Raw genomic sequence first — 53204 nt, 5'->3', positions numbered from 1 at the left:
CGGCACCGCCGCACGTGACGTGTTCGCCGAATTCTCCTGGATCACCGCGATGATCGGCGTGGACCTCTCCCGCGTGTCCGAAGAAGTGATCCTCTGGGCCACCAAGGAGTTCAGCTTCGTGAAGCTGCACGATGCCTTCTCCACCGGCTCCTCGATCATGCCGCAGAAGAAGAACCCGGACATCGCCGAGCTGGCCCGTGGCAAGGCCGGTCGCCTGATCGGGGACCTGACCGGGTTGCTGGCAACGCTGAAGGCGCTGCCGTTGGCCTACAACCGCGACCTGCAGGAAGACAAGGAGCCGGTGTTCGACGCCGCGGACACCCTGGAGATGCTGCTGCCAGCGATGGCCGGCATGATGGGCACACTGACCTTCAACACCGAGCGCATGGCGCAGCTTGCGCCGCAGGGCTTCGCGCTGGCCACCGACATCGCTGAATGGCTGGTCCGCCAGGGCGTGCCGTTCCGCGATGCGCACGAGCTCTCCGGCAGCGCCGTGCAGCTGGCCGAGTCGCGCGGCGTGGAGCTGTGGGACCTGACCGACGAAGAATATGCGGGCATCTCCGAGCACTTGACCCCGGCGGTGCGCGAGGTGCTCTCCACCGAGGGCTCGCTGAACGCGCGCAACAGGCAGGGCGGCACCGCGCCGAGCGCCGTCGCGGCGCAGCTAGCCGAATTCGAGCGCCAGCTCGACGAGATCCGCGCCTGGGTCAAGGGCTAAGCACAAACCTTCGTTCCGCAACCGATGGCGGCGCAATAGCTTCGAAATGCCGCGAAGCTATTGCGCCGCCGTAGGCATTTAACGAGCTGGCTACTTCTGCGCGGATATGCCCGCGCGCTAGAGTGTGTGCCATGACATCTGAACTTCCGCCGGAACAACTCCTTGAGCAGGTCACCACCGCCTTAGACGAACTGGCCACGCAGCTGGCGAAGTTGCCCGACGAGGCCTACGCCAAGCCCAGCTCGCTGCCCGGTTGGAGCACCGCGCAACTAGTCGCGCACCTGCATTCGCTGGCGCAGGCTGCCCGGCGGCAATTCGAGAACGCCGGGGCCGCGCACTTGCCGCCGATGTACGACGGGGGACAGGTCGGGCGGATCGAAGCGATCAATATGGTCGCGTTGCTGCGACCGGAAAAGCTGCGCGAACTGGTGGCCGAATCCCTCGCGCAGCTGCGCGTGGTGCTGGCCGGTTGCGAAGCCAAGTGGGAGCAGCCGGTGGGCTATCGGCCCGCGGCGCAGGTCGCGGACATGGTCTATGCGGTGTGGCGCGAAATGCTGATACACGCCACCGATCTGGACGAATTCGTGCGCCCGGCCGCCAGCTGGCCGCAAGAGTTTTCCGATCATCTGCTGCGCGCGCTGGCCGCCCGGGTGCGGGCAGGTGACCGCGTCGTGGTGCAACCCCATGGACGGCAGCGCCAGGTGCTCGGCAACGGCCAGCGGTCCTGGGTATTGGAGGGAACCGACTACGATCTGGCCGCCTGGTTCGCCGGCCGCCCGGTCAGCGGGGTGGTACGCGCCACCAAGGCCGCCGATTCGGCCGAATTCCCCACACTGCTGCCTTGGCCGAGCGATACCCTGATGCGGCGCTGATTCCGCGCGATTCCGCGCTCGGACCGCTGCCGCGCTAGGCAATGGGCGACCGGGCGGCGCAGCAGCAGCGAGCCCGGGTGCCTCCGTTCCGCCGATGGCACAATCGTCCAGGTACCCAGCGGGGTCACGCACGCACTAAAATATTACGCGTGACTAATAACGAGAGCATTTGCGAACTGCTGGATCGACTGTGCGCGGTGGTCCCCGACTACCCGCAGCCCGGTATCTCCTTTAAGGACCTCACCCCGGTGTTTGCCGATCCGGTGGGCTTGCGCCGCCTGGTCGACGAGTTGATCGCGCCCTTCGCCGGGACCTTCGACATCGTCGCCGGGCTGGAAGCGCGCGGCTTCGTGCTCGCCGCGGCCGCGGCCTACGCCTCGGGGACCGGGATGCTGACCATCCGCAAGGCCGGAAAGCTGCCGCGCGAGGTCTACCGCGATGACTACACCCTGGAATACGGCAGCGCCGCGCTGGAGTTGCACAAGGATGAGATCGCCCCCGGCACCCGGGTGCTGGTGCTCGACGATGTGCTCGCCACCGGCGGGACCGTGGGCTCCTCGGTGCGGCTGATCGAACGCGCCGGAGGCATCGTCGCCGGCGTCGGGGTGATCTTGGAACTTGAGGCCTTGGGCGGACGCAAGAACCTGGACGGGCACCGGGTGCTGTCGCTGCAAACGGTTTAACCGCCGCGCCGCGCCACGGCGTGGTGCGGCGCGAAGATGACGTGGTGGCTTCGCGGGATTAACCCGTAGGGTCGCTACGCGCGTAAGATTGTCTGTCCTGTAAGTTAGCGCGAGGGGAACCAAGATTGACCGGTACGATCGAGCGGGATCTGCTCGCTGAAAGCCAGTACGTCGCACGCCTGTATGACAGGCTCGATGAGTTGCGCGCGGAAAAGGTGGAGCAGCTTGCGCGCACTCGCGCCACCGGTGCGGTGGGTACCTTCCAGAACCAATCCGAACGCGATTCATTCGCCAGCCTCTACGAGGACCGCATCGCCCAGTTGGACGCGGTGCAGGATCGCTTGGTCTTCGGCCGGCTGGACATGGCCGACCACGGCGAGGGCATCGAACCGCGCTATATCGGCCGCATCGGGCTGTCCGACGAGGAGCTCAATCGGCTGATGATCGACTGGCGCGCCTCCGAAGCCGCCCCGTTCTACCAGGCCACCGCGTTGAACCCGCGCGGCGTGCGGCGCCGCCGCCACCTGATGCTCAAGGGCCGTACGGTGGCGGGGATCGAAGACGACGTGCTCGATGAAACCTGGCTCGACGAGGGCCACACCCACCACGGTGAAGGTGCCTTGATGGCCGCGCTGCGCGAAAAGCGCACCGGCCGGATGGGCGATATCGTCGGCACCATCCAGGCAGAACAGGATGCGATCATCCGTGCGGAACTACCCGGCGCCGTGGTCGTGCAGGGCGGACCGGGCACCGGCAAAACCGCCGTTGCGCTGCACCGTGCGGCCTTCCTGCTCTACGAATACCGGGAACGGCTGAAGAATGCCGGCGTGCTGATCGTCGGCCCGTCCAACTCCTTCATGCGCTATATCGAACGCGTGCTCCCGTCGCTGGGTGAAACCGGTGTGGTCATGTCCTCGGTGGGCGAGCTGTACCACGGGGTGGCGGCCGGACCGGAAACCAACCGGACCGTGGCGAAGGTCAAGGGCCGGCTGTCGATGGCCAAGGTGATCGCCGCCGCGGTGCGCAACCGCCAGCGGCTGCTCGCCGAGGACCGCACGGTGGTGGTCGAAGGCACCCGGCTGACGCTGACCCGGGGCATGGTGCGCAACGCCCGCGAACGCGCCCGGCACAGCCACAAGCCCTATAACGAGGCCCGCGAAACCTTCACCAAGGTGATCGTCGGGGACCTGGCCGAGCAGCTGCTGCGCAAACTGGAGGAATCTGCGGGGCAGCCCAGCGCCGCGGACCGCTCCTACCTGCCCCAGGAGGTGCGCGAATCCTGGGATGTGCGCGTGGCAATCAACCTGTGCTGGATGCCGCTGAGCCCGCAGGGCCTGCTCGAAGAGCTCTACGCCAAGCCGCACCTGCTGGAGGCGGCCGCCCCGCGCTTGTCGCAGTCCGACCGCGACGCGCTGTTCCGCCCGGCGGGCTCGGCCTTCACCGAGGCCGATATGCCGCTGCTCGACGAGGCCGCCGAATTGCTCGGCGAGTTCGTCAACCCGCAGGACGCTCCCGATACCTCGCAGTACGAGCGGGATGTGGAAAACGCGAAAATGGCGCTGAATAACATGGACACGATGCTCGCCAACGCGGGGATCGACGGGGTGGTCACCGCGGAGCAGGTCGCAGCGGTCAACCAGGAAACCGCCGCCTCGCAGAGTGCTGCGGAACGTGCGGTGGCCGATCGCACCTGGGCCTACGGGCATATCGTGGTCGATGAGGCGCAGGAACTTTCGCCGATGCAGTGGCGCCTGCTGGTTCGCCGCTGCCCGATGAAGTCCTTCACCATCGTCGGGGATATCGCGCAGACCTCCGCCGCCTCGGGCGCCAATAGCTGGGCGCAGGCACTGGAACCCTTCCTGGGCAAGCGCTACAACCTCGAAGAGCTCACGGTCAACTACCGCACCCCGGCGCAGATCGCCGATGCGGCAGTTCGCGTGGCCCAAGCCGCGGGGCTGCGCATCACCACGCCGCGCGCGGTGCGCGAAGGAGACTGGCCGCCGGTGCTCACCTATGCGCCGCAGGGCCGGCTGATCGAGCAACTCATCGCGCAGCTTCCCGAAGAGCTGGACTATGCGGCCGGGGGCCTGCAGGCGATCATCGTCCCGCAGGAATTGCTGGCCGCCGCGCGCGCTGCGGTCACCAAGGTCTACGGCGAGCGTGTTGGCACCGGATCCGGCGGAATGGTCCAGGACATCGTGGTGATTACCGCACGCGAATCCAAGGGATTGGAATTCGACGGGGTGATCATCGTGGAACCTGCGCAGCTGATCGCGGACGTCGACGGGGGAGTGGGCGATCTGTACGTCGCGATGACCCGCACCACCCAGCGCTTGCACGTGATTCACACCGCGCCGCTGCCCGCGGGGCTCACCGAGCAGTAGTAGTTCATCCCAAGACAACCCGGAATCCCCGGGTGTGAGAACGGGAACAAACTAGGACTGGCCGACGGGATTTTGCTAATGTGGAGACTGTGTCTGACTTAAAGCAAAATTCAGACCGCACGGATCACGCGGCTAAAAACCGCGTGATTCTGGGGTTTTTGCGGGGTCTTTCCTGCACAGAAAGCCCTAATTGTCCGTGTGCATGGCTACAGTAAGGCTACACACGGACATAAGGGGTTATTCAATGGCTCGCAGTAAAGGCGACGGCGGTCTATACAAAGACTCAAACGGACTATGGACAGCCGTAGTAGAGCTGCCACAAGGACTCGATGAAAAGCGTCGGCGCAAAGTCATCAGACGGAAAAGTAAGAAAGCCGCACTCGACCAGCTCAACGAACTCAAGAAGTCCGTAGCTGTGTATGGCGACGTGCCAACCACCGGATACACGGTCAAAGAGTGGACTGCGTACTGGCTTGATAAAGTCATTGCCAAAAACGCAACGCCTGGAACGTATCGAAACTATGAGAAAAACATACGAAACTACATAGACCCGTTGCTTGGTCGCCAAAAGCTCAGCAAGCTCACTCCGCGGCATGTACGAGACTTTCATGCGCGAATGGCAGAGCTACCCGTAGACAAAGATCTGCGCGAGAAGCACGAGCGCGAATGGGTGGGCGATTACAAGAAGCTCGGCATAGGCACAATGCGCAATACCCACAGCACACTTGCCAAAGTTCTTGATGCCGCGATAAATGACGGACACGCGCTGGTAAACGCCGCGAAACTGTCCGGCGCTCCGAAAGTTGGAGAAGTGGCGACCGAAGCCGTCGCTTTGAGTGTGCCGGAAATTAAACGGCTGCTCGCCTATATAGCAACTCACCCAATGGGTGCTATGTGGGCAACTTACTTACTGACCGGCTTGCGCCGTGGAGAAGTGCTAGGAATTGAAGCTGACCGCATCGACTTCGAGAAGAACCTGCTCGATGCGTCATGGCAGTTGCAGTCATTCAAGAAAGAACATGTTGATAAGGCCAAGGAAGATTACGAGGTGCGCCCCCTCGGTGGCAACTTCTATCTAACCCGCCCTAAGTCATCTTCCGGCTGGCGCATCCTGCCGTTGGTCGAGCCTTTGCGCTCAGTCCTAAAGCTTCATATGCAAGACAGGGGCGAAGGGCTCATATTCACCCGCAAGGCCGGCACGCCGTGCGCCCCTGATGCGATTGGCCGCGAATGGCACACGCTGCTAGGGGATGCCAAAATTCCTCTTGGCTCCACGTTGCACGGCGCTCGCCACACGGTGATTGACCTGCTCTACGACGCTGGCATTGAGGAAGCGATCATTCAGCAGATCGTAGGACACTCCAAGGCTGATATGACCCGCTCGTACAAGACGCGTAGCAACCCTGAACAGGCCCGTAAAGCGCTGGAAGCATTGAACACGATCATCAATAAGTAGACTCAACAAGACCCTTGCCTGATCTTCGGATCTGGCAAGGGTCTTTTTTTATGCGTGGAGCTCGGCAGCGTAGTTCATGAGGTCAACGCTTTCCGCAAAAGTCAGTGTATTGAGGAACGTTCTTACCACTGTCGGCAGGACTCCAAGGCTGGCTGCGATGGCTGGCGCTTCCATGCTTGCCCGAGAGTGCTCTTTGATGAGATCCACAGTAAGCAAATGCCTTGCGGCCCATTTGTCCGCTAGGCGCTCCGTTTTAGGCTGATGGCCTGTGTGCCCGTAATGAGCGTGCCCGAGCTCGTGGGCCAGCGTAGTGACTAATTGCGCGTGGCCCATGCGCGGCCGAAGAGTGATCAGCCGGCGCTTGTGTTCGTAGATTCCCCACATGGTGCCTGGGGGTGGAGCCATGCGTACTCGCACCCCCATTTCGTGGGCTAGCTGCTCAAGGTTCGTGAGGTAGATCGTCAAATCCTATGTTGGGGTCAGCTTCTTTAGCTGCAAGGTCGTACCGATTCTTTCTAACATCCTCGTCGGACATTTGAGAGTAGTCGGGGTCATCATCGAGTAGTTGAAGCTTTGGTATTTCTGAGATGTTGGTTCTTCCTACTGCGCGTCGAAGAACTTCTTCTAAAAGTGATACTTCGGATGCATTCCGCAAGTCGGTATCAGCCGATGCGGCATCCACCTCGAAGGCCTGAACTATCTGGGCTTCGATGAGTCCTTGTACGGGGTTGATTCCGTAGGCACGGCATACGGCCACAATTACTTCGGCTGATTCGATGTTGCGGTTGAACGTGCTCGGTGTCTGTCCGAGCTTCAACGCCATCTGACGCTTAGTGTCGCCGGTTTTGCGCTCAAGCCATTCTGAGATGTTGGTGTCCATGAAATTAATTATGTTGCATTTTTGCTACATATGCAACCCTATTGACGCATATCAGCGCGAAACGATGAATCATTATTCGAACACTAGCTGTAGCGGATTCGAGTTACAGTGTTGCAATATCGCTAGAAACTGTGCCACACTCGATACATCGGCAAACAAAAACGCTACAACTTAAGGGTTTTAGACATGAGCGAACAGATTCGAATAAAAGAAGGACTCCTAGACCGCCTTCGAAAGTTCTCGGGGCTTACCTCCGATGACGCAATGGCTCGACTACTCAACGTTAGCCGAGCAACTATTGACCGAATCAAAAGCGGAGACCAGCCATCGGCTAAGTTCATGGCCGCACTTTGCACTACCTTCGGTCTCGGCCTCGGCGAAGCCTTCGAGATTTACGAAGTAAGCGAAGAGGTTCAAGCAGCATGACCGCCAAGGAATCGCTGATCAAAAAGGACAAGCTTTCTTATAGCTTGCAGGAATCAGCAGAAGCCACCGGGTACAGCGTCCGAACTATCCAGAACCATATGGCAGATGGAAACATCATCGGCAGGTACGCAAACTCAAAATGCGTCATCCTCGCCGAAGACCTCAAAGACTGGCTGCTAAGCCTTCCAACCGAGAAGCCAGACTAACTAGCACCACCGAACGACCCGCTGTGAAGTAGCCGGCACCCCCGCCCGATTCTGGGCAAACATCCCGCAGTATCTTTCGAACCCTCCCTTCCGTGTTGTTTGCGGAAAGTAAAGGACTATTTGTCATGCCCAAAAACAACCCGAAGCCGGGCTTCCTCACTGAACTTGCTCGTTATAACGCGATCAACGGCGTTAGTTCGACGTTTTCAGAGATGAAGAAAACTGCACGCCGGCTTGAGCGTGCGTTCAACGATCGCGCCGACAAAGCGGTTGAAGTTGCTGAGTTCTTGGCGCTTGCTTACCAGCGCGAGTTCACTGATCCGACCGGCGAAACGGCTGTAGCGCACTTGATGGACCCGAAAGAGTGCGATCACCATAGGTCAGTAGAGAGAAGGTTGATGGCTGCATGAGCGAGATCGTGCACACCACAGAGACCAACAAGAGCCCTCCCGCCGATGATCGGGAAGTCCGCTGGATCATCTGCCCGAACTGCTTTTACGAGCGGGAAGCTGGCATCGGTTGCGGACTTCCGTGCGTCTAGTTCAGCTAGAGACCAACCCCAATAAGTAAGGCCACTAGCTCTAACTAGTGGCCTTTCGTTTACCCAATAAGGAGCAAGTATGAGCCTAGTCGAAATCTCCGAGATAGCCCATCGGGTAGCTTTCATCGTGCACTCTCGCGTTTCCCGCTTGAGTGGACCAGTCGATCCTTTCGTGGATGCTGTGGAGCTGGTACTCGAACGTGGTCGGCTCGGAGATGTACATGCGGTTCCGGAGGGGGTTGGTTTGATAATCCCGTATCTTCGCCCGATGAGCGCGTATCTCCCGGAGGTAGGTGGCTCGGGCTTGCGGACATTCGATCTTGACGTTGCTGCCGCCGGGGATCGTTTTATGGTCGGAGCGGATCTTTTCCTCATCGACTGTCAGGATGATTCGAACGTCCCGCGCTTCGTCGTCTCCCCTGTTGGTTATGACGTAGATGCCTGGCTCTTCCCAGTCGCATTCCCAGTGAATGTTGCTCGTGTCGCTTTGGCGCAGATCGGCCCGTTGTGCGACCGTCAGCGCTTCTTTGCCTATTTCGCGGGAATCTATTGCGATGCGCTTACTGTCTTCGGCGATGATGTTCGCGTCCGTGCTGAGCTGGTTCGCAGTGTTCGCCTTCTCGATGGCCTTTTGGGCGAGCTTGTCAGACGAGCGTGAGGAGCAGACGGCAAATATTACGGCTGCGAATGCTACGCCGAGGGATAGTGCCGAGATGAGCAGAGCGATTGTATCCACACATACACCCTACCCAAATAATCAAGGCCACCAGGTGCGAACTGGTGGCCTTTTGCATCCCTCGAAAGGAAAACACAACATGTCCATTCTAGCCCCGCCCGAACCGAAGCTTGATTATGTGGTGCACGGTGATATGAGAACCGCCCGTGTGAGCGTCAGGCCGACCCGGCATCACGAAGTTTTCGAATTGTTCCTAGTCGATGCTGGCATGCGTTTCTACGTCGCCGAGGATCACAAGGGCACGAACTGGGTTTTCCGGCATCGCCTCTTTTCGCGGTGCGTTGAGAACGCTAAGCGTCGTGCCCGCGCTCATGTGAAGGCTGAGCTTAGGGCCATGAAGTATAAGAAGACCCTCAATGGTTAGCGTGAAGGGCTTGCCGGTTCCGATGCTTTTTGAGACTTCGAAAGAGGATTTTTTCGAAGCTCATGCGGGAACTGTTGCCGAGCTTGTGGGGGAGGGGCAGCCGTTTTCGAATGATGACGTTCGTAAGCGCCTGGCCACTTCGCCGAGGCATTCAAATTGGTACGGCGCGGCCATGCGTCGCGCTATCAGCGAATTTTCATTGGTCGAAGTTAGCTATGGCAAGTCGCGCACGAAGTCACGTAATGGTGGGCGGTTGATCCTTTGGGAGCCACGGAAGGAAAGGGCAGACGCATGAGCGACACGGAGCAGATGACCCCGGAGGCGTGGGCATGGGTTTTAGTTCTCACGGTTGGCGGCGCGCTCGCATGCTACGGCGCTTTGGTCGGCGCGATCCTCGGCCTAACGATGATCGGGGGCGCGCTATGAGCTTACCGCCAGTTCTTGACCCGGCATCAGGCAGCCGGATGTTCTATTTCGATCCCGAAGATGACCGCGTGCTTTTCGGTGATATTCGGAGCGAAGAACACGTTCTTTGTGACGGGCGGGCGCTCAATATCAACCCGGATGCCTACACAGATTTTCGTGACCTTCCGTTCCCGGATGAATCGTTTCGGGTTGTCGTATTCGACCCGCCGCACCTTGTGAACGCTGGCCCTAATTCGTGGCTGGCGGCAAAGTATGGACGACTTACGAAAGAGACATGGCAGGACGATTTGCGCGCCGCGTTCGCTGAATGCTTCCGCGTGCTTCAACCGTCCGGCGTGTTGATCTTCAAATGGAACGAAACGCAGATCAAGGTTCGCGAAATTCTCGCGCTCACTGACCAGAAGCCACTCATAGGGCACATGTCCGGCAAAGCCATGAATACGCACTGGATCACGTTCATGAAAGACGGCCCGCAGTGAGCCGTTGTGCGCCGTGCCAAGTGGACTATGACGGATGGTTGACGCGGATCATTCCACCGTGGCGCGGTCAGTGCTACCGATGCTTGGCGAAGGGTGCGGGGCATGCCGGTTGCGTACTTTGCCAGTCATCCCTCAGCGCGCACCGTCGAGAGCAGCGCGAACTAACCCGGTTCCAGCTCGATTTGATCGACAACATTTGCAAGAAAAATCACCAGAAGGAGAACTAATCATGAGCGCGAATCTTCCAGGAAACCCGCACGTTTTCGCGGGGCCGCAGATCGCATCCCCGGTAACGATCAATGAGGACTTCATTGCCCAGAACGGCATCACCGAAGATACGGTGATCCTTTCCGAATTGACCCGAAACACCGAGTCAAACCTTGCTGTTGCGTATGAGATTCGCACGCAGACTTTGGTTCAAATGCTCGCAAGCAACAACCAGGCGGCCGTCCGCATATATGGCGCCGATCTTCACGATGCGCCCGCGGGGCTAATCGAAATGCTTCGTGAGCAAGGCGAAGAGCTCAGCGACCGCTTAGGGCGTGACTAATGAGCACGACTAACGAAGGCCTCGCGAAGGTATTGCGCGAGCATCGCCGCTGCCGGTCGGTTGGCGGCGGCTTGGCGTACAAGTGCATTTGTGGCGAGTCGGTGGCATCCAACTCGCACCACGTCATGAGCGCGCATCAAGCCGAAAAGGCGCTTGAATACCTCTCAGATGAAGAGGTGACCGCCGAAGCCAAGGAGCAAGCCGAACTGGAAGCCGAAGCGCTGTTCTTCTTCAACGCATTCTGGGAAGGCAGAGACGCGCTCCCAATTGATAGCTGGGATAAGGAACCTGGCAAATCAAAGCAGAGTTGGCTCGCTGTTGCCCGCCGCGCCCGAGGAATGAGGGCAGAGAAGTGAGTGAAATCTGCATGTACACCGATTGCCCAGATGCTTACACCCACGATAGGAGCGACCATGACTAACCAGCCCCCGCTAAACCCGGACGCGATCGAAGTGACCGAACGCTGGATGAAAGAAAAGTCCGCGACGTTTGGCCTGCATTGGAAGAACGCTAAGCCGATCATCGAAACGTACCTCGCCAACGCCCAGCCGGTATTGAACGGCGTGGAGGAATTGGATGCGTTGCCGTTCAATACTGTTGCTATGTTCACGATGCGCCCCCTCGATAGGCCAGTTCCCTTCGAGCTCAGTTCCATCAATGGCACGGACAAGACCTGGCAACAGCCCGGCGACGGTGCCGCTTACCCCAACTCGATCATGGCGCGATACCTCCCGGCCATCGTCCTGCACCGCCCGGAGGCGAAGCCGTGACCATCCAAGAAATCCTGGTGGCGCATGAACGTACCCTCTCGTTCATTACTGCGCGCCAGATCTGCAAATGCGGTTGGGCAACCAATGACATGCCGGACGCTTACTTGAAACACTACGCCCATGTTGCCGAGGTGCTGGAAAAGCGCATGCAGGAGCGGGAAGCCGCGGTCATCGTTGGACTTGCTGAACTGATGGAGGAATGCGAAACAGCGCACGGCATTGCCGAATGCGCCGCACACGTGGAGGGAGAGTCGGGACGGCAAGCGGTTATTGACAACTGGGAATCCATCATCGAAGAACCCGCCGAATGGTTGCGTGAGCAGGCCAATCTCCACCACGAACGAGGGTTCGACTACCTCCGCTACGTCGCTTACGAAGCATGGCAAGCCGGCTACGACGCGGGAGAAATTTGCGCATCCGGCGCACTCGACAAAGACCACGAGTGCGAAACCAACCCCTACGCAGACGAGGAACCAACCAATGGGCGCTAATGAGAAGCACGAGGCTGCATATCACGGCGGGGAATACGTGCCCGATACGCCGACCACCGAACAGATACGTTCCGCCTGGACTGACCCGGCACCCGGAGTTAGCGATGAACAGTTTTACTCAGCAGAAGCTTTTGACCGCTGGCTGTCCGAGGCCCGCGCCGAGGCGAAAGCTGAGGTTTACGACCATCTAGCCGCCACGGCGCACAACCGGTTCGAAAAAGCGAGAATGACCGGACTCGCACACGAAACACGACACGGCCCCACCAAATTAGGCGGGGCTTTTTCTATACCCGAAACCGAAAACAAGGAGAACAAACCATGAGTACCCAGATCACCGAAGCGACTCTCAAGAACTTTCAGAAAGTCAGCTACGCCAAGATTGAACCATCCGGCAACTTGATCGTCCTCGCGGGCAAGAACGGTGCCGGAAAGACCTCCACCAATGACGGACTCGAAGCCGCACTGACCGGCCACAACGGGCGCAACATCAAGCGCCCCATCAAGGACGGCCACGGCAAAGCAACCATCGATATCAAACTGTCGGACGGCTCGACGCTGATCCGCGGGTACACCCCATCGGGAACCACGCTCAAGGGTTTGGATGCTGCCGGTAACAAGTTCGGTCAACGAGATCTTGATGCACGTATCAGCTCGCTTGGCATCGACGGACGCAAGTTCATCAGCCTGGGGGATAAGGAACAGCTTCAAGCGTTACTGAGCATCGTTGATCTGCCGTTCAAGCCCGCCGAGCTGGATGCCGAACGCAAGAGCTTGGAAGCGCAACGGCTCGCTGTTGGTCAGCAGGGTAAGGCTATCGGCGATCCAGTCGCTGACCCGAACATCCCAGCCGAGGAAACCAGCGTTTCCGAACTGCTCGGCGAATATCGAAAGCTTGAGTCTGCCCAGCAGGAACGCAATAAGTACCTAACCGACCTGAACGAATCGCAGTCTAAAGTTCAGGATTTGGAACGCCAGTTAGCGGCGGCGCGAGAGCATCTGGCAAACGTCACCGAGTCTCTGGGGCACATGTCGGACTTCTCCGCAGACCTCGACGCTTTGCGAGTGCAGATCGACACCTCTGAGGATGCCAACGCCGCTATCAGGGCGAACAACCAGGTACGCGAACAAGCACAACGGAAACTTGAACTGCGCGCACAGTACGAAGGCCTCACCGAGCAGATCAAGGCGCTCGACCAGCGTAAAACTGACGGGCTCGCACAAGCTGAAATGCCAATCGAAGGACTCACCTTCGATGACGAAGGAGTGCTGTACCAAGGCGTGCCATTCTCCCGCGCATCAGGTCGCGAACAGCTGATCGTGTCCTGCGCGATGATCATGGCGACCAACCCAGAGATTCGCGTCATCGTCATTCGTGACGGCAACGTGCTCGATATGGAAGGCATGGAGATTCTGCAGTCCATGGCCGAAGCAACCAATTTCCAAGTGTTCATCGAATTGGTCAAGGAAGACAAGGGCGAGGAAGAGTATTTCTTCGCAGAAGGCGAGCTGGTCTAAATGATCATCAAGACAGGTGCACGGGCGGTCACCCCGAAAGCGGAGACACCGCCCGTAGTCGTATCCAAGACGTTTACCGAACCGAAGCCAACCCAGGTTACGGCGAAACCGGTGCCAAGAGTTATCAAGCCCAACCACGACTACGACGGAATGACCAACGCCGAGTATCACGGGGCTAAGGAATGGTTCGGCTCGACCTCGCTGAAAACCTTGGCACTCAAAACCCCGGCGCACTACAAGCATGAATCCGAGAATCACGTATTCAAGGATGCATGGAACATCGGCACCGCCGCGCACTCCCTAATTCTGGAAGGCGACACCACAAACATCGTGGTACTCGAATATCCGAATTACACCACCAAAGCAGCGAAGGAAGCTAAAGCCGCAGCAATCGCGGAAAACAAGCAACCATTGCTCGCCAAGGAATGGGTGGAAGTGCAGGCCATGCACAAATCAGTCATGGATCACCCTGTGGCTTCGAAGCTGTTCACCGGCCACATCCCGGAGCGCTCGTTCTTCTGGGAAGAAGACGGGATGAAGTTCAAGTGCCGCCCAGATGCTCTGCACCCGAACATGATCGTGGACTTGAAAACCACCGTGGACGCTAACCCGGATGACTTCGGCAAAACCGCATTCAACTACGGCTACTTCGTGTCAGCCGCCCATTACCGAAACGGTGTGCAAGCGGTGAATGGTGGCGAGAAACTGCCGTTCGTTTTCGTCAATGTCGAAAAGACCGCACCCTATCTCGTCTCCGTCACTGAGCTGGATGAGGACGCGCTTGACTTCGGGCAGCAGATGATTGATCGCGGATCACGCATCTACAAAGAATGCGCGGAGTCAGGCAACTGGCCAGGATACCCGAACCACACCACAACACGGCTTCCCGACTGGGCTTACTGGCAACTCGAAGAACTAGAAGACAAGCAAATCGTCTTCGGAAAGGAGAAGTAATCATGGACTTATCGCACGCAATCCAAGCAAAATCTGACCAGCTGAACGCGATCGATCTTATCGGCGGCCCACAAACCTTTCAGATTGAACGCGTCGAAGACAAAGGGCGAGTCGATCAGCCTATTTGGGTGCACCTTGTAGGGCATCAGGGGAGGCCGTGGAAGCCGTCCAAGACTGCGCTACGGCTGTTGACTCACGATAGGGCGTGGGGTGTTGACGGTGACGCGTATGCAGGGCGCTGGATCACGCTCTACCGAGACCCTGAGGTTACGTGGGGAGGCGAAGCTGTGGGCGGTATCCAGATTTCTGCCATGTCTCATATCGAATCGGCATTCACGGAGAAATTGAACGTGGCGCGACACAAGCGCAAGCCGTTCACAGTGCAGAAGCTCGAAGCGCCAGCCCAGCAGCCCCTAGAAGTGCCCGCTGACATTCAGGCCAATGCAGAGAAAGCGGCCACCGAGGGGCAACTCCCGGCATATAAGGCGTGGCTGAATGAGCAGGGCGCGCCGGCACACATCATGGAATACATCGACGAACTAGGAGGAGCGAAATAAATGGCCGGCGAAACGGTAATCACAGTCATTGGCAATCTGACCGCGGATCCAGAATTGCGGTTCACGCCAGCCGGCGCGGCGGTCGCAAACTTCACTATCGCATCGACACCGCGCACGTTCGACCGGCAATCGAACGAATGGAAGGACGGGGAAGCACTATTCCTACGTTCTAGCGTGTGGCGTGAGGCCGCGGAGAACGTTGCCGAAACGCTCACCAAGGGCATGCGAGTCATTGCTCAGGGGCGGCTACGTTCGCGCTCTTACGATACGAAGGAAGGCGAGCGGCGCACGGTCATGGAGTTGGAAGTTGACGAAATTGGCCCGTCACTCCGATTCGCATCAGCTAAGGTCATGCGCACTCAGCGGGGCAACGGCGAAGGCGCTGCGGGCCGAGGCAATGGTGGCGGCTTCAACAACTCTCAGGCCAACTCGCAACAGCAGCCACAGCAGGGTGGAGGCTGGAACGCGCCAAGCAATGACCCTTGGAGCACTGGCAGTAACCCCGCGCAAAGTCAGCCACAGCAGGGTGGCGGCGGTTGGGGCAACCCAGGCACAGACGAACCACCATTCTAAGCACTTAGCAGCCAAACCAAGCCGGTCTAATCAGATCGGCTTTTCTTATGCCCGAAAGGCAAAACCAAAATGGATATCAACATCATCTTCGCTATCGGCGGCGTTGTCGCCGGGCTAATCATCCTATGGGCAGTCATCGCTTTGACCCTCGGTGCCATTGCACGACGCGCCGTTGTCCGATTCAGCCGGCAAGCTGACCAGGAACACGAAGCGTTCCGAAAGCGCCACGGCTTCCACTAAGCCACTAACCGCCCACTGAGGCGGTTTTTCTTTACCCAAAACGGGGCTGGCATTCACTACGAATGCCAGCCCCAACCCATTCCCAAAGGAACTTATTTTGAAAGCGCTTCTTGGAAGACTTTGGAAATCGGTACAGGTGACCGAATCCTGTTGGCTTTGGACCGGAGCACTCCTGGACGGATACGGGATTATCGGCAGCAACGGCACCTGCCTAAGAGTGCACCGCTTGGCCTACGAGCAGCTAGTGGGCGAGATACCGCAAGGACTTGTGCTTGACCATCTATGTCGAGTTAGAAACTGCGTGAATCCATCGCATCTTGAACCGGTGACGATCAAAGAAAACGTACTCCGCGGGGTGGGCCCAACTGCCGAATTCGCTCGCCGAGATGAGTGCGCTCACGGTCACCTTTTCACCCCAGAAAACACCCGGATAACCAAGACAAGAACGACTACTTATAGGCGATGCCTGGAGTGTCATCGCGCAAGAAATCGCGCATACATGTCTCGTAAACGACAAGAAAGAATGAACGCCAAATGAACGTAACTGTATTCACCACCACCTCATGCCAGAAGTGCCGGATCACCAAACGCAAGCTCGATGACGCGAAAATCCCATACGCGACCATCGACGCATCGACCAAAGAGAACGAGCCTCTAGCCGCCGCGATCCGAGCCAGAGCAGAAGAACTCAACACCCCGGCAGAAATGCCTTACGTGACCGTCTACGACGAACACAACGTGCTCATAGCCGATTGGTTCAGCTTCCGGCCAGACCTCATCAACGAACACATCTTGGAGGCGAACTAACGTGCCAACTAAGCGGAAAGTCATCACGCCGCGGCCATCCCATGAAGAAAATCTTCGGAGCGCTAAAGCATTCCAAGACAAGCTCGACTGGCAAACCTGCACAACAAAGACAAACGCCGCCAGAAAGTGCGCATGGTGACCAAATGACGACCGACACCCCGCCATGCTGCTCACTTTGCAAAGGCAGAGCACCGCACATGTTCTGCCGGTCTGCATCCTGCAAGTGCCACTCCAGGGCAGAACAGAAACAAAAATCTGGGCGCGCACTCTACCGCGACCCAGTAGCCGAACAAGCCATCGGACGGGCCATGAGCGACCGCAACGGTATCGGCTACCAAGGCCGCCCCATCTACCTAAAAGGAACCCGACGATGACCAACCCTCAACAGCAAGCCGACGCACTCCGCAAGCTTGCCGCCATTCTCGAAGCCGACGAACTACCAGGGCGCGAATACCAAGACGTGCCCTTGCATGTCTGCCTCTACTTCAAAAACGAAGCACAACGGCAATCAGCAATCTTCAAACTCAAACTGGCTGGCCACCAACTGCGACCGAGCGAATCCGGCAAACATTTCAGCGTCACCATCGACCACGACATAACCCAAACCGGACTAGAAATCTCGCTCATCGTTCCCACCATCGACCACGAATAGGACAAGACAATGAAGCTCAGCATTGACCCCGCAGACCTCAAAGAAGCCGTACGGTTCGCACAAACAGCCATCGCTGCACGCCCCACATCTCCCATCATGAGCGCCGTCTACCTTGAAGCCCGGTCAGATCAGCTGCAAGCCAGCGGATCTGACTACCTGCGCTTCTCTCGGGTGTCCGTTTCAGCAGACATTGAACAGGAAGGTTGCGCGCTCCTTTACGCCCAGATGCTCGGCCAGGTAGTGAACAAGTTCAAATCCAAAAAGAGCGTCATCGTTCGCGTGGAATCAGACCGAGCCTACCTATCCCAAGGCTCAATGAAGTTCGAAATGCCGATCATGCCCGCGGATGAATACCCGAAGAACCTCAACGGCAACCCCGAAGAAATCGGTTCAATCGACGGGAGCGACTTCTCCACGCTAATCCATGCGCTCGAAGGTTGTGCATCCACCGACGAAGCGCTGCCCGTATTGAAAAGTATCCATCTCGAACTAGGGGAGCGGATCGACGGCATGGCCACCGACCGGTACAAGATCGGCACGGACTACACCGACTGGGAACCGTCCGCTGAAATGAAAGTGGCCGTCACGGTCTCAACGGACTGGCTCAAAACCATATCCAAAACCATCGCTGGCCACACCACCCTGCAAATCAGCATGGACGACGGCGAAGCATCACGGATCGGCGTCACCTCCGGAGCGTACACAAGCAGCATTAGCCTACTGAGCGGCGACTACCCAAAGGTTCGGGCACTCTTCACCAACGCCAGCACCGACACTCACACCATCGACCGCAAAGAGCTGATAGCCGCCGTTGACGCGGTGAGCGTTATGGCTGAACGAAATACACCTGTGCGCCTCACCGCAAAAGATTCAATGATCATGCTCGACGCTGGCGGTAGCGATGGAACATCAACCGTCGCCGTTGAGACGGACTCTTATGAAGAGTTCATTCTCGCAGTGAACCCAAGCTTCTTCCTGACCGTTCTACGATCCATCGACACAGATCAGGTGAAGCTTTCGCCGGCGGGCCCGAAGCCGTTGACGATAGAGCCAGGGGATGGAAGTAGCCGCTATTTGCTCATGCCAATCCGACTACCAAACCAATAGGAGCTACTAAGTGTCCAGAGATACGCGACCATACATCGCGGTCACTAACGAACTCTTTCGACACCCAAAGTTCCGGCGACTCAACTTTGAAGCCCGCGTGACTTTGTTGGAGCTTTGGGCACATTGCAATGAGTTCATGACAGATGGCCACGTGGACTCTTGGGTGTTCGAAGAGTATCCACCCAAGGTGCAGGAGCAGCTTCTCAAAGTCGGCTGGGTAGACAAAAAGGGCGACGACTACGCGATGCATGACTACTTGAAGCACCAGAAGTCGAAGAAGGAAATCCTGCAACACAAGTCGAACAAATCTGCTGCTGGGGCGCTTGGTGGGCACACGAAAAACCATACAAATCAAGGGATCGTGAAGCCTGGGTGCTACTGGTGCGAGAACCCGCAAGCCTAGCAAACGTCTAGCAGGTGATACAGCAGAACTAGTAGCAAACCACGTAGCAAACGTCTAGCAAAAAGTGGCACCAACACCAACACCAACACCAACACCATTAACTACTTACGTCGCGTCGAATCCTCAGTTAGTTTTTGGTCATCTTTTTAATGTGCCAATGAAGAAAAGCGGCGATCGTCAAGTACTTAACGCGAGGCTTCAAATCGATCGCCGCCATTTTTAGATAGGAGGAAAACAAAAAATGATACTCACCATAACGCAATGGCAACGGCTAGTCCAAATCATCAAGCTCATGCGCCCCGACTGGTCAAACAACCCCGTAGACAAGATCCTTCAAGAAGCCAACCAAGGCGACGGGATACCCGCCCACGACTTCGAGCACGCACTCAGAGCCGCAGCACACTACGCGACGATGACAGAGCCAAACGGAGGGTATCTGAAACGAACCCCGAACCTGTACACCGTCACCGGCAAGCACTGGGATGCAACAGCACCAAGCAACTCCACACACATGAAAGTGAAGATGCCACCGTGTGAAGACCACGCCGGGCAAGACGCGCACAATTGCAAGGCGTGCCAAGCCGACATACTGCTGGGTGAGCGTCCTGAAAGACTACGAGGAAAGAGACTTAGTCAGGGTCTTCCGTCTCCGCCGCCGACGGATTGGCGCTTCGCCCGGACATGAGTTTTGCCGGCGATAGCTTGACGAATTCTTCATGCCAACCATCGAGCAAAACAAGAATGACTTTTTCCTCGAACTCCCGTTGCTGCCACCACAACGCACATTGCTTCAGCTGACCACCGAATTTGGCATTCAAGCGTTCCTGACGATTCGCCAGAGACTTTTCAAGCCCCAATCTCTTGTTTTGAGCTTCACGAAGCGATGCCTCTGAAATCTCAAACTCGCTCACCAAGGTGTTTAGATCTGAGTGGTGGATACGCCACATGAGACCCGTTATTTCAACATCGTTGCAAAGCGAATTTACGTAGGTGCGGTATGCGCCAACACGAAATGCATTTTCTGTTGCCGGAGTGTTCTGCGCATGCGGTGGGGGCAAGAATGCTGCGGGAACAGACTGCGACAAATGTTGCATTGTATTCAACGCACGTACGTACTCACCGAGCGCCGCCATCTCAACTGCATTCTGCTGCCCATGAAGGGTCGCTTTGGCAGAGGTCCACGCCAGCCAGGCGAACCAAGCGAGTAAGAAAGTGCCAATTGCAGTAGCAATAGATGCCCATAAGTTCCAGTAGGTGGTCAGATCCGCATTCAGCGGCCACGGAATTAGAAAACCAATATTCATAAGTCAATCAATACCAACGAGCCACCAACATGCCCAAACATGTCGGTGGCTCTTCCAATTCTCAGGAGTAAATATCCCAACACCGTACTACCAAGACCAGCACGTGACCCTCTACCACGGAAACTGTCTAGAACTATCAGAACTATGGGTCAACGCCGACGTGCTAGTCACAGATCCTCCCTACGGGATGGATTACCAATCAGGACACAGGAAACGGAAACTCGCCAAGATTCATGGCGACAAGACGGCAGACCTGCGAAACCAAATGCTCAAGAAATGGCGAAACGAAGGCCAGAGCAAACCGGGCCTTCTTTTCGGCAGATGGTCAGTCGAGGCCCCCGAAGGCGAGCGGCAGCGCCTCATTTGGTGGAAGAAAGGCAGCCCAGGCATGGGCGACCTCAGAATTCCGTGGGGGCCAGCACATGAGGATATCCACCTAATAGGGCATGGCTGGAATGTTTCGGACACTGGTCATAAACGCCAAGGCTCGGTTATCCCTATGCCGAACAAGAGCAGCGGGCGAAACGGAGAGGCCAACCGGACAGGACACCCAACACCGAAGCCAGTTGAGCTCATGGAGGCACTAATAATGCGGTGCCCTCCCGGTGTGATTGCGGACCCGTTCGCTGGTGCCGGCGCAACTCTCGTGGCTGCGAAGAACTTGAGCCGGCGAGCTATCGGAATCGAGCTCGAAGAACGATATTGCGAAACAGTTGCCAAACGACTGTCTCAGATAAGCACTAATTTAGGAGCTGAAAAGTGAAAACCTTTTTCGTAGCCGGCAACAGCGTCACCCCGCCGGCAGCCCGAGACCTCGGCACCATCGCAGTAGAAAGCCTGATCGCCGCATGATCGCTTTCCACGTGCCCGGAGTGTCTGCCCCTCAAGGATCCAAAACGGCGATGCCGGTCAGGAAGAACGGGAAGCTGACCGGCAAAACGAATCAAGTTGAGTCATCGAAAGCACTACAACCCTGGCGAACACTCGTCACCCATCAAGCCCGCCGTGCTAAACCGAAAGGATTCACACCATACGCCGGCGCGGTGCGTGTCGAAGTGATATTCAGATTCTCGCGCCCCAAAGGCCACTACGGAACCGGACGCAACGCCGGCAAGCTGAAACCATCAGCGCCAGAACACCACATCACCAAACCGGACGTGGACAAGCTGCTGCGAGCGATCCTCGACGGGCTAACCGCTGCCGGAATCTACCGCGACGATTCCCAAGTAGTGGAAGTCGAAACTTTCAAACGATACGCGATAGGCGACACCCCAGGCGCAATGATCAGCGTAGATGCACTCTGATCACAACGCATAGAGTTCACATTCGAACCAATACAGGAAAGAACTTAGAATCAACGCATGATTACATCGCAATCTGTAACTTGTCTTGGCGAATTAGCAACCCAGGTGGGCCAACTACAGTTGAACTGCAATATTCCTGAAAAGTCAGATTTTTGGCCGTTGCTTTGGCAAGCCGTAGCAGCCTTCGCGACACTTTGCGCAGTGGGCGTCGCGCTATACCAGACCAGGGAAGCAAACAAGACTGCTGGACAAGCTATCGCCCAGACTAAGAAGGCCAACAAGACGGCTGAACAGGCTATCGAATTAGCAAGAGAAGCCAACTCGATGGCTGATTTGCATGCTAACGATGAAAGGTACCGACAAGCTTCCAGAGTGATCGCATGGATGGCTGTTGATAGCGGAACGAACAAACCTCGGATATTTGTCGAGAACGCGTCAGATGATGCAATTTACAAAGTCGTTGTACGTAGTGAATACCTGCCCGCCGATGGCGAATGGAACATAGAAATCATGCGACCACGAACAACGATTGATACAGCGCTCAAGAATGATGAATGCGTACTGAAGCAAGCCGAAATCAAATCAATTCAAATCGGATTCGAAGACTCGCTAGGGCGAACATACGAAAGATTTCCTGAGAACGGAGGCACCCTGTCAGACGTTGGTCCATGCTGGACCTAACCACCAAACCACCTTCGTGTGGTTCTTCTCCGCAAAGCCATGCTTCCTATCGATTCGTAAGCAATTTAGGACTCGCGTCGCTGAGCCATAGAATCAGGGCATGGTTATCGCAGGTTCAGTATCGTGTGTGCAAGTTGCTCGACCGGAAAATTTTGCCGCACAATTCGGTAATGTCGTTACAACGTTCAACTGCGAAGTTCCAGATGCACAAGAAAGATGGACAGAATTTCTATCGAATCCGGACATGGTAATTGGCGCAGTTGCTGCGGTTGGAACCCTTGGCGCAGTCGCCGTGGCATTGTGGCAATCGTGGCATGCGAAAGAGACTTCAAGATTAGCAAGAGCAGATGCCGCAAAAGCGCGAGGAGACGCAATTGCTATAGCAGAGCGAGCGGATGCTCTGGCGATGAAGCGCGATCTACGCATCAAGGAACTTGAGCGTTTTGAGATACTGCCAGAGCTTATGTTCGCTTTTGCAGATCAGGTGACTGAGGGCACTATAGCGTTCGAGGAAGCGACCGCAAGACTGATATTTGCATTGCAGAAGTACTTCGTATACTTGAGGCAATCAAATCCTGATGTGGCAAAAGCGTTTTCGAAGGTAATGGACGGTCTTATGCAAGTCGCCCGAATCGTCAACGAGCATCAAAACCCGAAGAGGGACACGAACGGGAGACCTCAGTATCAACACGGAGAACTCGACGAATGGAATAGAAATAATCCTGAGTCTCGGAGTGAACTAATAGATGTGACGGCGGCAGCGGGTAGAGCGCTAATCAACTATTACGATTCCACCTGGACCCCGTCCGAATCAATGGGGCATTTAGGAAGGCTCGCGAAGAGAGTGGAAAAATATTTCGAGGCTCATCTACGGATAGCTCAGAGGAACGCACAGGAATAATCGAATTTACCGCCTCCTGGGGCGGTTTTTTCTTGCCCAAAATTCAAGCCCCACACCGGGGCTTTTTTTATGCCCAAAAACGAAAGAAGGAAGCCATGAACACTCCAATGAAGTTCCGCAAAAAGCCCATCACCATCGAAGCGATGCAGGTTCGCGATGATATTCGAACTCATTCTGATATTTGCGAATGGGCATCACAAGGGATCCCCGAAGACGCGGTAATCCCGGTCGTGATGAGCAGGTTCGACTCTCACCCAATAATCCACACGCTTGAAGGCACCATGTATGCAGACATTGGCGACTGGATCATCAAGGGAATCGCGGGTGAGTTCTACCCGTGCAAGCCTGACATTTTCGAGGCTACTTACGAGGCCGCAAAGTGACCCCGTGCTCATGCGACTGGCCGACCGTAACCGAACCGCCATGCCTCTACCAATCGCGGTTGGAGCTACACCGTGCCTTCCACGACCTAGGGCGCATCATCGCGGACGGCCTAGGCATCTACCGACTAATTGAATGGATGACCCGATGACCCCGTTATTCATCTGCCGACGCTCAGCACGCGGTTACTGGGAAATTAGCTACCGCGACGGGCAGTTGATCGGAGAATACGAGCGCTACGAAGACGCACTAGCCCAAATCAGGGCGATCCACGGACGTACGATCCGGGAGGTAGCCGCATGAAACCACTCACCGTTTTTAATATCGTCTTGATCGCAGTCAGCGTGGGCATGAACTTCACCGTCTACGTGCAAAAGCAGCAAGCGATCAACCTATGGGCCATCGGTATTCTCGCGCCCTTCCTCGCTTACTGGATCTGGGAAGCGTGCAAGGAAAACAGGCACCGTCGCGACATGCAAAATCTCGTCAATGACTTGGCGAAACAGATCGCAAACGGCACAAGCGCAAAACCTTGTGAAACAAAGTACAAGGACAAGCCATGACCAACACCCCAATCTACGACCAGCTGGCACGTGAAAAACAGCAACTCGTGTTCTTCATTGAAGGATCAGAAACCGGATACTTCGCCACCGACTGGATCAGCATCCCATCAGAAGACGAAAACGAGCTGATCGCCGAATGGACGTGCGAAACGCTTCGCACCCTATCCACCACGGCAAGTTTCGAAACGAGATTCACCCATACCAAACGGCAGCGTCGCGCAATGCTCAAGCTCATGTTCCCCGGCCAATACCGCTTCGGAAGTAAGCCACTCATTCACAACGGGCGCAAACCGTGATCCACATCTACAGCATCATCGGCGAACTACTAACCGCCGAACGCATGATGCGCGAATTCGCCCGGCAAGCATTCAACGACTGCACAATCACGCACCCGATCAACCGAAAGGCAATAACCCCAAATGGCAAACATCACCCGCAGCGCCTCAATGACCGTAACCGGCAAACTCACAGTCACCGAAATGCAAGAGTTCCTAAACGGCGTTCCCGATGGCGCTGAAATCAGCTTCAACGAGCAACGAGGCGACCGACGCGACCCCCGCGAATCTGGCTACCGAGCGACCACAATCAAAGCAACCTGGACGGAGCCAACCGCATGATCCACGACCCGCGACGTATCAAGCGCATTGGTTTACCCGTCGAGATGGAAGACGGGGAACGCTTCATGCTATTCAGCGACAGCCCCGGAATCGAGGTCGAACTTGAAAGCGATACCGAATATGAAACCACGTTCGGAAGTGACACGCCGCGCCCGATCTTCACGGACAGGACACTAACCGTTCGGCACCTGAACAGCTACACCATCAGCACGAGTGAACCGCATATCGAACACAGCCTTGACAGCACCCGCAACGCAATCGAAAACGCCAAGAAAATCGCAGGAGGCAACCCCAAATGAGCACTGATCAGCAACAGGCGCTAACAAGAATCGGTTGGAAGCTCGTTGACATGCATCTCGAATCAGTCGATGCGGTGAAGCAAGTGACCGCGAACTTGCGTAGCGCGATGAACCATTACGCAACTCTCCCGAAAGGCCATGACAAATGAGCACCAACGAACTGATCACCCGCGCCCGACGAGCCATCGAAACCGGGCAACCAAACCTCGCCAAGCTCTACATGCGCAAAGCACTTGGCCAGACCGACGCACGCCGTCGAGAGCTCAAACCGCTCGCATGGCAACTTCGCCAACTAGGAAAAGGCCTCAACGGTATGGCCGCGGCTATTGCCGGAGTTTTCAGCGCTTTTGAAATCGGAATTGCCCGAGCAAACGAGCTGGAAGCAGCGCAACGCAAGACCGACTACGCGCTAGTAGGGCCGGGAAAATGAGCGACTTCGAAAAAGCCAACGTCTACGGCCACGAAATCGACCTGTTCAACCTCGACCCGGGCGAACACGCAACAGACGTAGTTATCCTCACCCGAACCGTCTATCACGACGAAGACGGCGACCTGCAAGACTCGCTCAAATGCGTCACAAGTACCAATACGACCGGAATAATCCGCGTCGGAATGCTCAAAATGGGCGCAAAATTCGAAAGTGATGCATGGAAGGACAAAGAATGACCGAGTGCACCGGAGAGGACTGCGCAAACCCCACCAACCTCTACCTATGCGGACAATGCATAAGCGACCTGCAAGCCTGGCTCGACAAAGTACCCGACATGATGGACGAACTATTCACCACCATGGCACGACTCGACGCAACCGCCCCACGCAACCGCGAAGGCGGCGACGGCATGAGCACCGAGCCAGTCATGCCCGTTCGCGTCGGAGCACTCGAAGTCAGGGGAGCCCTGCGCGTATGGGTAGAAATCACAACACAAGGCGAAACCCTGCCACTCAACGCGAAGACCCTCGCAAAAGACAAATACGCCGGCAAATTCCTGCCCATGCTGCTGGAACTACTCGCCAAAGCCGAACACGCCATAGATAACCCCATGGAAAAACACGTCTACGGCAACTGCACAGCAACATGGCTCACCGACGACAGCGTTGAAACCGAATGCGGTGAAGAGCTCAGAGCAGCCCCAGATGCCGAAACCACCGATTGCCCCAACTGCGGGGCACACTACGACCTCAACCAACTACGCGCAGAAAGGAAACAATACTTCCGAGAAACACCAATGCCACCGAGAGAAGCCCGCGAAACCCTCCAAACACAAACAGGCGTGAAAGTCTCAACAATCACCTTCAAAAACTGGGTAAACCGCCACCAACTCCGATACGTGCTAGACCGAATCGGAACCGGCATCAAAGAACGCCGGCTCTACTTCCCAATCGATCTGCTCGCCACGCACCAAAAAATTCGCGAATAACCAACAACATCTGATAGATTCATTTCTAGGGGAAAACTGTATCTCCCTCGAAGCTCTCACAATGTGGGGGCTTATTTTTATGCGAGAAAGGCGATCACTGTTTGAAGGTGATCGCCTTTCTTGCGTTAACGCCCTTGTAGCTCAACGGCAGAGCAACCGCCTTGTAAGCGGTAGGTTCCGTGTTTGAATCAGAACAATGGGATCGAGACCGGAATGTCGACTACGTCGCGCAGCTTATTCATCATCTCCGTAGATCTCATCAAGTTCCACCAGATTCGATTGGTCTGTGGTCGGAAGCGACATTAGTCCAAAAGCACTTTCGTGCATTATCTCTGTTATTTTTGTCTGCGGTTCATTCGGTTCGTTTGTCATCTGATAACCAATCCTCTTCATTCAGTAGATAATGACATTATGCCAACAACTTTAGCTTCCGTCCTTGTTTACGCGTTATTGCTCGTTCCTGGACTTGCATACGTCTACGAGGCCGAGCGAAAAAATGCCAAAGCACGAGAGTCGGTATTCAGAGAAACTGGCACAGTTCTCATAGTAAGTTTGGTAATGCTGGGCATAACTATGTCTATTTCATTGGTTGCAACATCTCTAGTTGTTGAATGGGACCGTTTGCTCGCTAGGTTCTTGCGGGATCCAATGGGATTGTTTACAACGTATCCTCTATATGTTGCTACTGCGTTACTCGTATATCTATTCGTATCAACTCTCTTCGCAATGATCGCGGCTAACAAAGGTCTCTGGGAGAATCTTCGAGACAGATGGACCCGTGACACTGATCTGGCCGTCGAGTCTAGCTGGACTCACGCGCTGAGCCGTGACATAGAGAATAATAAGTTCAGTACAACTGAACACGAGACGTTGATCCGTCACTCGTCGATAACGCTGAAGTCAGGTACTCGAATTCGCGGTCCGCTCGCATCCTGGAATCCTTTGATTGAGGATACACAAGATAAGTCGCTGATTCTCAGGAGCCCTATCTGGAGAGCCCAGATCGACGAGGAATTTAAGCTTCTTCGCGGGGCAGACAAGGTTATCGTCCACGCGACGGAGATTGAGTACTTCACCATTGTGTTTCTGGACAAGGACGGCAAGACCGTCTATCCGCGACCGAGTGAGAAACAAAAACATGGCTTATCCTCGACTGACAAGCCACAATTTCTAGCTGGTCTATTGGCATATGCAGGCGCAGTTAGATCAAAAATGTGTTCTCAAAAGTCTCAGTCAGGGACACCAAAGTGATGCCCCCGCTCTATTGAGTTCGGTCGGAAAACCAATCGTCGAGGATCATCACGGTCAGACTCACTAACCCGCCCCCCATGAGCGCCGTAGAAGCAAGCCAGGGCACAAACTGGGCGCACCGACCTCCTAACGGGAAACCCGCCCCGCTGCCGGAACACACCTAACAATCGTTTGGTCAGATGCGTGCAGTCAGCCAGCACAACATTGGCGGGTAGCGCGCAGACTCATTGCATGTGAGCATATGAGTATGTCGAAATTTACAGGTACAGCGGCCAGCGCATCAAACGAAGGTTCCGACCTGAACTTAGCAGTCGTACTAGCTTTGAGAACCGCTCAAATTCAGGCAAGTCACGCTGGTGTCCAACTCTCCGATGACTACTTGCAAGATCCCCAAAATTTTAAAGTCAAGGCCGAGCCAACAAGCAACGGATACACGCAAATAACCGTCGAAGTTGAATCTCCTTCAAGATAATTGGGAAGGTGATTCCGATACCCCGTGCCCCCCGCAAATGCTCATGGTCAGGATGCGAAAACCGGATCACCCACACCCGCTACTGCACTGACCACACCGTGCACGGCTGGACAGGACGATCACACGCAGCCGGAGCACAGCACCAAGCATGGCGCAAAGACGTACTCAAGCAAGCCAAAGGCATGTGCCAACTCAAGCTACCCGGATGCACACACCGAGCCACACAAGCCGACCACATCATCAACGTGAAAGCTGGCGGTGGACAGTACGACGTGGACAACGGACAAGGCGCATGCGAACCATGCCACAAACAAAAGACACAGCAAGAGTCAATAGAGGCACGACGCAAGATCCGGCGCATACCCAAACCCGAATGAGCATAGTTATCCACAGGTTCGGGTTGTTTTCAGTGCAGGGTAGGCCTCCATCCCCCTCCCCGGGGGCGGCATCGGCTTGCCGTAGAGGTGCTGTTCATTTTGTTCTGCGACAGTCTGGGAGTTTTGGCCTCCTGCGCTTGCAGGGCTTGATTTGACGGCTTTTTGAGCTTTTGAGGTTCATTTGTGACCCGGTTTTGTTAGATCGGTTCCTGTGGCTTCTTTGATTCTTGAATGTGCCCATAATCCGCATGATTCCGGGGTTTATCGCGTACACTTCATGGTAAAATTGAGGTATGGAAACAAGGGTTTGCCTGTACTGCGATGGGCCAATGAACCTGCCGCGGCGGGGTGCTAAGTTTTGCTCGCAGAAATGCGGCACTTACTACCGTCGCAAGTTGAAGCGTTCCAACCTTCCGGCCGAGATGACTTCACGCGATCGCTGGATGCGTCGCAGTGCGTTGAAACGTCCGCTCACTGTCCGCGGCAAGGCGGCATCGTCTACCGATTCGAGCACTTGGGCATCATATTCGGATGCTTTGGAATCAGCTGCAGGCGTTGGCCTGGGGTTCGCTCTCGGTGATGGTATCGGCTGTTACGACTTGGATCATTGCTTCACGGATGGCGTTGCTGACCTTTGGGTTGCCGAGTTCATCAAGTCGATCCCTGAGCCTGTCTTGTTCATGGAAGTCTCGCAGTCAGGCGAGGGCGTTCACATCTTCGTTGAAGCGCCCGAGGGGCCGGGCACGAAGATTCGTGGCGACCGAAACATAGAGCGCTACACATCTGGCCGCTATATCGCGGTGACCGGGAAAATTTTTAGAGTTTGAGGTGATTGTCATGGCTGGTCGTGGACCTGCTCCAACTGGACGAGGCGGGCGCGGTAGCGGGCGTGGCAGTGCCGATATGCGAATCATTACGGCTGAGCCTGTTGAGCAGCCGGGGCTTCCTGATTTTGACGTTCAGATCGAAATTGATGGGGAAATGACCTATCAATCTTTCGATTGGCCGGCGCGCACTCGTGAATGGTGGCAGATGTGGGCTGATTCTCCGTTGGCTGACGAATTCACGTCTACTGACTGGTCTGAGCTTATGGATACCGCATTGCTTCATGCGAAGTTTTGGAGCGGTGACACAAAGCTTGCTGGTGAGCTTCGGTTGCGTGTGGCGAAGTTCGGGGCGACTCCCGAAGACCGCGCTCGTTTGAAGATTCAGTTTGCCGCAGCGGATGAAGCGGAGGATCGCAAAGAGCGCCGGCGTTCTGGTGTTCGAAAGCCCGATGGTGACGATCCTCGGTTGAAGCTTATGGGGTGATGCCTGGTGGCGGTTTTGATTGTGCCGCCACTGGACTTGAGCTTTCCGACGCTTGGCCCTGCTGTGGCTCAGTTCATTGAAGAGCGTTGCGTGTTCGGCCCTGGCTCGTTGAAGGGTCTGCCGGCAAAGCTTGATGATGAATTCGTTGGTGCCTTGTACCGGCTTTACGAGATTTATCCGCAGGGGCATCGCTTGGAGGGTCGTCGCCGTTTCTCCCGTGGCGCTATTGAGTGGCGTAAGGGTATGGCGAAGACGGAGAAAGCGGCTTGGGTCGCTTTTTGCGAGCTACATCCTGAGGCACCTGTTAGGTGTGACGGTTTTGACGCTTATGGGGAGCCTGTTGGGCGACCGGTGGCGCAACCCTACATCCCTATGATGGCGGTGAACGCTGAGCAGGTTTCAGAGCTTGCCTACGGTGTGCTCAAGACGGTTATTGAAGAGGGGCCGGACTCGCACCTTTTTGATCCGTCGCTTGAACGCATTATTCGTTTGGATTCGCGTGGCCGCGAGGACGGCAAGGCTGTTCCCGTGGCGAACTCGCCGGGTTCTCGCGACGGCGCGCTGACTACTTTCCAGCACTTTGACGAGCCTCACCGTTTGATTCTTCCGTCTGCTAGGGCTGCGCACGAGACGATGAGCGCGAACTTGACGAAGCGCCCAATGGAAGATCCGTGGGCGTTCTATACGTCAACGGCTGGCGCACCGGGCGAAATGTCCATTGAAGAGGACGTTCGCGCTGAGGCTGAATTGATCAGTCGTGGCGAGATGGAAGCGCCGGCTTTGTTCTTCTTTGCTCGCTGGGCGGGGGATGAGCACAAGGATTTCATGCCGCGGCCTGCTGCTCCTGGCATTGAAGAAGTCACTCATGAGCAGGCGATGAAGAATCGCATTGCGGCGGTGTCCGAGGCTACTGGGCCTGTTGGCGAGTTCGGCGTTGGGCAGTTCGAGAGTATCGCCAAGCTGTGGGATCGTCCACGTGCTGATACGGCGTATCTTGAACGTGTTTGGCTGAACCGCTGGCGGCGTTCTGGGTCGATGTTCTTTGACTCGATCAAACTGCATGGGCTGGCTAAGCCGGGGCGACGCATCCCTAAGGGCGCGTTTGTGTCTCTCGGCTTTGACGGTGCGCGTTTCCGTGACTCTACGGCGATTGTCGCGACTGATATTGATACTGGCATGCAGGAGCTTATAGGCCTGTGGGAGCGCCCAGAGTTCGCAGATGAGTGGGAAGTGCCCGAGAGTGAAGTTACCGCCACGTTCGAATGGGCGATGACCTATTACCGGGTTTACAAGCTCTATGCTGACCCGCCTCACTGGACTGAAACTATCGGCTCTTGGTATGCGAAGTACCCGGATCAGGTCGAAGAGTTCTATACCAAGCGTCACGCGATGATGGCGTACACGCTGCGCGAGTACCAAGAAGCCATTGATGCACGGTCTATTTCGTTTGGTGGCGAAGTGGACACTTTGTGGAAGCCTGGCGAAGTTGTGTCGGCTCACGATGACCTTTTGAGGCATCTTGGCAACGCCGGCAAGAAGAAATTGAACATGCTCGATGACTTTGGCGAACCGCTTTATGTCATGCAGAAGCAGGACGGCAAGATGCATCTGAAATTCGATGCTGGTATGGCCGCTGTTTTGTCGTGGAAGGCCCGTCTTGATGCCATCAAGGGCGGCGCTAAGCCGAACAATGAGCGAACTAAGAAGCGCGTTATTCGTCGCTTGAAACCTAAGAGATGAGGTGTCACGTTGGCGATTTCAATCAGTGTGAAAAACTCACCGGGTTGGTGGCTGAATAAGGCTTTCACGAAACGGATTGCGAAGCTTGAGCGGCTGGATGATCTGAACTCTTGGCATATTGGGGAACCGCCTACGCCGGCTGCTGTTGCAGAGGCGCGGGAGGCTTTTCGGGAGTTTGAGGCCGAAGCGACGACGAACTGGGCCGAGCTGATTGTTGGCTCGATGCGTGAACGTCAGGCAGTGCGAGATATTCGCACCGCCGTCTCAGGGGATGACCCTGATGATGTGGCTCGACAATAATCTTGACGTTGATTTTTCGACGTTTGTTGAGACGTTCCTTTGGGCTGGCGACGCGTACGCGATGATTATCGATGACGACACAGGGCCGCTAGTTACTCATGAAGACCCGCGTGAATGCGTGACCTTTCACGACCCGTTGCGACAGTCCACTTTGCGCGCCGCGGCAAAGTTCTATTCTGACCCTGATGAGGGCCGTGCCTATGCGGTGCTGATGATTGCTGGCTCGTATTACGATGATGGGTTGGCACGAACCTATACGGCTTCAATGGATGGAGTTGGCGAGCTTTCGGCAGAGTTCGATCCTGAATCTTGGTCTTGGGATGAATCGTCTGGCGGCGGTGATGGCGCGCCGTTGAAGCATGCGTTTGTTCCTGTGGTGCGTTTGCGTAATCGTCGGGGTATGGGGGAGTTTGAGCCTCATTTGCCGCATATGCGACGTATCAACCGGTTCACTTTTCAGTTATCCGTAATCGTCATGTATCAGGCGTACAAGCAGCGTGCGATTGTCGCTGATGTGGATGACCCCGATGAAGAAGCTCAGGGCCAGTTAGCGGAGTCGTTCAACGCGGATAGCCTTGAAGATGTTCTTACGTCTGATCCGGGTTCTTGGTTCTTGTTGCCGTCCGGCGCGAAGGTTTGGGAGTCTACGCAGACTGACGTTCAGGGGCTTTTGAAAGCTATCCAAGATGATCAGTTGGCTTTGGCTGCTGTTGCTCGCCGTCCGATGGGCATGTTTGCCCCGGATAATCAGTCGGCTTCGGGTGCGAATTTCACTCGTGAAGGTTTGCAGTTCGCGGTTGAGGATAAGCAGGCGCGGTTGCGTCGGTTCCTCGTAGACGTTTTCCATTTGGTGTTTTTGACAGCTGACGATTCTGATCGTGCTGTGAAATCGGATATCAATGTTTCGTTTATGCCCGCTGAGCGGTACACGGTGACGGATAAGGCTTCGGCTACTTCTCAGGTTTCGCAGAAGTTCCCGTTGCGTACGATTCTGCGCGAGATTTGGCAGATGACTCCAACGGAGATTCAGCAGGTCGAGGCCGAGGCTTCGGGAGAGCTGTTGCTACTTGGCGAGTTTGAGCCAACTGGCGCTGGTCAGACTCCAACTGTGGAGGCCTGATGGCTACGCGGCTCGATTTAGCTTATGACCGTGAGGTGCATAAGGTTCGCACGCGGATTGTTGCGGTTGCTGGTCGCGCTTGGCTTGGCCTGGGTTCTTATCGCGATGCTGATTTTGACCGGATGCTCGCCACACTGATTCCACGTATCGAAACGGCTCAGCAACAGGTCGCGAACTTGACTGATTCGTACATTCGAAAGCAAGCGCTAGCGGAGTTTGGGCGTGTGCGTGACGGTACGGTGTTCAACGCTACGACACGGAATTTGCGTGGCGTTGGCTCCGATATCGTCTACCATCGTCCGTTCGCTTCGGCTTATGCGGCCTTGTCGTCTGGGAAAGCTGTTCAGGCCGCGATTGCCGAAGGCGGGCACCGACTGACGGATTTGGTTTCGTCCGGCGTTCAGCTTTCGAAAACGCACGCTGCTGCCGAGGCTATGGGGCGGTCGGGGTTCACGAGGTACATGCGAACCTTGACCGGTCGAGAGAACTGCGCCATGTGCACGATCGCTTCGACTCAGCGTTATCACCGCGGCGACCTGCTGCCGATTCATCCTGGCTGTGATTGCGGGATCAAGCCGTTCGTAGTTGATCCGGGCGATGATTACCAGGTCATCAATGAGTCTTTGCTTGAATCTACGCATGATCAGATCGCATCGAAACTTGGTGACTCTGACCGCGGGGCTAGGCTGCTTGGAACTGGAAAATTCGAGAAGTCGCAGATTTCTGACTACACAGACCTAATTCTTACTCGCGAGCATGGCGAGCTTGGCCCAACGCTGACATGGCGTACGGACAATTTCACTGGCACAACTGAAATCAACTAAAAATCTTCCCCTTCACCGTTTGGTGTGGGGGTTTTCTCGTCATGAGAACTTTTCCGACAAGGAGCAAATAAGATGCGCAAGCGTTTCACTAACCCGTACCTGCTTTTGAACCAGTCCAACGATGACGGCGGTGGCGGCACTCCGAAACCGACGCCGCCTGCCGGCGACGATGACAAGGGCAAGCAGGAGCCAGCCTTTCCAGCCGACACGGCAGTGAAAGACATGACCGCCGATCAGCAAGCCGCGTACTGGAAGCACCAGGCGCGCAAGCATGAGAGCCGCGTCAAGGAATACGGCACACTGACCCCAGAGCAGGCCCGCAAGGCTACTGCCGACGCGGAGGAAGCTCGCAAGAAGAGCCTTTCTGACTCTGATCGAGCCATCGAAGAAGCACGCGAAGCCGCACGCACAGAGACCGCTACTACGGCTGCTAAGCGTGAGGCTGAAACGGCTTTGAAGATCGCGCTTCGTGGCCGATCCATTGATGGTGCCGCCGCCTTTAGCCGCCCTGATTTCGTCAAGGATGGGGCCGCTGATGTGGAGGCAATCCTTGAATGGGTTGACGAGAACAGTCAGGTTTCAGTTGTCGAGCCTCAAGGCGGTGCCGGCAACGATGCTTTGCGTCGTGGCGCTGGTGATCGTGATCGCATGAAAACTACTGGCCGGGCGACCGGCCGCGCCGAAGCCGAAAAGCGTTTCGGCAAGAAATCTTAGAAAGGTAAACCAAAATGACTTCGTTGAACGTCAAGCGTTGGGATGCCCAGTCGGAGAATCGTTCGTGGCTTCGCGGCCCGCATGGTACCGAGCCGGGCGCAAACGCAAACATCACCTTGGACATTCCGACCTTCGCAGGCTTGCACCCGAACGGTTTCATTCCTTCGGGAATTGTCGTCTCTCGGGATGTAGCCACGCAGAAGTTCGTACCATACGATCCGGCAGGACTGGACGGCTCCGAGGTTCCGGCAGGCTTCCTGTTCGGTTCGCTCTCCGTCGCAGAAGGAGCAACCGTCGTCGGCGGCGCGCTGTTCGATCACGGTTACGTGAACGCGGATCGCCTGCCGCTATCCGAGGGTAAGGGCGCGCTTGATGAAGCTGCCCGCACCGCCCTGACCCACATCATTTTTGACTAGAAAGGACGGTGACAGAAAATGATCGTATTTGATGCACCTGTCGGCCCCGATGCCGCAACTGAGTTCAGCCGTGCTGTTCCTGAAAATCAGGAAAACAGCCTCCTGTCCGAAGCTCCATCGCGCACCATTCCTGGCAACAGCATTAACTTCGCGGAACTGGTACGCCGCAACCGTACCGCCCGCTACCGCTCGTTCGATGGTCGCGTGCACGTCTCCGAGCGCGATTCGGCAAACGGTGGCTCGGTGGGAATGATCCCACTGTCCACGAGCTCGAACATGGGTGAGTACGAGCGTTTGCAGCTCGAATTTGCTCGAACCGAGGGCACCAACAAGGCCGCGCTGGTTGACGCTATCTATGATGACGTTGAGCAACTGACCCTCGAAGTGCAGGCCCGCCTTGAGCAGGCATGGGGCGACGCTCTGACTGATGGTGTTCTCACCATCAACGAGAACGGCCTGGTTGGCTTCGAGGCAGACTTTGGTGTTCCTGACGAGCACAAGGTTACCGCTGGCGTTCCGTGGGCCGGCGCTTCGACTTCGAAGCCGCTGACTGATCTGACCTTGTGGAATGACCAGTACCGCCTCACCAACGGCATCGGCGCGGCCGCGGTCCGCACCTCGCAGACCCAGATCCGCAACGTGTTGCGCTCGCAGGAGGTTATCGACGCTCTCTACGGTTCGGCTGCTGGTCGCACGGTGGCGCGTCTCGTTGACCTGAACGATTACCTGTCGGGCGAAGGCCTGCCGGTGTTCATCGCACCTTATGACACCACTGTTGACGTGGACGGTGTGTTGACGCGCACGATCCCTGAGGATCGTGTGCTCCTGACCCCGGCCAGTATCGGCGATTTGGGCTACACCGCTTGGGGCGTGACCGTTACGGCCCTTGAGCTGGTGAACTCCAAGAAGGTCGAAATGTCCTTCCAAGAGGCATCGGGCCTTGTGGGCGTGGTCGTCAAGAACGATGGTGTTCCATTCCGTCAGTTCACTTACGTGGACGCGGTTGCAATGCCTGTCCTGAACGCTCCTAAGCGACTGCTGACCGCTCAGGTTTAGTAGTCGCTTACCGGTGGGCGCGCATCTTTTGGTGTGCGCCCACCGGTTTTTATCAGGAAGGTTTTGTTGTGATTATCAATAATTTTGTTCACGTTATGCATCCAGAACTTGGGGCTAAGTGTCTTCCCCCTGGTGAAGTTCCCGAGTGGGCCGAGCCGCTGATCACTAACCCAAAGCTGATTGTTGCGGGTTCGGTGGCGGCACATCAGGAAGCGCCACTGGTCGTGACTGATCCAAAGGCTTCCGGTTCCGAAGAAAGCGAAGATCCGGCGTTGACCGCCGCCGAGTCGGAGGGTCTGCCTCCTGCCGGCGACGAGCCCGACGAAACCGAAGATACGGACGCTGACGAAGTTCCAATCCCACCAAAGGGTGGCCGCGGCGGTTCTGCCGCCAAGTGGGCTGAGTACGCGGCAAGCAAGGGCTTTGAGATTGACGACGACGCTACCGCGTCCGACATTCGCGAAGCGCTTGAAGCCGAGGGCATCCCAACCGAATAAGGCGGTGCTGTCATGGCTGAACCGTTCGCTACGTCCGATGAAGTTGAATCTGGCTGGGGCGAATTGACCGTTGCTGAAACCGTGTTGGTTGATGCCTGGTTGATTACTGCCTCAAACAACCTTCGTCTGATTGGTCGCAAGCGGGGAATCGATATTGACGCGTTTATTCGTGGTGATGCGATTCTCGAGCAGGCGGCGAAGGACGCGGTTGTTGAATCTGTTCGCCGTCGCCTGAGCAATCCGAAAGCTATTCGCCAGCGGTCAATTAATCAGGGTGCTGGCCCGTATTCGGAAACCTCGTCTGAGACTGTCGATTCTTCCGCGTCTTCGGGGCTGCTGTATTTCACCGATGGTGAGCTGCTGTGGTTGCCGATGCCGCGCAAGGGTCGCTTTCGAACGATTCACGCGAAGTCGGGGTATTACAAATGATCGTTGGCGAAACAGTCGTTGTGATCCGTCGCGAGCGTATAGGCACGTTGCCGGGCAATACGCCGGAATATGCGGAAGTTGAAACGCTCGTTGAGAACGTGCTGATCGACCCGAAGCCGGGCTCTGACGTGACTGATTCGGTGCGCCCGGATGGCACTCAAGCGGAGTACGTTTTGCATTTCCCGAAGGCCTTTGTGGGGTCACTGCGTGGCGCGTCTGTGAAGATGCGCGGCGGTGACCCTATGGAGGTTGAGGGAGATCCGCAGTCGTACACGAATGCGAATACCCCGTTGCTTTGGAATCGGCCTGTATCCGTTTATCGAGTAGATGGGTAGCTCATGGCGAAAATCAAAGTGAAGATGAGCAATCAGGGTGCGCGGGCGGTATTGAACTCGGCAGAAGTGCAACGGGATCTTTTAGCTCGCGCTGAGCGTATCCGAGACGGTGCCGGCATAGAGGGCTACGTTGCGGACGTTCAGCCTGGGCGTTCTCGCGCTCACGCGATGGTGAAAACTGAAACGTTTGAAGCCCGGCGCGACAACGCACGGAATCAGACGCTTTTGAAGAATCTTGACCGGGGGCGCTGATGGGGAACGTTGAAGTTTTGCTCGTTGACTTTCTCAATCAATCCCCGCGGCTTCAAGCGGAATCGCTCGAAGCCTCATTGGACGTTCCTAACGTGCGACCGAAACGGTTTATCACCGTGGAACGTACTGGTGGCCCTGAAAACTGGATCACTGGCACTCCCACACTTGCGGTTCAGATTTGGGCTACTCACCGGTATGAAGCCGGCGACTTAGCCCAGATCGTAGCGGAAGTGGCACGAACTGCCGTATCCCTACCAACTGTGGCACGCGTGATCGTGTCCAGCGTCTATAACTTCCCAGACCCTGATTCCAAGCAGGCGAGATACCAGATTGTTGTCGAGCTGGTTACCAAATTCGACTAATCCTCTTTCCTTAGGCGCGGCGCTTATCGAAAGGCAGTTCTCATGCAGAACGCTTCTAACGTCAGTGTCGGTAAGCCTACCGCTGCTGGCGGTATCTTCGCTGGCCCTGTTTCCACGGAACCTCCTGTTGATGCTCGTTCCACGTTGGTGGCTGGCATTGTCGGCCTTGGCTACGTTTCCGAAGATGGTCTGACAAACACCATCGAAGCGGATACCGAGTCGATTACCGCTTGGGGTGGCGACACTGTTCTTACCGTGCGCACCTCGCGAGCAGAGACTTTCGGATTCACGTTCATTGAAACGAACGTAGACGTGCTTCGGGAGGTTTACGGCCCGGACAACGTGACCGTAGAAGAAATTACCGGCGATATCGCTGTACTTCACAACGCGAAGGAACTTCCTTCGCGCCTCTACGTCTTCGAAATCATCATGACCGGCGACAAGGTAAAGCGCATTGTCGTGCCGAACGCGAAGATCAACGAGCTTGGCGATGTGGTGTACGTGGACGGCGAGCCGATTGGCTACGAGGTCACCCTTGGTGCTTTCCCGGACGCTGAGGGCAACACGGCTTACGAATACATTGCTGAAATTGTGGGCGCTTAGCCCCATCCTCTGGCCGCTTCGGCGGCCTCTCTAATACCGGTGGCCGGGCTTTTTGTTAGCCGCGCCTGGCCCGGCCACCTTCACTTTTCGCGGCTACCTAATGAAAGGCGTGGCTAAATGTCTCTTCCAACAATTGAAATCAAGGGCAAGAAATACCCTGAGCCGTCGATCAACCGTATGAAGCGCAAGCAGATCAAGAAGCTCAACCCTGTTTTGAAGCGTGTTCAGGGCGAGGATCTGGATGCGATCTGGGATATGGTCAGCCTTCTTGTGCCGGGGCTGACCGCTACCGTCTTGGATGACTTGGAGCTCGGTGAGTGCAAGGACATTCTGGCCAAGTCCGGCGTGGTGACTTTTGAAGACGATAAGCCTGCTGATGGCGAATCGGAGCCTGCCGATTCTGACGCGATCACGGTGGGGGAATCTTCGGCCTCGACCGACTCCTAGACGAGTATGGCGAGGCCATTGAAGCGGACTTGATTGAACGCAATATGAGGTTGCGGGATCTTGGGTCTGATGGCTTTACGTGGTCGGATTTGCGGGCGGTCGTCAAACACCTTCCGGCAACTTCGGCTTATTGGCGCACTCGTGAACCGGAAAAGGCGCGCTGGGGTATTAGCGAATACTTGCTGGCGATCATTGCTGATTCTTTGCGTTGGCTCGTGTGGGCCAAGACTAAGGATGCCAAGCATAATCGCAAGAAGCCGAAGCCTATTCCGCGTCCGGGCGACGATGAAAAGAAGCAATCGAAGGGCACCTTTAGGGGTGCTGTTTCGATGACGATTGACGAAGTGAAGCGCCGTCTGGCGCTTCCTCGTAAGTAGTTGAAAGGAGGGCTGCACCGTTTGGTGCGGCCCTCCTTTTTTGTGCCCTAAATTGGCGCGGCGCTGAAAGGGGGCGTAATGGCTATTGAATTGGCCTCGGCATATCTGAGCCTGATCCCTTCGCTCAAGGGCTCTGGACGCACGATCAGCGCCGAACTTGGCGGGATCAACCTGGCACCTGTTGGGGCAAAGATGGGCGCTGGACTCTCCAAGGGCATCGGCTCGTCCATGAAGGCGAATATTTCGGCGGCGATTGTTGCCCCGGTGACGAAGGCTCTGGAATCTCAGGCCGGCGCAACCCGGGATCTTGGATCCGCGGAAATGGCTTTGACGAAAGCACGAGCTGGGCAACAAAGCGCACAAGCCAAGGTAGCTCGCGCCGAAGAAAAGCTAGAGGCGCTGCGCGATACAGGAACAGCTACTTCGGCTGAACTTAAGGGCGCAGAAGCTGAGCTGAACAGCGCCAAGGTCACATTGGCCGAGACCAACGTCAAGGTTGGCAATGCCGAAGATACGGCTACGCGTGCCAAAGAATCAGCAACGGCCGCGAATCAGGCGTACGTTGATTCGCTCAAGCAGTCGAGCACTTTCACGGGCAAGTTGCAGACCGCTCTACCTGTCATTGGTGACCAGATCAAGAACGTTGGCGGGCAGTGGAAAACTGCTGGCCAGAATATTTCTGGTGTCGGTAAATCGATGACCACGAAGTTCACGGCCCCGGTAGTTGCCGCGGGTACTGCTGTTGGTGGCCTGGTTGCTGGTTTGGGCTTCAAGCGCCTGGTCGGTATCGATACGGCGCGAGGTCAGTTCAAGGGTCTTGGCTACGACGCTGACGAAGTGATGAAGCAGGTAGACAAGGGCGTTACGGGCACGGCGTTGTCTATGGCTGATGGCGCGTCGATGGCAGTTGGCATTCTCGCTACTGGTGCCGTGCCGATGGAAGAGCTGGAAAATCAGATCCAGCGTACCGCGAACGTTGCGGCAGCCTACGGCGTGGAAGGCTCGCACGCAGCGAACCTCTTGAATGCTGTGCTGACGAAAAACAAGGTCACCTATGGTGACTTGTCGCAGATGCAGGCAAACGGCATCCCGATCATTTCTCAGCTCGCTGATCATTACGGTGTCGCTGGTGATGAGATCGAAAAGATGGCTCGTGAAGGGTCGATTTCGATCGAAGACATGAACAAGGTCATCGATCAGAACGCCGGCGCGGCTGCTGAGGAATACGCGAAGACGTGGAAGGGCGTAACAGCCAATATCACTTCGAACCTTGGCAAGTTTGGCGCTTCGGTATTTGAAGAGGTGTTCCCGAAGGTCAAGTCTGAGCTTGAGAATTTCTTGCAGGTTCTCAAGTCTCCTGAGTTGAAGGAATTCGGGGTCAATCTGGGTTCTCAGATCGGCGATGCGTTCACTAACATTTCGTCGGCTATCCAAGGCGCGATTGGTTGGTGGAATGGACTTTCCCCGGCTGTTCAAAAGTTCATTGGCACTGCTGCTGGCGTGGTTTTGGTTGCTGGCCCGATCCTGATGATTGTCGGCAAGATCGTGATGACCATCGGCGGGCTGATTACGGCGTTCGGCTCGATCGTTTCGGCTGTTGGTGCGGCTATTCCTGTGCTCAAGGCGTTGAACGTCGTGATGCGGGCGAACGTGTTTGGCATTGTGGTTACGGCCATTGCGGCGTTAGTTGCTGGTCTGATCTGGTTCTTTACTCAAACTGAGATTGGCCAGCAAATCTGGGCTGGTTTCATGGGCTTCTTGCAGGATGCTTGGGCGAACATCGTGGTCGTTTTCCAGACAAGCCTTGCTTCTATTTCTGCGCTTTGGACTACGGTTTGGACGGCCGTTAGCACGTTCTTCGTAGGGGTCTGGAATGCGATTGTGGTTGCGGTGCAGACGGCGATTGCATTTGTGCAGTCGATAATCGCGGCGGTTACTTCGGCCATTAGCGCGGCGTGGTCGGCGACTTGGAACGCTATCAAGACGGTGCTCGGCGCTATTTGGGCTGGCATTGTCGCGGTGGTGACTGGGTACATCAATGTGGTGCGTGCCGTGATTTCGACCGTGGTGAACGCGATCAAGGTTGCCTGGAATGCTGTTTGGAACGGTATCAAGGCGTTCTTCGGCGCAGTTTGGGCCGGGATCGTAGCGTTCGTAACCGGGTATATCAACACGGTTCGGACGATCATTACGACCGTTGTAAATGCTATCAAGGCCGTGTGGACTAACGTCTGGAATGCCATCAAGTCGTTCTTCTCGTCGGTCTGGAATGGGATTATTTCATTCTCGACTAGCGCAGTGAATAAGGTTCGAAACGTTATCACGAACGTGGTCAACGCTATTCGTTCCGTTTGGAATAGCGTCTGGTCTGGTATCAGTTCGTTCTTCTCGAATATCTGGTCAAACATTGTTTCGGCTGCTCAAAGCTTCATGGGTTCCGTGCAGGACAAGTTCCGTGCTGTGGTCGATTTTGTGAAGGGTATCCCTGATAAGGTCGTCGGTTTCTTTAGCGGCCTTGGTGGGAAACTGGTCGCGTCTGGTAAGTCGATTATCCAAGGATTTCTTGACGGCATCTTGGCTGGGTTCAATAAGGCTAAGTCTGCGGTTTCTGATGGACTTGGCAAGATTCGAAACCTGTTCCCGTTCTCTCCCGCGAAGGAAGGCCCGTTCTCGGGCAGGGGTTGGGTTGCTTATTCGGGCTTGTCGATTGGTGAGACTTTCTCGCAGTCGGTGGCCGGCGCTCTGCATGATGGGCGCAAGGATATTCACGATGAAATGGGCGGTATTCAGAGTGAGATTGATTCTCTGAATGAGCCTACTTTTAGTGTCGGTTCCGCGGTGCCGGCGTTTGGTGATGATCCTTATGGGTCGGATGGTTCCGGCGCTGGGGTGCGTCAGATTGTGTTGCAGGTTGAGAATCTGACTGTCGATGACGAGGACCGGGTTACGGAGCTTTCGCAAGCTTTGTGGTCGCGTGCTAATAATGCTGATCGGTCGCGTGGCAGCGTCAATCTTGGGGGTGTTGCGGTTTGAGCTTCAACTTCGGTGGCGTGGATACAAATAGCCTGGCTGGGGTGACGGCTACTCTTTCGGAGTGGCCGTCACTCGGCGGGCTGTCTTTGGAGACTGAGGACGCGCTGGGCCGGGATGCGCGGTATTTTTACGGCGCTTCTCAGTCTCACACGGCGTTTACTTTTGATGTGTTGATTCAGGGTTCCACGCCGGAGCAGGTTGCCGAACGCCGAGATATCTTCGTGGGCTTGATTGCCCCGCACCGTGGCGCGCAGAGCTTGATTGTTGAGCTGGACACGGCTTGGCAATGGTGGGATGTGATGGCCAGCGGCTCGATTGAATGGGGCCGGGTGGTGTGGCAACGCGGCACCGGGTTTGCGTTGCGCGCTGATGTTTCGTTCGAGACGGTGGGCGATGCGGCGGCGATGGAGGCCGAACAGGATCCGATTTCGTTCGCTTCGTCGCTTTCGTTCACTTTGGATCGTGGAAATACGGTTGCTTATCCGCAGATTGAGTTTCCATCTGGCGCTCAGGCGACGGTGAAGGTTGGCGGCTTTGAGGTTGTGGTTTCGGCTACGACTTCGGGGCGCACGAACGTTTTGGATTATCAGGCGATGGAGTTTTATCAAAAGGATGCGACGACGGGCGCGAGGTTGGCCAGCATCGTTCGTTTCATGAGTCATTTTCGCCGTGCGTCGCTTACGCCGGGGCAGACGGTGAGTGTTTCGGTGCCGGGCGCGCCTACGGGTTCGCGTCGCTTGTATGCGAATGCGCGCAGGATTTAGGGGGCTCTTTTGTGGGATAACCGTTTTTCGTGGTCTGGGGAGGTTCCGACTTCTTACCCTGATTTGAATCCTGTTGCGTTGCAGCGTATCGCGCCAGCCTCGGGCTTGGATTATGCGGATGCTGTGACCCCTTCGCGCATGTGGCAACGCGTGGTCGGCGGCGCGAATGATGGATACGTTGCGGGCCAGTGGGGCTACCAGATGGGTTTGAATCAGGTAAATCCGGCGACTGATCAGGGTGGTTTCAAGCTTCCTCATTTCAGTGGCTTGTGGCCTTCCAATGGAAAGCTTTTGATGGGCTTGTGGACGCGCCAAAGTTACGTCATGGCACATTCTCCGCTCATGTCTACGCGAGGCGGTTCTAGCCCGGTTGCGTACTTGGCGACGGCGGCTAGTGGCCGGTTGCGTCACCAGGTGTATAGCTCGACTGGTGCTAGCTTGCTTGACCAGTATGAGGATACGCCTTGGGTGCAGACGCTCGGTTGGCAGTTTGTTGGGCAGTTGCTTGATTATGGTGCGCAGACTTCGCAGCTTTTCAGCGTGCTTGCTGAAACTGGCGCGTCTTGGATCGGCCCGGTGCGCGCCTTGGCTGGTGCGCCTAACCCGGCTTCGACGGCTGATCTTGATGTGTACGCTTTGCAGTCTGCTGGGTATTGGACTACGGGCGTTTTTGACGAAGCGCTAGTAGCTCACCCTGGGGCAAGTTTCGACCTGCCAGGGTTCGTTGATTCGGTGGCTCTTGGCAAATGGGCAGACGGGCAAAAGGACGCGAATCGGACACGCTACACGTTGAGCGAGTCATCTATTACCGCCCAAGTTGCGGGCACCCTTTCGACGGGTGCTGAGCGGGTTTCGTGGAGCGCTCAGCCTGTCGTTACGGGCGCACCGGCTGAGGTTACGCCTTATTGGTCTACTGACGCTGGCGCGACGTGGCAGACGGGCTCGCAGCTTCCCGCCGCGTTGAATGGCCTGTTGCGGTGGACTGTGCCGATGACGGTTGGCCAGTCGTTCAGCGGTTTCACGGTGGACGTTCCGAGCGAGCCAGCGCCGACGCTTGAAGCTATCCCGAATCAGACCTTGGAACAGGGCGGCCTGGTCAATATTCCTTTGGTGTTCTCTAATCAGGGTGCGCCGTCGTGGAGTATTAGCACGCCGCCTGTCGCTTCGGCGACTATCTCAGGTTCGGTGCTTACTTTGGCCTCGGGCTTCGAAGTCGGCGACGGTCAAGTAACCGTTACTTTGACGGATGAAATTGGGCGCAAGGTTTCGCGTACTTTCACGGTGACGGTGACGGCGCGTGAGTGGGAAGCTGGCGCGCCTCCGAATTATCCGCATGCTCCGATCATTCTTTGTGACGGTAACGATGTGCCGGTGACTGTGATCATTGATTCTTTGGGTGCTGTGGTCACGTCTGAGGTGAACGGCGAGCATAAGTTTGAGTTCACTTTGCCCGCGACTCATAAGTACGCTTCGACGTTGACTAGCGAGCGATTCGTTGAGGTTGCGGGGGAGCGGTACCGGATTCGGCGGATCACGGATAAGCGGTCTGGCCGGAAGGTTCACACGTCCGTTTATGCTGAGGCTGAATTTTATGATTTGGCTACGGCTGGGCAGATTGACGCGCAGGAGTTCCGGCAGGTGGCGGCGGGCGACGTGATGACTATCGCGTTGGCTGGCACGGGCTGGTCTGTGGACGTGGCGAACGTGCGGACTTTGCGCACGTATTCGATTGAGAACACGAATCCGCTCGCCCTGTTGCGTGAGGTTCAAAAGAATCACGGCGGCGATTTGGTGTTTGATAACCGCAATCATCGGGTTTCACTGGTCACGAATTCGGGCCGCGATAACGGCGTGGCGTTCTTCTACGGCAAGGGTCTGAGCGATCCTAAGCGCGTGATTGATACAACCTCGCTAATCACCCGGATCTATGCGCGCAACGCGGACGGGCAAACCATCGCCTCGGTGAATAACGGTGTGCCGTATGTGGAGGATTATTCGCACACGTCAGAAGTTCGTTCGGCGACTTACGATTTCAAGTCTGGCACGTCGCCTTACACGATGCTCGCAATGGCCAACGCGACCCTGGCAAACCGTTCGAAGCCGTCGTATTCATACGAGGTCACGGTTGTCGATACAGGCAACGAGCTTGACGCGTTCGATGCGGGCGATTTCGTGACGGTAGTTGACGAAGAGATTGGTATTTCGGACACGCAGCGCATTGTGCGTTTGGAGTACGACATTATCAAGCCGTGGCGCTCGGGCATCACGCTCTCGGCCAAGCTTCGCGAATTAGGCTCTTCGGAATCCACGGACGCGGGTTTGCTCACGACTGATGCTGGCGCGTCCGCTTTTGACCTTGTGCCTTTCAACCTTCTACTGAATGCACGCTTCGATAACGGGCTGGCTCATTGGGCTAGCCTCGGCGCGGAAGTCGTGGACGGCGAAGGCACGGGGGATCAAGCGGTCATGTTTAGCGGGCCGGGCGAGCGGTGGATTGAGCAGACGGTCACGCCGGACAATCGCGAATCGTATGCTTTCAGCTTTGACGTGCGCAGTACGGGGCCGACTGGCTTCGTGCCTGATCTTGGCGTTGAGGCTGTGGTTACTTACGCGGATGGAACGTCTGAGACTATCCAGCTCGAAATTTCTTAGGGGGTCACGTTGCAGGGAACGTTACGCACGTCGGGTAATCCGAATCTGATCAAACTGCGCGTGACCTCGAAGGGCTTGCCGACCGGCGCGACGGTGGAGGTAACCGACCTGATGCTACAGCCTGGGGGCGTGGTGTCGGGTTGGTTGCCCCACGTTACGGAGTTGCCGTGGTCGGCGGGGATTGTGCCACCGGAGGGGGCTGAGGAATTGAACGCACGTATTGATGCGCTGGAATCTCAGGTTGCGGAGTCGCAGATTTATTTGAACCGTATTATGGCACCGGCTCAGGTTTGGGTTGGTGATTCTTCGGGCAATAACGCGCATGTTGAAACGCTTTGGGATGCTGACCTTGGCTGGGTTTCGTGGATTGATGTTGCCGCGTTGCCGGGCACTGGCGATATTGGTTTTTGGTATCCGAGCAGTGACGCGGTGCAGGCATCGGCGCGGCCTTATGGCTGGTCGATGCAGGTGTTTACTCAAGGTTTGGCGGGCGTTGGTTCGTTGCGGCCGCGTGTGGATTACATGGACGGCGCGACGGTGACCGGCTCAAATGCTGAGCTTTCACTCACGGCTTGGCCGGATTGGTCTTACCGGGTGGAGCACGATTTCATTCTTCCGGCTTCGCGGGCAGCGCGTCCGGCATTCGTGCTGGTCGGCAGGACGGCGGGCGCTACAGGTCGAATTGGTTTGACTCGTCCGAAGCTGGGAACGAAGTCGGAACGGAGCCAGTAAGCATGACTCTTATCCCGAATCAGCCGTACCCGGATTTGCCCGCGTGGGAAGATCTCGAACCCATTCTTGTGAATGGGTGGGGTGTTCCTGGTGCGGCGCAGTCGTTGCAAGCTGTGGCCGAGAAGAATTCGGTGACGTTGTTCGGGCGCGTGCAGATTGGCACCAATCACGTTATCGGCAATCTGCCTAATCATCTGCGCGCTATCCGACCAATTTCGGTTCCTGCCCTGATCCTTGGTGGCCCGTCGTGCTTGGTGGAATTGCAGGGAACGGCGACAGTTGGCGGGTGGCAGTTAGTCATGTCGGCGTACAGCTTGGGCATGAGCAACGCGCAGATGATCGCCACCTACGGGGGAATGTACCTGTCGATCGCTGGCAGCTACCCGCGAAAGGCGGTGTGATTGTGGCTCTTGACCTGCCGATAGTGGATATTCCTTATCCCGGAATCAACCCGACTTACGATGTGTCGCAGTATCTCACTAACGGATGCGAGCCGTTCAGTGCTGGATCGGTCATGGCGACAATTGAGAGGAATCACGTTTTCTGGGATGTGCGAATCTCGACGGGCAACGCGGAGAACAACCCGAACCGGCGCATGTTCCAAGGCCTACCGACCGAACTGACGCCGCCGATTGGCATCACGCGACCGGGCGCTTTAGGCGTGGGTTTCACGCTCATTCAGTGGCACCGGAGCGGATGGGTTTTCCTCAGTGACGCGAGCAAAAGCCTACTCGACGGTGCAATCATGTTCGAAGCACGTACGATACGGAGGTCAGCATGAGCTTAGACCTTCCGATCTTAGAAACGCCTTACCCGTCGAAGTATCCAATCTATGATATCCGGCAGTTTTTGGCTGAGGGTGCTGAGCCAATCGGATTCGGATGCTGGGCGCAAGTGCAACCGAACCTTGTCATCGCAGGGATACGGGCACGCACAAATCAGATGATCGACAACCGAAATTTCATTGTGATTGGATTGCCGCCAGAATTGCGACCGCCGACGATCAGCCCAGGTATTGCCATGCACTATGACACGCCAGCCCCGGTGCAGGTCAACCAGTACGGGAATATCTATTTCCCGGGATGGCTGAATCGAGTAATGGGCGACGCAGCACATGTTGAACTATCTATGACATGGCCACGGAGGGCAGTATGAGTCTTGCAGTGATTCCTCAGCCGTATCCTGACCGTGAACCGTGGCTAGATTTGCACGAGTACGCGATCAATAACTGGTACATGCTCGGCCCGTCTTCGTCATTCAATTTCCTAGCCAAGGTAACCGCAAACGAGGTCACCTTGCAGTTGCACACCCGCGGGGGAACGGCACGACAGATCGTTAGCGCGCTACCTGATGAGCTGCTGCCCGAAGTCGGCGGTTCATCGGTCCGCTATTGGACATTGCCAGCATTCCAATATGGTGTCGGCACTGTCGTTCTAGAGCTACACGCGGACGGCACTTTGCATATCCCATACTGGGGCGGAGGGATCGCGGACGGAACGAACAAGAACGTTGTCTGCCAAGCAACCTACGTTCGGAGGGCAGCGTGATCGATCTAGCAACGCTGAACACGGCGTACCCGGACACTAACCCGTGGTTCGACCTGCGCCCATATCTGGTCAACGGATGGACTTCGCCGAGCGCCCAAACGTGCGGCATATCGGCATTCCCTAATGTGCTGTTCTACTCGATGCGCGTCATCGGCGACAACGCAACGTCGGACACTATCATGAGCGGGATTCCGGAAAACCTTCGTCCTCCCCAGACCTTCCCACTGTCTATATTCCACCGCCTGGGCGCTTCCTACATCATGTCTCAGCGGGGGAGCGGGATGCTGTTTATCAACACGGCAGGGCTGGCAATATTCGGGCCTTCGTGGGATCGATCCGGCGAACTAACGATCACCGGAGCAATCCCACGAGGGACACCAACTTAGGACGTTCCGTTGCATCTCGCAGTTACCTAGGCGATCACAGTTACCCAATCAGAGCCGGTGTAAACCTGAGTTACATAAAAGGTGATTCCATCGGTACTACGCGAGGTCGATACTGCGAGCCTATGAGAATGACGTTCTAACGCGGCTAGGTCATCGCGAGTGTTTAATTGCTTGAATTCGAAAGTCTCGCCGAAGGTTTCGAAAGTGTCAATGGACATATTCCTGCAAAGCACTTGATTTGCTCCTAATTTGTGGGGATTTAGTACATCTCTAGTTTATCACAAGTATTTTACTAATCCTGGGGGTGGGTGTTGCGCCTACAGCAACCGATCTACGTTGACAAGCCAGTCGCATCGATCAGACTTAAGATCAGCGCTACCGACGTGCCAACGTCCGCGAGCGTCACGATAACCGACATTCAGTTACAGGCCGGTGAGCAGCCGACCGGCATCGTGCCAAACCCCGCCGAAGTCGGAACAACGATAGGGCGGGCGCAATACCGCAACGGGGTAATCAACCCCGGCTTGCAAGTCGTCGCGCTATCCAACGCAGACAAGGCCGCGCCCGTCTACATGCGAATTCGCGGCAAGGGCGAAACCCGTGTGGGCGCATACAAATTCGGGGCGCTCAACGGCGTTGCCGAAGTAGATGGGCTCAATCACTACGCCTCGCAAGGCTACGGGCGCGCACCGATCATTACCGAGCGCCAAGACCTCACACTAAACACAGTCCTAGCCGGACGCGCACACCTACAAGCAACATGGAATGAGAGGTCATAATGGCGAACGTTTGGGCATGGGTTGGCCTATCTTGGACTGACCGAATCCGCATGGTGCTGGATCAGTACGGCGACCGAATCACCGACCTATCAATATTCGGCTGGATCGTCGGCAAAGACGGAACTCTCACCGAAACTTTCGACCCCGCGCAGCTCGACGCGTACCGGGCAAAATGGCCGCACATTCGCTGGTGGGGTTGCTTCCGAAACATGGATGACCCCATAGATGGGCCATACACAATCTTCGAAGCGTTGCGCGACTCAGCGACCGCCCGAAACCGCCTCGCTGATGAAGTCGAAGCGAAAATGTTCGACATGTACCCGTGGCTTCACGGCGTGGATTTGGATATGGAAGCGGGCGGCAATGCGCGCTCGGCTGATTCCGAAGAGCTCTTTCGAGTCGTCACAGATCGGGCGCACGCGCTCGGCAAAAAGGCATCTGGCGCGCTACCCGCACTGACCGCGACCGGCTCAGTCGGTGGCGAAAATTGGGTGCGCTACAGGCAACTCGGCGCGATTCTAGATCACGTTTCGATCATGTCCTACGACTTCGCCTGGTCAGGCTCAGCGCCCGGCCCGGTATCGCCCGGATTCTGGCTAGAGCAGGTTTACGACTGGGCGGCATCGCAGATCGACCCCGCCAAGGTCAGCATGGGCCTACCGCTCTACGCCTACTTCTGGTCAATCCACGACTACCCGGCATCATGGGGAGCAACCCGGCGCGGTGTGTCTGGCACGTATTACAGTGCGTGGCAATACTTCACCGGGGCGCGCCCCTGGTCGGACACAGGCACGCACGAAGCTATCGGTTGGCTCTGCTACCGCGACGAGTCCAGCAAGACGCTCTGGGGCGTTCTTGAAGGCTACGACTGGCTAGAGGCCACGCAATGGGATTCAGTGACCGGCGCAGTCGGCGGCGAATTCCAAAGCAAGCAATACGCCGTCCGATACGGGCAACCGGCAACCGTGCCAATCTGGGGAGTTACTGACAACTCGGTTGGAAGTTCGCGGATTGATTACAAGATGCGCGCCGAGCCGGTCATTGCATCCAACGGGCAGACGGTGACCCCGAAAGTTGGCTTCACGCTCACAACTGAGCTGATCCAACGAGAAGCGATTGCCGCGACGATTATTGACGATTATGCGTCGAGTAGCCAGCAGCTCAGCAACGTTTACAGTGAGCCTTCGGGCGCATGGGCATTCGAGGAAGTTACCGACACGTATAAGCAATATCGGGGCACAGGCGAACTCGTTTTTGATAACGCGTTCGGCGCGCAGTCACTCTACGCAATGGCTCGATTCCAATTCGCGACGGGCGGCACGTTCTCGGTCACCTCGCAAGGCATCACCGCGGAGCTAACGAACACGGGCACGCTACGGCTCATGCGAGGCTCTACGGTTCTCGGCTCAACGAACGTCGGCGCGCAGCAGGTCGGAGCCGCCGCGCAAGTTGGCCGGTGTGTGCTCGCCTTGCGGGTGCGCGAAGGCTCGGCCCGCGTGTACTTCTCCAACGCTGAAACAACGATTCCTTTGCGCCTCGAAGCGACCACCACACCGCCCGGAGGCGTGACCGGCTACAAGGCGACCGGGCAAACATGGATCGACCATATTTACTTGGGCGACGGGTGGCTCTACCAGCCACGCGAAGCAATCGAAGTAGAGATAAACGGTCAACGAAAAGTGCTCGGCCGCGTCGAACGAACCAACGTCACATGGGATACGCAAAACCGATTCCGGCCAAACACCGACGTGGAAGAATCCACAACCCGCGAAACCGGGTACGCACTCGACTGGGTATTTGTGCATTGGAAAGACGCGCCAATAAACCCCGGAATCGAAACGACGGTCACCATTCGGCCACTCGATCATGACGCATGGATTGGCCGAAACTTCATCCTTGACCGCGACGGCGGATCACTCGTTTACTTCACCGATGCAACCACCGTGACGCACTGGCTAGGGCGCGCCGTGCTCGATTGGGGGCTGCAGGGATTAGCTATGTGGTCACTCGGCCAGGAGGATTTGCGCATGTGGGAATCAATCGCGGGTGGAGAACTGCCCGCATCAACGAAACGACTAGACGAATAAGGGCGCAATGCTCCACAACATTTCGACCGCCATAATTGAAGCCGACGAAAGCCAAAAGGCCATAATCACCGAACCTGTGATTCTCGGAATCCTTACCCTTTTCGGGGTCATCGTCACGGCCTACCTAACCTATCTTGGCGTAAAAGCTAAGACCGACCGAGCGCAACAGGACTCAGACCGGGCGCGCATGCAAGCAATGGAAACCCGGTTGGACATGACCGAGCGGCGCAACGTGGGCTTGTGGGCCTATTGCCGGGCGCTCATCGACCATATTTACAAGGGTGGGGGAGCGCCGCCGCCCGACCCGCCACACACGATCAAAGACCTATTCGACTAACCGCCCGCGAGGCGGTTTTTTTATGCCCTGACACCACACGGTGCGGGGCTTTTCTTATGCCCGAAATCATTTGAAAGGTGGCCTTGAAATGGCACTTACTCGACTTGGCTGGGATGTTATTACGTCCGGCTCCAGCCCGCGACTCACCAACCTGACTTGGATCACTGGCAAGGTTCGCAAGGGCGACGCTCACACGATCCTCGACTACCTCGGAAAGCGCTTCGACGCTGAGGTGGAGAGCATTCGCACGGACTGGTCGTGGGGTTACGCCTACCGCAACGTTCGCGGCGCATCTATGCATTCTGAGCACGCAGCCGGTACCGCCGTTGACTTCAACGCCCCGTTGCATGGCCTCGGCGGTGTCAACACGTTTAGCGGCGCGGAAGAGAAGGCAATCAAGCGCATCCTGAAAGACCTGGACAACTCTGTTCGGTGGGGCGGCAACTACGGCGGCCGCAAGGATGAAATGCACTTCGAGCTGCAGGGCGGCGTCAAGCACCTTGCACGCGTGGCGAAGCGTATCCGCAAGAAGCAAATCAAGCCTTCCGGCACCGTGCCGGTTGCATCCAACCCGCCAAAGAACGCGGCACCAACTGGCCGTCCAACCGATTACAAGAACCTCGCCGTTGACGGTGTGTTCGGCAAGGCAACCGCTGAGGCGACTCAGATTCTCATGTCGCAGATTGGCCTTTATGAGCGGGCTATTGACGGCGACGCTGGCCGGTACACATGGGAAGCCGTGCAGGAATGGCTCAATGGGCTCGGTTATTACACGCGTGCTGTTGACGGTCAGTTCGGTTACCACTCGATTGTGGCCTTGCAGCTGTTCCTTCGAAAGAAGGGCCTCTACCCAGCTTCGAAGTGGTTGGCTGACGGCAAGTTCGGCCCGGCGACGGTCGAAGCCTTCCAGCGGTATTTGAACCAGCAGAACGGCAGCTAGCGACTCCACCGGCTCGGCGTGCGCGGTGACCCCGTGTTTCCGCGCATGTCGGGTTATGTCGCGTTTTAGACTAAACATTTTTACGTAACAATCGTGAAATTTTCTAGATCTACCACGCTTGTCAACCCTTATTATTCCTCCCCATAGATTGGACTTTCCCAATGACTAATTGGACTGCACTCATTCCCGCCAAATTCCGCACCGCCCTCTACATCGGCTTCGGCATCCTGTCGCTGGCACAGACCGGCATCTTGGCTTACACCTCGGCAGTCGGCTCCACCGCACCGGCATGGGCTATCGGTGGCGGCGCGGTGCTCGGTGTGATCGGTGGCGCGTTCGGCTTCGTCGCCGCGGGCAATACCAACATGGCCAAGCCCCTTGTGGTTGGCAAGCCGTCGATAGCCGTGGAATTCCCGGAGCCGCCCGCCCTGCCTGCCGAGACACTGGCACAGGCGCACGAGGCTAAGCGCGCCTACCCGGTCACGGGCCCGCACGCGCCGACCGAAGCCGACCTAGAACGCTACGAAAAGTAGCCCTCAAACAAACCAACTCCGCACCAAACGGTGGCGGGGTTTTTCTATGCCCAAAAACGGGCAGAACGGAGCCAATAAAATGGCTTATGCAGTTAAACCAACGGATTACCCAGGCCTAAAGCTCTATGTTGATGGCGTTTGGGGCGCGGGCACTTACGGCGCGACTCAGACCTATTTGAAGCGCATGGGGTTCTACCCGAAAAACTACTTGATTGACGGGGTTTACGGGCACGGCACGCGAACCGCAATCCAGAAGTACTTGCGCTATCGCGG

At 56.5% G+C, this 53204-nt stretch carries 78 protein-coding genes (1 of these 78 running past the window's edge); 74 read left to right on the top strand and 4 right to left on the bottom strand.

Features of this window, described 5'->3' with window-relative positions; genetic code table 11:
* The 5 genes from argH to ACT3UQ_RS09000 all read left to right on the top strand — a co-directional run.
* Positions 1-718, top strand: partial view of an argininosuccinate lyase gene (argH, locus tag ACT3UQ_RS09020; RefSeq protein WP_444637013.1) — the 3' portion only. The gene continues 701 nt to the left of window position 1, outside the view; only the last 718 of its 1419 coding nucleotides appear in the window; the start codon falls outside the window, past its left edge; its stop codon occupies positions 716-718.
* A gap of 131 nt (positions 719-849) precedes the next feature.
* Complete coding sequence (locus ACT3UQ_RS09015) at positions 850-1590, top strand: maleylpyruvate isomerase family mycothiol-dependent enzyme (RefSeq protein ID WP_444637012.1); 741 nt, start codon at positions 850-852, stop codon at positions 1588-1590.
* A 149-nt stretch (positions 1591-1739) separates the two neighbouring features.
* On the top strand, positions 1740-2273 hold the full coding sequence (locus ACT3UQ_RS09010) for an adenine phosphoribosyltransferase (RefSeq protein WP_374954797.1): 534 nt from the start codon (positions 1740-1742) through the stop codon (positions 2271-2273).
* Between the two features lie 125 nt (positions 2274-2398).
* On the top strand, positions 2399-4657 hold the full coding sequence (locus ACT3UQ_RS09005; protein ID WP_444637011.1) for a HelD family protein: 2259 nt from the start codon (positions 2399-2401) through the stop codon (positions 4655-4657).
* Between the two features lie 244 nt (positions 4658-4901).
* On the top strand, positions 4902-6113 hold the full coding sequence (locus tag ACT3UQ_RS09000; protein ID WP_444637010.1) for a tyrosine-type recombinase/integrase: 1212 nt from the start codon (positions 4902-4904) through the stop codon (positions 6111-6113).
* A gap of 48 nt (positions 6114-6161) precedes the next feature.
* Here ACT3UQ_RS09000 and ACT3UQ_RS08995 read toward each other — a convergent pair whose 3' ends face one another.
* Together ACT3UQ_RS08995 and ACT3UQ_RS08990 are read right to left on the bottom strand one after the other, a co-directional pair.
* Positions 6162-6536: an ImmA/IrrE family metallo-endopeptidase gene (locus tag ACT3UQ_RS08995; RefSeq protein ID WP_444637039.1), complete on the bottom strand. Its 375-nt coding sequence runs from the start codon at positions 6534-6536 to the stop codon at positions 6162-6164.
* A gap of 16 nt (positions 6537-6552) precedes the next feature.
* Positions 6553-6993, bottom strand: coding sequence for a hypothetical protein (locus tag ACT3UQ_RS08990; protein WP_444637009.1), 441 nt, complete (start codon positions 6991-6993; stop codon positions 6553-6555).
* 186 nt (positions 6994-7179) lie between these two features.
* Here ACT3UQ_RS08990 and ACT3UQ_RS08985 point away from each other — a divergent pair, with 186 nt between their 5' ends.
* From ACT3UQ_RS08985 to ACT3UQ_RS08975, 3 genes are all read left to right on the top strand, one after another.
* Entirely contained in the window at positions 7180-7419 is a 240-nt protein-coding gene (locus tag ACT3UQ_RS08985; protein WP_444637008.1) for a helix-turn-helix domain-containing protein, read from the top strand.
* A complete protein-coding gene (locus tag ACT3UQ_RS08980; protein WP_444637007.1) occupies positions 7416-7625 on the top strand; it encodes a hypothetical protein in 210 nt (69 codons plus the stop codon). The genes ACT3UQ_RS08985 and ACT3UQ_RS08980 overlap by 4 nt, the downstream gene beginning before the upstream one ends.
* A 125-nt stretch (positions 7626-7750) precedes the next feature.
* Positions 7751-8035 carry a hypothetical protein gene (locus tag ACT3UQ_RS08975; RefSeq protein WP_444637006.1) on the top strand — a complete coding sequence of 95 codons (285 nt, stop codon included), beginning with the start codon at positions 7751-7753 and terminating at the stop codon, positions 8033-8035.
* A gap of 216 nt (positions 8036-8251) precedes the next feature.
* Here ACT3UQ_RS08975 and ACT3UQ_RS08970 read toward each other — a convergent pair whose 3' ends face one another.
* Complete coding sequence (locus ACT3UQ_RS08970) at positions 8252-8902, bottom strand: hypothetical protein (protein ID WP_444637005.1); 651 nt, start codon at positions 8900-8902, stop codon at positions 8252-8254.
* 79 nt (positions 8903-8981) lie between these two features.
* Between ACT3UQ_RS08970 and ACT3UQ_RS08965 the strand changes: the two genes are divergently transcribed.
* From ACT3UQ_RS08965 to ACT3UQ_RS08880, 18 genes are all read left to right on the top strand, one after another.
* Positions 8982-9266, top strand: a complete 285-nt coding sequence (locus ACT3UQ_RS08965) for a hypothetical protein (RefSeq protein ID WP_444637004.1) — start codon at positions 8982-8984, stop codon at positions 9264-9266.
* Between the two features lie 291 nt (positions 9267-9557).
* Positions 9558-9692 (top strand): hypothetical protein, encoded by a 135-nt coding sequence (locus ACT3UQ_RS08960; RefSeq protein WP_444637003.1) that lies wholly within the window; start codon positions 9558-9560, stop codon positions 9690-9692.
* Positions 9689-10171 (top strand): SAM-dependent methyltransferase, encoded by a 483-nt coding sequence (locus ACT3UQ_RS08955; protein WP_444637002.1) that lies wholly within the window; start codon positions 9689-9691, stop codon positions 10169-10171. The genes ACT3UQ_RS08960 and ACT3UQ_RS08955 overlap by 4 nt, the downstream gene beginning before the upstream one ends.
* A 229-nt stretch (positions 10172-10400) precedes the next feature.
* Positions 10401-10721 carry a hypothetical protein gene (locus tag ACT3UQ_RS08950; RefSeq protein WP_444637001.1) on the top strand — a complete coding sequence of 107 codons (321 nt, stop codon included), beginning with the start codon at positions 10401-10403 and terminating at the stop codon, positions 10719-10721.
* A complete protein-coding gene (locus tag ACT3UQ_RS08945) occupies positions 10721-11077 on the top strand; it encodes a hypothetical protein (protein WP_444637000.1) in 357 nt (118 codons plus the stop codon). The genes ACT3UQ_RS08950 and ACT3UQ_RS08945 overlap by 1 nt, the downstream gene beginning before the upstream one ends.
* A gap of 57 nt (positions 11078-11134) precedes the next feature.
* Positions 11135-11491, top strand: a complete 357-nt coding sequence (locus ACT3UQ_RS08940) for a hypothetical protein (RefSeq protein WP_444636999.1) — start codon at positions 11135-11137, stop codon at positions 11489-11491.
* Positions 11488-11982 carry a hypothetical protein gene (locus ACT3UQ_RS08935; protein WP_444636998.1) on the top strand — a complete coding sequence of 165 codons (495 nt, stop codon included), beginning with the start codon at positions 11488-11490 and terminating at the stop codon, positions 11980-11982. Before ACT3UQ_RS08940 ends, ACT3UQ_RS08935 begins: the two co-directional genes overlap by 4 nt.
* Entirely contained in the window at positions 11972-12304 is a 333-nt protein-coding gene (locus ACT3UQ_RS08930) for a hypothetical protein (RefSeq protein ID WP_444636997.1), read from the top strand. Before ACT3UQ_RS08935 ends, ACT3UQ_RS08930 begins: the two co-directional genes overlap by 11 nt.
* Positions 12301-13497 (top strand): AAA family ATPase, encoded by a 1197-nt coding sequence (locus tag ACT3UQ_RS08925; RefSeq protein WP_444636996.1) that lies wholly within the window; start codon positions 12301-12303, stop codon positions 13495-13497. Before ACT3UQ_RS08930 ends, ACT3UQ_RS08925 begins: the two co-directional genes overlap by 4 nt.
* Positions 13498-14451 (top strand): PD-(D/E)XK nuclease-like domain-containing protein, encoded by a 954-nt coding sequence (locus ACT3UQ_RS08920; protein ID WP_444636995.1) that lies wholly within the window; start codon positions 13498-13500, stop codon positions 14449-14451.
* A 2-nt stretch (positions 14452-14453) separates the two neighbouring features.
* Complete coding sequence (locus tag ACT3UQ_RS08915) at positions 14454-15008, top strand: hypothetical protein (protein WP_444636994.1); 555 nt, start codon at positions 14454-14456, stop codon at positions 15006-15008.
* Positions 15009-15581: a single-stranded DNA-binding protein gene (locus ACT3UQ_RS08910; protein WP_444636993.1), complete on the top strand. Its 573-nt coding sequence runs from the start codon at positions 15009-15011 to the stop codon at positions 15579-15581.
* 69 nt (positions 15582-15650) lie between these two features.
* Complete coding sequence (locus ACT3UQ_RS08905; RefSeq protein WP_444636992.1) at positions 15651-15821, top strand: hypothetical protein; 171 nt, start codon at positions 15651-15653, stop codon at positions 15819-15821.
* Positions 15822-15957: 136 nt separating this feature from the next.
* Positions 15958-16359, top strand: a complete 402-nt coding sequence (locus ACT3UQ_RS08900) for an HNH endonuclease signature motif containing protein (RefSeq protein ID WP_444637038.1) — start codon at positions 15958-15960, stop codon at positions 16357-16359.
* Positions 16356-16628: a glutaredoxin domain-containing protein gene (locus ACT3UQ_RS08895; RefSeq protein WP_096284052.1), complete on the top strand. Its 273-nt coding sequence runs from the start codon at positions 16356-16358 to the stop codon at positions 16626-16628. The genes ACT3UQ_RS08900 and ACT3UQ_RS08895 overlap by 4 nt, the downstream gene beginning before the upstream one ends.
* Positions 16629-16998: 370 nt before the next feature.
* A complete protein-coding gene (locus ACT3UQ_RS08890) occupies positions 16999-17280 on the top strand; it encodes a hypothetical protein (protein WP_444636991.1) in 282 nt (93 codons plus the stop codon).
* A gap of 9 nt (positions 17281-17289) precedes the next feature.
* A complete protein-coding gene (gene dnaN, locus ACT3UQ_RS08885) occupies positions 17290-18387 on the top strand; it encodes a DNA polymerase III subunit beta (protein WP_444636990.1) in 1098 nt (365 codons plus the stop codon).
* A gap of 10 nt (positions 18388-18397) precedes the next feature.
* Positions 18398-18790: a hypothetical protein gene (locus ACT3UQ_RS08880; protein ID WP_444636989.1), complete on the top strand. Its 393-nt coding sequence runs from the start codon at positions 18398-18400 to the stop codon at positions 18788-18790.
* Positions 18791-19419: 629 nt separating this feature from the next.
* Here ACT3UQ_RS08880 and ACT3UQ_RS08875 read toward each other — a convergent pair.
* Positions 19420-20094 (bottom strand): hypothetical protein, encoded by a 675-nt coding sequence (locus tag ACT3UQ_RS08875; RefSeq protein ID WP_444636988.1) that lies wholly within the window; start codon positions 20092-20094, stop codon positions 19420-19422.
* Between the two features lie 187 nt (positions 20095-20281).
* Between ACT3UQ_RS08875 and ACT3UQ_RS08870 the strand changes: the two genes are divergently transcribed.
* The 48 genes from ACT3UQ_RS08870 to ACT3UQ_RS08635 all read left to right on the top strand — a co-directional run.
* Positions 20282-20857, top strand: coding sequence for a DNA methyltransferase (locus tag ACT3UQ_RS08870; protein ID WP_444637037.1), 576 nt, complete (start codon positions 20282-20284; stop codon positions 20855-20857).
* A gap of 85 nt (positions 20858-20942) precedes the next feature.
* Positions 20943-21398 carry a RusA family crossover junction endodeoxyribonuclease gene (locus tag ACT3UQ_RS08865; RefSeq protein WP_444636987.1) on the top strand — a complete coding sequence of 152 codons (456 nt, stop codon included), beginning with the start codon at positions 20943-20945 and terminating at the stop codon, positions 21396-21398.
* A 57-nt stretch (positions 21399-21455) separates the two neighbouring features.
* A complete protein-coding gene (locus tag ACT3UQ_RS08860; protein ID WP_444636986.1) occupies positions 21456-22079 on the top strand; it encodes a hypothetical protein in 624 nt (207 codons plus the stop codon).
* A 100-nt stretch (positions 22080-22179) separates the two neighbouring features.
* The gene (locus tag ACT3UQ_RS08855; RefSeq protein ID WP_444636985.1) at positions 22180-22980 is read left to right on the top strand and encodes a hypothetical protein; all 801 of its coding nucleotides are present in this window, start codon (positions 22180-22182) and stop codon (positions 22978-22980) included.
* Between the two features lie 95 nt (positions 22981-23075).
* The gene (locus tag ACT3UQ_RS08850) at positions 23076-23363 is read left to right on the top strand and encodes a hypothetical protein (protein ID WP_444636984.1); all 288 of its coding nucleotides are present in this window, start codon (positions 23076-23078) and stop codon (positions 23361-23363) included.
* Between the two features lie 133 nt (positions 23364-23496).
* Positions 23497-23664 carry a hypothetical protein gene (locus ACT3UQ_RS08845; RefSeq protein ID WP_444636983.1) on the top strand — a complete coding sequence of 56 codons (168 nt, stop codon included), beginning with the start codon at positions 23497-23499 and terminating at the stop codon, positions 23662-23664.
* Positions 23661-23924 (top strand): hypothetical protein, encoded by a 264-nt coding sequence (locus ACT3UQ_RS08840; RefSeq protein ID WP_444636982.1) that lies wholly within the window; start codon positions 23661-23663, stop codon positions 23922-23924. The genes ACT3UQ_RS08845 and ACT3UQ_RS08840 overlap by 4 nt, the downstream gene beginning before the upstream one ends.
* Complete coding sequence (locus tag ACT3UQ_RS08835; RefSeq protein WP_444636981.1) at positions 23921-24220, top strand: hypothetical protein; 300 nt, start codon at positions 23921-23923, stop codon at positions 24218-24220. Before ACT3UQ_RS08840 ends, ACT3UQ_RS08835 begins: the two co-directional genes overlap by 4 nt.
* 123 nt (positions 24221-24343) lie before the next feature.
* Complete coding sequence (locus tag ACT3UQ_RS08830; RefSeq protein WP_444636980.1) at positions 24344-24541, top strand: hypothetical protein; 198 nt, start codon at positions 24344-24346, stop codon at positions 24539-24541.
* Positions 24538-24840 (top strand): hypothetical protein, encoded by a 303-nt coding sequence (locus ACT3UQ_RS08825; RefSeq protein WP_444636979.1) that lies wholly within the window; start codon positions 24538-24540, stop codon positions 24838-24840. Before ACT3UQ_RS08830 ends, ACT3UQ_RS08825 begins: the two co-directional genes overlap by 4 nt.
* Positions 24837-24989 (top strand): hypothetical protein, encoded by a 153-nt coding sequence (locus ACT3UQ_RS08820; RefSeq protein WP_444636978.1) that lies wholly within the window; start codon positions 24837-24839, stop codon positions 24987-24989. The genes ACT3UQ_RS08825 and ACT3UQ_RS08820 overlap by 4 nt, the downstream gene beginning before the upstream one ends.
* Entirely contained in the window at positions 24986-25270 is a 285-nt protein-coding gene (locus tag ACT3UQ_RS08815) for a hypothetical protein (protein WP_444636977.1), read from the top strand. Before ACT3UQ_RS08820 ends, ACT3UQ_RS08815 begins: the two co-directional genes overlap by 4 nt.
* Complete coding sequence (locus tag ACT3UQ_RS08810; RefSeq protein WP_444636976.1) at positions 25267-25506, top strand: hypothetical protein; 240 nt, start codon at positions 25267-25269, stop codon at positions 25504-25506. The genes ACT3UQ_RS08815 and ACT3UQ_RS08810 overlap by 4 nt, the downstream gene beginning before the upstream one ends.
* Positions 25503-26258 carry a hypothetical protein gene (locus ACT3UQ_RS08805; RefSeq protein WP_444636975.1) on the top strand — a complete coding sequence of 252 codons (756 nt, stop codon included), beginning with the start codon at positions 25503-25505 and terminating at the stop codon, positions 26256-26258. Before ACT3UQ_RS08810 ends, ACT3UQ_RS08805 begins: the two co-directional genes overlap by 4 nt.
* A gap of 411 nt (positions 26259-26669) precedes the next feature.
* Positions 26670-27509 (top strand): DUF6338 family protein, encoded by an 840-nt coding sequence (locus ACT3UQ_RS08800; RefSeq protein WP_444636974.1) that lies wholly within the window; start codon positions 26670-26672, stop codon positions 27507-27509.
* Positions 27510-28163: 654 nt separating this feature from the next.
* Entirely contained in the window at positions 28164-28358 is a 195-nt protein-coding gene (locus ACT3UQ_RS08795; RefSeq protein WP_444637036.1) for an HNH endonuclease, read from the top strand.
* 293 nt (positions 28359-28651) lie between these two features.
* Positions 28652-29185 (top strand): hypothetical protein, encoded by a 534-nt coding sequence (locus ACT3UQ_RS08790; protein WP_444636973.1) that lies wholly within the window; start codon positions 28652-28654, stop codon positions 29183-29185.
* Between the two features lie 10 nt (positions 29186-29195).
* Positions 29196-29669: a phage terminase small subunit gene (locus ACT3UQ_RS08785; protein WP_444636972.1), complete on the top strand. Its 474-nt coding sequence runs from the start codon at positions 29196-29198 to the stop codon at positions 29667-29669.
* A 6-nt stretch (positions 29670-29675) separates the two neighbouring features.
* Positions 29676-31409, top strand: coding sequence for a hypothetical protein (locus ACT3UQ_RS08780; RefSeq protein WP_444636971.1), 1734 nt, complete (start codon positions 29676-29678; stop codon positions 31407-31409).
* 9 nt (positions 31410-31418) lie between these two features.
* Positions 31419-31709, top strand: coding sequence for a hypothetical protein (locus ACT3UQ_RS08775; protein WP_444636970.1), 291 nt, complete (start codon positions 31419-31421; stop codon positions 31707-31709).
* Positions 31681-32829: a phage portal protein gene (locus tag ACT3UQ_RS08770; protein WP_444636969.1), complete on the top strand. Its 1149-nt coding sequence runs from the start codon at positions 31681-31683 to the stop codon at positions 32827-32829. Before ACT3UQ_RS08775 ends, ACT3UQ_RS08770 begins: the two co-directional genes overlap by 29 nt.
* Positions 32829-33653, top strand: a complete 825-nt coding sequence (locus tag ACT3UQ_RS08765; RefSeq protein WP_444636968.1) for a hypothetical protein — start codon at positions 32829-32831, stop codon at positions 33651-33653. Before ACT3UQ_RS08770 ends, ACT3UQ_RS08765 begins: the two co-directional genes overlap by 1 nt.
* Positions 33654-33725: 72 nt before the next feature.
* A complete protein-coding gene (locus ACT3UQ_RS08760) occupies positions 33726-34367 on the top strand; it encodes a hypothetical protein (RefSeq protein WP_444636967.1) in 642 nt (213 codons plus the stop codon).
* Positions 34368-34381: 14 nt separating this feature from the next.
* A complete protein-coding gene (locus ACT3UQ_RS08755; RefSeq protein WP_444636966.1) occupies positions 34382-34783 on the top strand; it encodes a head decoration protein in 402 nt (133 codons plus the stop codon).
* 18 nt (positions 34784-34801) lie between these two features.
* Entirely contained in the window at positions 34802-35839 is a 1038-nt protein-coding gene (locus ACT3UQ_RS08750) for a major capsid protein (protein ID WP_444636965.1), read from the top strand.
* 95 nt (positions 35840-35934) lie between these two features.
* Positions 35935-36336: a hypothetical protein gene (locus tag ACT3UQ_RS08745; RefSeq protein ID WP_444636964.1), complete on the top strand. Its 402-nt coding sequence runs from the start codon at positions 35935-35937 to the stop codon at positions 36334-36336.
* A gap of 12 nt (positions 36337-36348) precedes the next feature.
* Positions 36349-36765 (top strand): Gp19/Gp15/Gp42 family protein, encoded by a 417-nt coding sequence (locus ACT3UQ_RS08740; RefSeq protein ID WP_444636963.1) that lies wholly within the window; start codon positions 36349-36351, stop codon positions 36763-36765.
* Positions 36762-37100 (top strand): hypothetical protein, encoded by a 339-nt coding sequence (locus ACT3UQ_RS08735; RefSeq protein WP_444636962.1) that lies wholly within the window; start codon positions 36762-36764, stop codon positions 37098-37100. The genes ACT3UQ_RS08740 and ACT3UQ_RS08735 overlap by 4 nt, the downstream gene beginning before the upstream one ends.
* A gap of 3 nt (positions 37101-37103) precedes the next feature.
* Positions 37104-37352, top strand: a complete 249-nt coding sequence (locus tag ACT3UQ_RS08730; protein ID WP_444636961.1) for a hypothetical protein — start codon at positions 37104-37106, stop codon at positions 37350-37352.
* Positions 37352-37714, top strand: coding sequence for a hypothetical protein (locus ACT3UQ_RS08725; protein ID WP_444636960.1), 363 nt, complete (start codon positions 37352-37354; stop codon positions 37712-37714). The genes ACT3UQ_RS08730 and ACT3UQ_RS08725 overlap by 1 nt, the downstream gene beginning before the upstream one ends.
* A 42-nt stretch (positions 37715-37756) precedes the next feature.
* Positions 37757-38317, top strand: a complete 561-nt coding sequence (locus ACT3UQ_RS08720; RefSeq protein ID WP_444636959.1) for a phage tail tube protein — start codon at positions 37757-37759, stop codon at positions 38315-38317.
* A 117-nt stretch (positions 38318-38434) separates the two neighbouring features.
* Entirely contained in the window at positions 38435-38764 is a 330-nt protein-coding gene (locus ACT3UQ_RS08715) for a hypothetical protein (RefSeq protein WP_444636958.1), read from the top strand.
* Positions 38765-38793: 29 nt separating this feature from the next.
* Positions 38794-39141, top strand: a complete 348-nt coding sequence (locus ACT3UQ_RS08710) for a DUF5361 domain-containing protein (RefSeq protein WP_444636957.1) — start codon at positions 38794-38796, stop codon at positions 39139-39141.
* 78 nt (positions 39142-39219) lie between these two features.
* Positions 39220-42174, top strand: coding sequence for a tape measure protein (locus tag ACT3UQ_RS08705; protein ID WP_444636956.1), 2955 nt, complete (start codon positions 39220-39222; stop codon positions 42172-42174).
* Positions 42171-42938, top strand: a complete 768-nt coding sequence (locus ACT3UQ_RS08700; protein ID WP_444636955.1) for a hypothetical protein — start codon at positions 42171-42173, stop codon at positions 42936-42938. Before ACT3UQ_RS08705 ends, ACT3UQ_RS08700 begins: the two co-directional genes overlap by 4 nt.
* Before the next feature lie 9 nt (positions 42939-42947).
* Positions 42948-45590, top strand: a complete 2643-nt coding sequence (locus ACT3UQ_RS08695; RefSeq protein ID WP_444636954.1) for a phage tail spike protein — start codon at positions 42948-42950, stop codon at positions 45588-45590.
* Between the two features lie 9 nt (positions 45591-45599).
* Positions 45600-46322 (top strand): hypothetical protein, encoded by a 723-nt coding sequence (locus tag ACT3UQ_RS08690; protein WP_444636953.1) that lies wholly within the window; start codon positions 45600-45602, stop codon positions 46320-46322.
* A gap of 2 nt (positions 46323-46324) precedes the next feature.
* Positions 46325-46723 (top strand): hypothetical protein, encoded by a 399-nt coding sequence (locus ACT3UQ_RS08685; protein WP_444636952.1) that lies wholly within the window; start codon positions 46325-46327, stop codon positions 46721-46723.
* A gap of 2 nt (positions 46724-46725) precedes the next feature.
* Positions 46726-47103: a hypothetical protein gene (locus ACT3UQ_RS08680; RefSeq protein WP_444636951.1), complete on the top strand. Its 378-nt coding sequence runs from the start codon at positions 46726-46728 to the stop codon at positions 47101-47103.
* Entirely contained in the window at positions 47100-47477 is a 378-nt protein-coding gene (locus ACT3UQ_RS08675) for a hypothetical protein (protein WP_444636950.1), read from the top strand. The genes ACT3UQ_RS08680 and ACT3UQ_RS08675 overlap by 4 nt, the downstream gene beginning before the upstream one ends.
* A complete protein-coding gene (locus tag ACT3UQ_RS08670) occupies positions 47474-47869 on the top strand; it encodes a hypothetical protein (RefSeq protein ID WP_444636949.1) in 396 nt (131 codons plus the stop codon). The genes ACT3UQ_RS08675 and ACT3UQ_RS08670 overlap by 4 nt, the downstream gene beginning before the upstream one ends.
* The gene (locus ACT3UQ_RS08665; protein ID WP_444636948.1) at positions 47866-48255 is read left to right on the top strand and encodes a hypothetical protein; all 390 of its coding nucleotides are present in this window, start codon (positions 47866-47868) and stop codon (positions 48253-48255) included. Before ACT3UQ_RS08670 ends, ACT3UQ_RS08665 begins: the two co-directional genes overlap by 4 nt.
* A 311-nt stretch (positions 48256-48566) precedes the next feature.
* On the top strand, positions 48567-49034 hold the full coding sequence (locus ACT3UQ_RS08660) for a hypothetical protein (protein WP_444636947.1): 468 nt from the start codon (positions 48567-48569) through the stop codon (positions 49032-49034).
* 50 nt (positions 49035-49084) lie between these two features.
* A complete protein-coding gene (locus ACT3UQ_RS08655; protein WP_444636946.1) occupies positions 49085-51121 on the top strand; it encodes a glycosyl hydrolase family 18 protein in 2037 nt (678 codons plus the stop codon).
* Positions 51122-51128: 7 nt separating this feature from the next.
* Positions 51129-51458 (top strand): hypothetical protein, encoded by a 330-nt coding sequence (locus ACT3UQ_RS08650; RefSeq protein WP_444636945.1) that lies wholly within the window; start codon positions 51129-51131, stop codon positions 51456-51458.
* 70 nt (positions 51459-51528) lie between these two features.
* Positions 51529-52398, top strand: a complete 870-nt coding sequence (locus tag ACT3UQ_RS08645) for a M15 family metallopeptidase (protein ID WP_444636944.1) — start codon at positions 51529-51531, stop codon at positions 52396-52398.
* Between the two features lie 161 nt (positions 52399-52559).
* Positions 52560-52931, top strand: coding sequence for a hypothetical protein (locus ACT3UQ_RS08640; RefSeq protein ID WP_444636943.1), 372 nt, complete (start codon positions 52560-52562; stop codon positions 52929-52931).
* 79 nt (positions 52932-53010) lie between these two features.
* On the top strand, positions 53011-53204 hold a 194-nt coding region (locus ACT3UQ_RS08635), incomplete at its 3' end, for a peptidoglycan-binding domain-containing protein (protein ID WP_444636942.1).

This window comes from Glutamicibacter sp. AOP12-B1-11 (genome assembly GCF_052379245.1).
In the GTDB taxonomy this organism is placed as follows: Bacteria; Actinomycetota; Actinomycetes; order Actinomycetales; family Micrococcaceae; genus Glutamicibacter.
This window is presented reverse-complemented; position numbering and strand designations above follow the sequence as displayed.

Excerpts from the sequence above, each read along its gene's own strand:
- ACT3UQ_RS08855 (WP_444636985.1), top strand. The coding sequence starts at position 22,180 with ATGGTTATCGCAGGTTCAGTATCGTGTGTGCAAGTTGCTCGACCGGAA.
- ACT3UQ_RS08830 (WP_444636980.1), top strand. The coding sequence starts at position 24,344 with ATGGCAAACATCACCCGCAGCGCCTCAATGACCGTAACCGGCAAACTC.
- ACT3UQ_RS08765 (WP_444636968.1), top strand. The coding sequence starts at position 32,829 with ATGGCTACGCGGCTCGATTTAGCTTATGACCGTGAGGTGCATAAGGTT.
- ACT3UQ_RS08650 (WP_444636945.1), top strand. The coding sequence starts at position 51,129 with ATGCTCCACAACATTTCGACCGCCATAATTGAAGCCGACGAAAGCCAA.
- ACT3UQ_RS08930 (WP_444636997.1), top strand. The coding sequence starts at position 11,972 with ATGGGCGCTAATGAGAAGCACGAGGCTGCATATCACGGCGGGGAATAC.
- ACT3UQ_RS08750 (WP_444636965.1), top strand. The coding sequence starts at position 34,802 with ATGATCGTATTTGATGCACCTGTCGGCCCCGATGCCGCAACTGAGTTC.
- ACT3UQ_RS08965 (WP_444637004.1), top strand. The coding sequence starts at position 8,982 with ATGTCCATTCTAGCCCCGCCCGAACCGAAGCTTGATTATGTGGTGCAC.
- ACT3UQ_RS08810 (WP_444636976.1), top strand. The coding sequence starts at position 25,267 with ATGAGCGACTTCGAAAAAGCCAACGTCTACGGCCACGAAATCGACCTG.
- ACT3UQ_RS08790 (WP_444636973.1), top strand. The coding sequence starts at position 28,652 with ATGGAAACAAGGGTTTGCCTGTACTGCGATGGGCCAATGAACCTGCCG.
- ACT3UQ_RS08800 (WP_444636974.1), top strand. The coding sequence starts at position 26,670 with ATGCCAACAACTTTAGCTTCCGTCCTTGTTTACGCGTTATTGCTCGTT.
- ACT3UQ_RS08745 (WP_444636964.1), top strand. The coding sequence starts at position 35,935 with ATGCATCCAGAACTTGGGGCTAAGTGTCTTCCCCCTGGTGAAGTTCCC.
- ACT3UQ_RS08980 (WP_444637007.1), top strand. The coding sequence starts at position 7,416 with ATGACCGCCAAGGAATCGCTGATCAAAAAGGACAAGCTTTCTTATAGC.
- ACT3UQ_RS08940 (WP_444636999.1), top strand. The coding sequence starts at position 11,135 with ATGACTAACCAGCCCCCGCTAAACCCGGACGCGATCGAAGTGACCGAA.
- ACT3UQ_RS08960 (WP_444637003.1), top strand. The coding sequence starts at position 9,558 with ATGAGCGACACGGAGCAGATGACCCCGGAGGCGTGGGCATGGGTTTTA.
- ACT3UQ_RS08760 (WP_444636967.1), top strand. The coding sequence starts at position 33,726 with ATGCGCAAGCGTTTCACTAACCCGTACCTGCTTTTGAACCAGTCCAAC.
- ACT3UQ_RS08860 (WP_444636986.1), top strand. The coding sequence starts at position 21,456 with ATGATTACATCGCAATCTGTAACTTGTCTTGGCGAATTAGCAACCCAG.
- ACT3UQ_RS08835 (WP_444636981.1), top strand. The coding sequence starts at position 23,921 with ATGACCAACACCCCAATCTACGACCAGCTGGCACGTGAAAAACAGCAA.
- ACT3UQ_RS08915 (WP_444636994.1), top strand. The coding sequence starts at position 14,454 with ATGGACTTATCGCACGCAATCCAAGCAAAATCTGACCAGCTGAACGCG.
- ACT3UQ_RS08840 (WP_444636982.1), top strand. The coding sequence starts at position 23,661 with ATGAAACCACTCACCGTTTTTAATATCGTCTTGATCGCAGTCAGCGTG.
- ACT3UQ_RS08890 (WP_444636991.1), top strand. The coding sequence starts at position 16,999 with ATGACCAACCCTCAACAGCAAGCCGACGCACTCCGCAAGCTTGCCGCC.
- ACT3UQ_RS08815 (WP_444636977.1), top strand. The coding sequence starts at position 24,986 with ATGAGCACCAACGAACTGATCACCCGCGCCCGACGAGCCATCGAAACC.
- ACT3UQ_RS08785 (WP_444636972.1), top strand. The coding sequence starts at position 29,196 with ATGGCTGGTCGTGGACCTGCTCCAACTGGACGAGGCGGGCGCGGTAGC.
- ACT3UQ_RS08850 (WP_444636984.1), top strand. The coding sequence starts at position 23,076 with ATGAACACTCCAATGAAGTTCCGCAAAAAGCCCATCACCATCGAAGCG.
- ACT3UQ_RS08715 (WP_444636958.1), top strand. The coding sequence starts at position 38,435 with ATGTCTCTTCCAACAATTGAAATCAAGGGCAAGAAATACCCTGAGCCG.
- ACT3UQ_RS08795 (WP_444637036.1), top strand. The coding sequence starts at position 28,164 with ATGTGCCAACTCAAGCTACCCGGATGCACACACCGAGCCACACAAGCC.
- ACT3UQ_RS08950 (WP_444637001.1), top strand. The coding sequence starts at position 10,401 with ATGAGCGCGAATCTTCCAGGAAACCCGCACGTTTTCGCGGGGCCGCAG.
- ACT3UQ_RS08770 (WP_444636969.1), top strand. The coding sequence starts at position 31,681 with ATGACCCTGATGATGTGGCTCGACAATAATCTTGACGTTGATTTTTCG.
- ACT3UQ_RS08995 (WP_444637039.1), bottom strand. The coding sequence starts at position 6,536 with ATGGGGGTGCGAGTACGCATGGCTCCACCCCCAGGCACCATGTGGGGA.
- ACT3UQ_RS08675 (WP_444636950.1), top strand. The coding sequence starts at position 47,100 with ATGAGCTTAGACCTTCCGATCTTAGAAACGCCTTACCCGTCGAAGTAT.
- dnaN (WP_444636990.1), top strand. The coding sequence starts at position 17,290 with ATGAAGCTCAGCATTGACCCCGCAGACCTCAAAGAAGCCGTACGGTTC.
- ACT3UQ_RS09015 (WP_444637012.1), top strand. The coding sequence starts at position 850 with ATGACATCTGAACTTCCGCCGGAACAACTCCTTGAGCAGGTCACCACC.
- ACT3UQ_RS08990 (WP_444637009.1), bottom strand. The coding sequence starts at position 6,993 with ATGGACACCAACATCTCAGAATGGCTTGAGCGCAAAACCGGCGACACT.
- ACT3UQ_RS08670 (WP_444636949.1), top strand. The coding sequence starts at position 47,474 with ATGAGTCTTGCAGTGATTCCTCAGCCGTATCCTGACCGTGAACCGTGG.
- ACT3UQ_RS08955 (WP_444637002.1), top strand. The coding sequence starts at position 9,689 with ATGAGCTTACCGCCAGTTCTTGACCCGGCATCAGGCAGCCGGATGTTC.
- ACT3UQ_RS08875 (WP_444636988.1), bottom strand. The coding sequence starts at position 20,094 with ATGAATATTGGTTTTCTAATTCCGTGGCCGCTGAATGCGGATCTGACC.
- ACT3UQ_RS08735 (WP_444636962.1), top strand. The coding sequence starts at position 36,762 with ATGATCGTTGGCGAAACAGTCGTTGTGATCCGTCGCGAGCGTATAGGC.
- ACT3UQ_RS08920 (WP_444636995.1), top strand. The coding sequence starts at position 13,498 with ATGATCATCAAGACAGGTGCACGGGCGGTCACCCCGAAAGCGGAGACA.
- ACT3UQ_RS08910 (WP_444636993.1), top strand. The coding sequence starts at position 15,009 with ATGGCCGGCGAAACGGTAATCACAGTCATTGGCAATCTGACCGCGGAT.
- ACT3UQ_RS08720 (WP_444636959.1), top strand. The coding sequence starts at position 37,757 with ATGCAGAACGCTTCTAACGTCAGTGTCGGTAAGCCTACCGCTGCTGGC.
- ACT3UQ_RS08655 (WP_444636946.1), top strand. The coding sequence starts at position 49,085 with ATGGTGCTGGATCAGTACGGCGACCGAATCACCGACCTATCAATATTC.
- ACT3UQ_RS08725 (WP_444636960.1), top strand. The coding sequence starts at position 37,352 with ATGGGGAACGTTGAAGTTTTGCTCGTTGACTTTCTCAATCAATCCCCG.
- ACT3UQ_RS08945 (WP_444637000.1), top strand. The coding sequence starts at position 10,721 with ATGAGCACGACTAACGAAGGCCTCGCGAAGGTATTGCGCGAGCATCGC.
- ACT3UQ_RS08705 (WP_444636956.1), top strand. The coding sequence starts at position 39,220 with ATGGCTATTGAATTGGCCTCGGCATATCTGAGCCTGATCCCTTCGCTC.
- ACT3UQ_RS08865 (WP_444636987.1), top strand. The coding sequence starts at position 20,943 with ATGATCGCTTTCCACGTGCCCGGAGTGTCTGCCCCTCAAGGATCCAAA.
- ACT3UQ_RS08825 (WP_444636979.1), top strand. The coding sequence starts at position 24,538 with ATGATCCACGACCCGCGACGTATCAAGCGCATTGGTTTACCCGTCGAG.
- ACT3UQ_RS08730 (WP_444636961.1), top strand. The coding sequence starts at position 37,104 with ATGGCGAAAATCAAAGTGAAGATGAGCAATCAGGGTGCGCGGGCGGTA.
- ACT3UQ_RS08640 (WP_444636943.1), top strand. The coding sequence starts at position 52,560 with ATGACTAATTGGACTGCACTCATTCCCGCCAAATTCCGCACCGCCCTC.
- ACT3UQ_RS08895 (WP_096284052.1), top strand. The coding sequence starts at position 16,356 with ATGAACGTAACTGTATTCACCACCACCTCATGCCAGAAGTGCCGGATC.
- ACT3UQ_RS08845 (WP_444636983.1), top strand. The coding sequence starts at position 23,497 with ATGGATGACCCGATGACCCCGTTATTCATCTGCCGACGCTCAGCACGC.
- ACT3UQ_RS08925 (WP_444636996.1), top strand. The coding sequence starts at position 12,301 with ATGAGTACCCAGATCACCGAAGCGACTCTCAAGAACTTTCAGAAAGTC.
- ACT3UQ_RS08820 (WP_444636978.1), top strand. The coding sequence starts at position 24,837 with ATGAGCACTGATCAGCAACAGGCGCTAACAAGAATCGGTTGGAAGCTC.
- ACT3UQ_RS08685 (WP_444636952.1), top strand. The coding sequence starts at position 46,325 with ATGACTCTTATCCCGAATCAGCCGTACCCGGATTTGCCCGCGTGGGAA.
- ACT3UQ_RS08755 (WP_444636966.1), top strand. The coding sequence starts at position 34,382 with ATGACTTCGTTGAACGTCAAGCGTTGGGATGCCCAGTCGGAGAATCGT.
- ACT3UQ_RS08985 (WP_444637008.1), top strand. The coding sequence starts at position 7,180 with ATGAGCGAACAGATTCGAATAAAAGAAGGACTCCTAGACCGCCTTCGA.
- ACT3UQ_RS09000 (WP_444637010.1), top strand. The coding sequence starts at position 4,902 with ATGGCTCGCAGTAAAGGCGACGGCGGTCTATACAAAGACTCAAACGGA.
- ACT3UQ_RS08805 (WP_444636975.1), top strand. The coding sequence starts at position 25,503 with ATGACCGAGTGCACCGGAGAGGACTGCGCAAACCCCACCAACCTCTAC.
- ACT3UQ_RS08740 (WP_444636963.1), top strand. The coding sequence starts at position 36,349 with ATGGCTGAACCGTTCGCTACGTCCGATGAAGTTGAATCTGGCTGGGGC.
- ACT3UQ_RS08975 (WP_444637006.1), top strand. The coding sequence starts at position 7,751 with ATGCCCAAAAACAACCCGAAGCCGGGCTTCCTCACTGAACTTGCTCGT.
- ACT3UQ_RS08870 (WP_444637037.1), top strand. The coding sequence starts at position 20,282 with ATGGATTACCAATCAGGACACAGGAAACGGAAACTCGCCAAGATTCAT.
- ACT3UQ_RS08905 (WP_444636992.1), top strand. The coding sequence starts at position 15,651 with ATGGATATCAACATCATCTTCGCTATCGGCGGCGTTGTCGCCGGGCTA.